General features: G+C 37.8%; 43 protein-coding genes and 2 pseudogenes (2 of these 45 only partly in view). 30 read left to right on the forward strand and 15 right to left on the reverse strand.

Features of this window, described 5'->3' with window-relative positions; genetic code table 11:
* Positions 1–938: the 3' portion of an efflux RND transporter periplasmic adaptor subunit gene (locus B1C82_RS18865; RefSeq protein WP_086449125.1), read on the forward strand. It extends 277 nt beyond the left edge of the window; only the last 938 of its 1,215 coding nucleotides appear in the window; the start codon falls outside the window, past its left edge; it ends in the stop codon at positions 936–938.
* On the forward strand, positions 935–2,551 hold the full coding sequence (locus B1C82_RS18870) for an efflux transporter outer membrane subunit (RefSeq protein ID WP_086449126.1): 1,617 nt from the start codon (positions 935–937) through the stop codon (positions 2,549–2,551). Before B1C82_RS18865 ends, B1C82_RS18870 begins: the two co-directional genes overlap by 4 nt.
* 35 nt (positions 2,552–2,586) lie before the next feature.
* Here B1C82_RS18870 and B1C82_RS18875 read toward each other — a convergent pair whose 3' ends face one another.
* Positions 2,587–4,185 carry a Na+/H+ antiporter gene (locus tag B1C82_RS18875; protein WP_086449127.1) on the reverse strand — a complete coding sequence of 533 codons (1,599 nt, stop codon included), beginning with the start codon at positions 4,183–4,185 and terminating at the stop codon, positions 2,587–2,589.
* Between the two features lie 72 nt (positions 4,186–4,257).
* On the opposite strand from B1C82_RS18875, the gene B1C82_RS18880 reads away from it, so the two are divergent.
* The 5 genes from B1C82_RS18880 to mgtA all read left to right on the forward strand — a co-directional run bounded on the left by B1C82_RS18880 (position 4,258) and on the right by mgtA (position 13,141).
* On the forward strand, positions 4,258–5,589 hold the full coding sequence (locus B1C82_RS18880; RefSeq protein WP_234008361.1) for a phospholipase C/P1 nuclease family protein: 1,332 nt from the start codon (positions 4,258–4,260) through the stop codon (positions 5,587–5,589).
* Between the two features lie 99 nt (positions 5,590–5,688).
* Positions 5,689–6,708, forward strand: a complete 1,020-nt coding sequence (locus B1C82_RS18885; RefSeq protein ID WP_086449129.1) for a VOC family protein — start codon at positions 5,689–5,691, stop codon at positions 6,706–6,708.
* Positions 6,709–6,733: 25 nt separating this feature from the next.
* Positions 6,734–7,768 carry an alcohol dehydrogenase catalytic domain-containing protein gene (locus B1C82_RS18890; RefSeq protein WP_086449130.1) on the forward strand — a complete coding sequence of 345 codons (1,035 nt, stop codon included), beginning with the start codon at positions 6,734–6,736 and terminating at the stop codon, positions 7,766–7,768.
* A 460-nt stretch (positions 7,769–8,228) separates the two neighbouring features.
* Positions 8,229–10,517: a glycoside hydrolase family 5 protein gene (locus tag B1C82_RS18895; RefSeq protein ID WP_086449131.1), complete on the forward strand. Its 2,289-nt coding sequence runs from the start codon at positions 8,229–8,231 to the stop codon at positions 10,515–10,517.
* 98 nt (positions 10,518–10,615) lie between these two features.
* Complete coding sequence (mgtA, locus tag B1C82_RS18900; protein ID WP_086449132.1) at positions 10,616–13,141, forward strand: magnesium-translocating P-type ATPase; 2,526 nt, start codon at positions 10,616–10,618, stop codon at positions 13,139–13,141.
* Between the two features lie 11 nt (positions 13,142–13,152).
* On the opposite strand, the gene B1C82_RS18905 is transcribed toward mgtA, so the two are convergent.
* Positions 13,153–13,998 carry a class I SAM-dependent methyltransferase gene (locus B1C82_RS18905; RefSeq protein ID WP_086449133.1) on the reverse strand — a complete coding sequence of 282 codons (846 nt, stop codon included), beginning with the start codon at positions 13,996–13,998 and terminating at the stop codon, positions 13,153–13,155.
* 99 nt (positions 13,999–14,097) lie between these two features.
* Here B1C82_RS18905 and B1C82_RS18910 point away from each other — a divergent pair, with 99 nt between their 5' ends.
* Complete coding sequence (locus tag B1C82_RS18910) at positions 14,098–14,949, forward strand: helix-turn-helix transcriptional regulator (RefSeq protein WP_086449134.1); 852 nt, start codon at positions 14,098–14,100, stop codon at positions 14,947–14,949.
* 27 nt (positions 14,950–14,976) lie between these two features.
* Here the strand turns inward: B1C82_RS18910 and B1C82_RS18915 are convergent, their stop codons facing one another.
* Positions 14,977–16,131 carry an adenylate/guanylate cyclase domain-containing protein gene (locus B1C82_RS18915; RefSeq protein ID WP_086449135.1) on the reverse strand — a complete coding sequence of 385 codons (1,155 nt, stop codon included), beginning with the start codon at positions 16,129–16,131 and terminating at the stop codon, positions 14,977–14,979.
* A gap of 188 nt (positions 16,132–16,319) precedes the next feature.
* On the opposite strand from B1C82_RS18915, the gene B1C82_RS18920 reads away from it, so the two are divergent.
* The 15 genes and pseudogenes from B1C82_RS18920 to B1C82_RS18990 all read left to right on the forward strand — a co-directional run bounded on the left by B1C82_RS18920 (position 16,320) and on the right by B1C82_RS18990 (position 30,045).
* A complete protein-coding gene (locus B1C82_RS18920; RefSeq protein ID WP_086449136.1) occupies positions 16,320–17,360 on the forward strand; it encodes an MBL fold metallo-hydrolase in 1,041 nt (346 codons plus the stop codon).
* Positions 17,361–17,365: 5 nt separating this feature from the next.
* A complete protein-coding gene (locus B1C82_RS18925) occupies positions 17,366–17,791 on the forward strand; it encodes a YeeE/YedE family protein (RefSeq protein ID WP_086449137.1) in 426 nt (141 codons plus the stop codon).
* Complete coding sequence (locus tag B1C82_RS18930; protein WP_086449138.1) at positions 17,788–18,225, forward strand: DUF6691 family protein; 438 nt, start codon at positions 17,788–17,790, stop codon at positions 18,223–18,225. The genes B1C82_RS18925 and B1C82_RS18930 overlap by 4 nt, the downstream gene beginning before the upstream one ends.
* Before the next feature lie 6 nt (positions 18,226–18,231).
* On the forward strand, positions 18,232–19,038 hold the full coding sequence (locus B1C82_RS18935) for a sulfite exporter TauE/SafE family protein (protein ID WP_086449139.1): 807 nt from the start codon (positions 18,232–18,234) through the stop codon (positions 19,036–19,038).
* Between the two features lie 176 nt (positions 19,039–19,214).
* Complete coding sequence (locus B1C82_RS18940; protein ID WP_086449140.1) at positions 19,215–20,000, forward strand: LamG domain-containing protein; 786 nt, start codon at positions 19,215–19,217, stop codon at positions 19,998–20,000.
* 163 nt (positions 20,001–20,163) lie between these two features.
* Positions 20,164–20,865 (forward strand): NUDIX hydrolase, encoded by a 702-nt coding sequence (locus B1C82_RS18945; RefSeq protein WP_086449141.1) that lies wholly within the window; start codon positions 20,164–20,166, stop codon positions 20,863–20,865.
* A complete protein-coding gene (gene nadE / locus B1C82_RS18950) occupies positions 20,862–21,824 on the forward strand; it encodes an NAD(+) synthase (RefSeq protein WP_086449142.1) in 963 nt (320 codons plus the stop codon). Before B1C82_RS18945 ends, nadE begins: the two co-directional genes overlap by 4 nt.
* Positions 21,821–22,597 carry a 2OG-Fe(II) oxygenase gene (locus B1C82_RS18955; RefSeq protein WP_086449143.1) on the forward strand — a complete coding sequence of 259 codons (777 nt, stop codon included), beginning with the start codon at positions 21,821–21,823 and terminating at the stop codon, positions 22,595–22,597. Before nadE ends, B1C82_RS18955 begins: the two co-directional genes overlap by 4 nt.
* The gene (locus B1C82_RS18960; protein WP_086449144.1) at positions 22,594–24,042 is read left to right on the forward strand and encodes a nucleotidyl transferase family protein; all 1,449 of its coding nucleotides are present in this window, start codon (positions 22,594–22,596) and stop codon (positions 24,040–24,042) included. The genes B1C82_RS18955 and B1C82_RS18960 overlap by 4 nt, the downstream gene beginning before the upstream one ends.
* A 146-nt stretch (positions 24,043–24,188) precedes the next feature.
* Positions 24,189–24,632: a hypothetical protein gene (locus B1C82_RS18965; protein WP_086449145.1), complete on the forward strand. Its 444-nt coding sequence runs from the start codon at positions 24,189–24,191 to the stop codon at positions 24,630–24,632.
* Between the two features lie 347 nt (positions 24,633–24,979).
* On the forward strand, positions 24,980–26,143 hold the full coding sequence (locus tag B1C82_RS18970) for an SBBP repeat-containing protein (RefSeq protein WP_234008360.1): 1,164 nt from the start codon (positions 24,980–24,982) through the stop codon (positions 26,141–26,143).
* Between the two features lie 497 nt (positions 26,144–26,640).
* Positions 26,641–27,357: pseudogene (locus B1C82_RS18975) on the forward strand (transposase); the annotation flags it as partial.
* Positions 27,281–29,107 carry a transposase gene (locus B1C82_RS20965; RefSeq protein WP_234008356.1) on the forward strand — a complete coding sequence of 609 codons (1,827 nt, stop codon included), beginning with the start codon at positions 27,281–27,283 and terminating at the stop codon, positions 29,105–29,107. The pseudogene B1C82_RS18975 and the gene B1C82_RS20965, both read left to right, overlap by 77 nt.
* Complete coding sequence (locus B1C82_RS18985) at positions 29,097–29,426, forward strand: HNH endonuclease (protein WP_008590771.1); 330 nt, start codon at positions 29,097–29,099, stop codon at positions 29,424–29,426. Before B1C82_RS20965 ends, B1C82_RS18985 begins: the two co-directional genes overlap by 11 nt.
* Positions 29,383–30,045, forward strand: a complete 663-nt coding sequence (locus tag B1C82_RS18990) for a hypothetical protein (RefSeq protein ID WP_008589538.1) — start codon at positions 29,383–29,385, stop codon at positions 30,043–30,045. Before B1C82_RS18985 ends, B1C82_RS18990 begins: the two co-directional genes overlap by 44 nt.
* 85 nt (positions 30,046–30,130) lie before the next feature.
* On the opposite strand, the gene B1C82_RS18995 is transcribed toward B1C82_RS18990, so the two are convergent.
* From B1C82_RS18995 to B1C82_RS19020, 6 genes are all read right to left on the reverse strand, one after another.
* Complete coding sequence (locus B1C82_RS18995; RefSeq protein ID WP_008596706.1) at positions 30,131–30,403, reverse strand: hypothetical protein; 273 nt, start codon at positions 30,401–30,403, stop codon at positions 30,131–30,133.
* A 271-nt stretch (positions 30,404–30,674) separates the two neighbouring features.
* Positions 30,675–31,418, reverse strand: a complete 744-nt coding sequence (locus B1C82_RS19000) for a hypothetical protein (RefSeq protein ID WP_008590524.1) — start codon at positions 31,416–31,418, stop codon at positions 30,675–30,677.
* Positions 31,419–31,496: 78 nt separating this feature from the next.
* Positions 31,497–31,949, reverse strand: coding sequence for a TIGR04452 family lipoprotein (locus B1C82_RS19005; protein WP_008596708.1), 453 nt, complete (start codon positions 31,947–31,949; stop codon positions 31,497–31,499).
* A gap of 104 nt (positions 31,950–32,053) precedes the next feature.
* Entirely contained in the window at positions 32,054–32,629 is a 576-nt protein-coding gene (locus B1C82_RS19010) for a hypothetical protein (RefSeq protein WP_232298406.1), read from the reverse strand.
* The gene (locus tag B1C82_RS19015) at positions 32,626–39,876 is read right to left on the reverse strand and encodes an RHS repeat-associated core domain-containing protein (RefSeq protein WP_086449147.1); all 7,251 of its coding nucleotides are present in this window, start codon (positions 39,874–39,876) and stop codon (positions 32,626–32,628) included. Before B1C82_RS19015 ends, B1C82_RS19010 begins: the two co-directional genes overlap by 4 nt.
* A gap of 283 nt (positions 39,877–40,159) precedes the next feature.
* On the reverse strand, positions 40,160–40,771 hold the full coding sequence (locus B1C82_RS19020; protein WP_008590240.1) for a hypothetical protein: 612 nt from the start codon (positions 40,769–40,771) through the stop codon (positions 40,160–40,162).
* Between the two features lie 168 nt (positions 40,772–40,939).
* Between B1C82_RS19020 and B1C82_RS19025 the strand changes: the two genes are divergently transcribed.
* Together B1C82_RS19025 and B1C82_RS19030 are read left to right on the forward strand one after the other, a co-directional pair.
* Positions 40,940–41,830 carry a tyrosine-type recombinase/integrase gene (locus B1C82_RS19025; protein WP_036089031.1) on the forward strand — a complete coding sequence of 297 codons (891 nt, stop codon included), beginning with the start codon at positions 40,940–40,942 and terminating at the stop codon, positions 41,828–41,830.
* Between the two features lie 149 nt (positions 41,831–41,979).
* Positions 41,980–42,846, forward strand: coding sequence for an HNH endonuclease (locus B1C82_RS19030; protein ID WP_232420955.1), 867 nt, complete (start codon positions 41,980–41,982; stop codon positions 42,844–42,846).
* 47 nt (positions 42,847–42,893) lie between these two features.
* Here B1C82_RS19030 and B1C82_RS19035 read toward each other — a convergent pair whose 3' ends face one another.
* Positions 42,894–43,895, reverse strand: a complete 1,002-nt coding sequence (locus B1C82_RS19035; RefSeq protein ID WP_008591546.1) for an NADase-type glycan-binding domain-containing protein — start codon at positions 43,893–43,895, stop codon at positions 42,894–42,896.
* 370 nt (positions 43,896–44,265) lie between these two features.
* On the opposite strand from B1C82_RS19035, the gene B1C82_RS19040 reads away from it, so the two are divergent.
* Positions 44,266–44,943, forward strand: a complete 678-nt coding sequence (locus B1C82_RS19040) for a hypothetical protein (protein WP_008589401.1) — start codon at positions 44,266–44,268, stop codon at positions 44,941–44,943.
* Positions 44,944–45,117: 174 nt separating this feature from the next.
* Here B1C82_RS19040 and B1C82_RS19045 read toward each other — a convergent pair whose 3' ends face one another.
* The 3 genes from B1C82_RS19045 to B1C82_RS19055 are packed head-to-tail and all read right to left on the reverse strand — an operon-like array spanning position 45,118 to position 51,492.
* On the reverse strand, positions 45,118–47,022 hold the full coding sequence (locus B1C82_RS19045; protein WP_008591159.1) for a heavy metal translocating P-type ATPase: 1,905 nt from the start codon (positions 47,020–47,022) through the stop codon (positions 45,118–45,120).
* 59 nt (positions 47,023–47,081) lie between these two features.
* Positions 47,082–50,186: an efflux RND transporter permease subunit gene (locus B1C82_RS19050; RefSeq protein ID WP_008591556.1), complete on the reverse strand. Its 3,105-nt coding sequence runs from the start codon at positions 50,184–50,186 to the stop codon at positions 47,082–47,084.
* Complete coding sequence (locus B1C82_RS19055; protein ID WP_010514610.1) at positions 50,152–51,492, reverse strand: TolC family protein; 1,341 nt, start codon at positions 51,490–51,492, stop codon at positions 50,152–50,154. Before B1C82_RS19055 ends, B1C82_RS19050 begins: the two co-directional genes overlap by 35 nt.
* Before the next feature lie 916 nt (positions 51,493–52,408).
* Here B1C82_RS19055 and B1C82_RS20950 point away from each other — a divergent pair.
* The 4 genes and pseudogenes from B1C82_RS20950 to B1C82_RS19075 all read left to right on the forward strand — a co-directional run bounded on the left by B1C82_RS20950 (position 52,409) and on the right by B1C82_RS19075 (position 56,527).
* Positions 52,409–52,864: an LIC_11090 family protein gene (locus tag B1C82_RS20950; RefSeq protein WP_008589852.1), complete on the forward strand. Its 456-nt coding sequence runs from the start codon at positions 52,409–52,411 to the stop codon at positions 52,862–52,864.
* A gap of 79 nt (positions 52,865–52,943) precedes the next feature.
* Positions 52,944–53,723 carry a hypothetical protein gene (locus tag B1C82_RS19065; protein WP_008590697.1) on the forward strand — a complete coding sequence of 260 codons (780 nt, stop codon included), beginning with the start codon at positions 52,944–52,946 and terminating at the stop codon, positions 53,721–53,723.
* A gap of 56 nt (positions 53,724–53,779) precedes the next feature.
* On the forward strand, positions 53,780–54,940 hold the full coding sequence (locus B1C82_RS19070) for a transporter (protein ID WP_008589764.1): 1,161 nt from the start codon (positions 53,780–53,782) through the stop codon (positions 54,938–54,940).
* Positions 54,941–55,210: 270 nt separating this feature from the next.
* Positions 55,211–56,527, forward strand: a pseudogene (locus B1C82_RS19075) (DDE-type integrase/transposase/recombinase).
* Positions 56,528–56,631: 104 nt separating this feature from the next.
* On the opposite strand, the gene B1C82_RS19080 reads toward B1C82_RS19075, so the two are convergent.
* Both B1C82_RS19080 and B1C82_RS19085 read right to left on the reverse strand, forming a co-directional pair.
* Positions 56,632–57,441 carry a hypothetical protein gene (locus tag B1C82_RS19080; protein ID WP_008591344.1) on the reverse strand — a complete coding sequence of 270 codons (810 nt, stop codon included), beginning with the start codon at positions 57,439–57,441 and terminating at the stop codon, positions 56,632–56,634.
* Between the two features lie 9 nt (positions 57,442–57,450).
* On the reverse strand, positions 57,451–57,671 hold the 3' portion of the coding sequence (locus tag B1C82_RS19085) for a hypothetical protein (RefSeq protein WP_008591236.1). The gene runs 214 nt beyond the window's last position; 221 of the gene's 435 nt are visible here — the last part of the coding sequence; the start codon falls outside the window, past its right edge — the gene reads right to left on this strand; it ends in the stop codon at positions 57,451–57,453.

A 57,671-nucleotide genomic window follows, 5' to 3' on the forward strand; every position in this document is an offset into this window, starting at 1 on the left:
GCGCAGAAGTAAACGAAGGAGACGTACTTGCCCGTATCAAGGTTCCTGCTTTGGATGCGGAATATGCCCAAGCAGAAGCAGACCTAGATTCTCAAAAAGCAAAATACAAACTGGCAGCGGTCACCGCTGACAGATATTTAGCATTAAGAAGTTCTCATGCAGTTTCGGAGCAGTCCATTTCTGTTGCAGTAGCTGATAAAAATTCAGAAGAAGCAAAATTGAAATCCGCAGAAAAGAATGTGGATAAGTATAAGGCAAGGATCAATTTCAAAACGATAGTAGCTCCCTTCAAAGGAGTGGTGATCCAAAGAAATATTAACGTAGGAGATTACGTAAACCAGGAAGGAAATGTTGATGATAGTAAAACTCCTTCTAACCTATTTACCGTAGCGGATATTCACAGAATGCGTTTATTCGTTTCTGTTCCAGGAACCTTTGCCTATTTGCTAAAATCTGGGTTAACTGCAGAGGTTACTGTACAACAATTCCCAAATCGAAAATTCGTCGCGAACTTCCTTACACTTTCTAAAGGTTTCGACCTGAACATGAGAACTGTAATTGCAGAATTCACGATCGATAATAAGGACAGATCATTATGGCCAGGTTCTTATGCACAAGTAACTCTAACTGCTCCAGTCAAAAAAGATCTTCTTACAATACCATCCAGCTCATTGGTCTTTGATGAAAATGGAACACAAGTTGCAACTGTAACCCAAGACAATAAGGTACATTTCAAACCGATTACTGTGAACAAGATCATAGATTCTATTATAGAAGTAAGAGATGGAGTTAGCACGACCGACCGAATTGTGAACAACCCTTCTGCTTCTTTATTGGAAGGCGATCAGGTGAGAGTGGTAGAACCAAGAACCGGATATTCCGATATGAACACTTCTAAAAAAGAAGGTTCAAAATTAGAACCAGTAGCATCGAAATGAACCGATCTCAAAAAATATATAAAACAAAAGAGAGAAACATCGTCTTCGGACGATGGATCTCATTTTTACCACTGGCTGTGTTATTGGTTTCTTGTTTGAACGGTCCTGCATTTGATCTTGCTCCTAAATATTTAAGCCCAGACTATGTAGTCCCGGATTCTTGGAGCGGATCAGGTCCCTTTGTAAAAGCAAATCCTTCGGAAGGAGAAGCAATCCAAGCAGATTGGTGGAAACTATTTAATGATCCTGTATTGAACAAATTAGAAGAGCAAGCAATCGCTGCGAATCCGGATTTGCAAGCAGCCGCAGAAAGATTTGTGCAAGCAAGAGATGCGATGCTTAAGGTCCGTTCTCAATTGATCCCTCATTTAGGAGTGGGTTTAAGCGGGTCCAATAATAGGCAATCGGACAATCGATTATTTCGAGGAGCGGGAGAAGCAAATCAAGAAGGAACAGCCTCTTTAGGAGGAATCGCCTCTTGGGAACCTGACTTTTGGTCTTCTATCAGAAACTCTACAAGAGCACAAATTTATAATGCACAGTCAGTCGCGGCAGACTTTGCTTTGGCTCGGTTAAGCTTACAGGCAGAACTCGCTGCTGATTATTTTACATTCAGAGGTTTGAATGCTCAGGACACAACTTACCGTCAATCTATAGAATTTTATGAGCAATCTTTAAATCTTGTAAATGAAAGATATAAAGGTGGTATCGCTCCTGAGTTGGATGTGCAAAGAGCACAGTATCTTTTATCTAGTACCCAAGCAAAACGTTTAGACATTCAATCTAAAATGAGAGTAACTGAGAATGCGATTGCGATCTTACTCAATAGAGCTCCTACAGGATTTAAAATCCCTCCTGTGGAAGAAATTCAAGTTGTTGCGTTTAAAGTACCTGCGACTCTTCCTTCTACCTTATTAGAACGTAGACCTGATATTGCATCCATGGAACGTAAAATGGCAATAGCAAATCGTAATATAGGTATAGCCCGTGCAGCGTTCTTTCCTAATGTTTCCTTTAGTGGGGGCGGAGGATTTGAAGGCGGAGTCAATTTAGTCCAACTCTCAAACAGTTTCTGGTCATATGGATCGACAGTTTCTCTCCCTATCTTTCAAGGTGGATATCGTAGAGCTCAATTGCAACAAGCATGGTCTGCCTACAGAGAAACAGAAGACAATTACCGTTCTACAGTCTTGAATGCTTTCAGAGAAGTAGAGAATGGACTGACAGAAACCACCTACATGTCGGAACAATCCCAAAGGCAGGACCAAGCAGTAGAAGCCGCATCACAAGTGCAGAATATGACAATGGCTTTATATAAAGGAGGTTTGAGCAATAGTTTGGAATTGATCTATGCGCAAGTAAATACTCTTGATGCTAGGATAGATGCTATCTTGGTTAAGACTGAATTAAACAGAGCATCCGTTCGACTGATAAGAGCATTGGGTGGTGGCTGGAAAAACAGTCAATTGCCTGGAGACGATGAGATACAACCATTCAATATATTTGATTTTTCTAACTCTAAAAAACCTGATGCAGCAGGCGGAATAGATGTAAATGCTGAGGAAGACAATTCTCAAAATAAAAATCTAACTGCGCCTATTTTAGATAGATAAACCTGAGAAGATCAAAATAAAACCAGCGAAAGAAATCAGTCACTTTCTCTGGTTTTAAATTCTTCTATATCTATAAGTGCATGGTATTTACGTATCACTTCTTCATCGAATCCTGAATCATGATTTAGATCGTTCAAAACATCTCTCTGGAATTGAAGTAGTTCCAAATATATATCTCCATACTCTCTCCTTTCTCCCCTATGAGCTCCTGTCATTCCTTTCAATTCCTCTTCGAAATATCCTAATTCAGTTTTCAAACGAGAAATTAGATTTTTGAGATGTTTATTCTTGTGGGAACCGGATCGATTCCTATCTTCTAAATAATGAAGTGACTCTGTTGCTAATTTCTTTTGGATCATTACTTCTTGTTTATGAACAGGAATAGGAGTTTGGAAATCCATTACATTCAATTTCCGAATGAGCCAAGGAAGGGTTAGTCCATTAAAAATCATAGTAGTTAAGATCACTATGAATGTTATAAATAAGATCAAGTTCCGATATGGAAATGGAGTTTCTCCAATTGTATATAATGGAATAGAAAGAGCAGCAGCTAGGGAAACAACTCCTCTGATCCCTGCCCAACCCAGTACGATCGGAATTTTCCATCCTGGATTCACTTCTGTAACTTCTATAAAATTACTCATGATTCGAGTGAAACCGGAAGTACACAATGCAATGATGATCCTAATTGCAACCAAAGCAAATGAGATCAAGAGTCCATAGACAATTGCATTTGTTAAACTTGTATCCCCTAGCTGGTTTACTATAGAAGGTAACTGCAAACCAATTAGCAAGAATACAAGTCCATTCAAAATAAATACAATACTACTCCAAACATTCTCACCTTGGATACGACTTGCATAACTCAAGAGGCCTTGGCGTTTGCTAGATAAAAGAAGTCCTCCGCATACAACAGCAAGAACTCCAGAAACATGAAAATGTTCCGCCAAATAATACATACAATACGGAGTCACAAAAGTTAAAACGATCTCTATACTTGGAGTAAGAGGAAGCCAACGATGGATCCCATAAAACATAAGACCCACTGCCAAACCAATGAATGAGCCAGCAATCACAACCCAAACGAAACTAAAAGTTGCTTCTTGGAGATTAAACTGCCCTGTAATCACTGCAGCCAAAGCGAACCTGAAAACGATCAAAGAAGAAGCATCATTCAGCAAACTTTCTCCTTCTGCGATGCTTACTACAGACTTAGGAGCTTTTGTCTGTTTCATGATAGTAACGGAAGAAATAGAATCAGGAGGAGAGATAATTCCTCCTAATAAAAATCCGATCGCTAATGTAAATCCAGGAATTAAGGAACTCGAGATCAACGCAATTACGCAAGAAGTGATGATAACAATTGGAAATGCAAAACCTGCAATGATCCTTCTCCATTTCCAAAATTCTTTCCAAGAAATCTGCCAAGCGGCCTCATACAATAAAGGAGGAAGGAATATTAGAAAAACAAGTTCTGGTGTGATTGTAATAATTCGGAAGAATGGAATTGTACTTACAACAAGCCCTCCGATCAAAAGAACAATCGGATAAGCAAGTCCAAGTCGATTTGCAATCACAACTAATCCAAGGATGATCAAAATTAAATAAACGTATTCAACTAGGATATTTTCCATCTGCCCCTGTTTGAGTAAGAGATTTAACAGATCATCACTAACCTTTTCTCCTACTCAACAACTTTACAGTTTGTGTTGACTTCTCTTGCTTATCAAAAATACTTTGGTGTGCTCAAATTCAAATATTATTCTAGTTTAATCTGTATTACCGCTCTTAGTTTCTTTGCTACACCTGCAGAAGCATGGTGGAATCACTTTCTATTCAACCGACCTGCACTCGAAGCTATGCCAGAGTTAGTATCTGCACCTAAGGTAAAAGTAGAATCGTTAGAAGACTTCTTACTTAAAGAACAAGACAAACTTATCCCCTTAATGAGTGATATGGAGAAGGAAGCAAATCTACACTACGATAAGAGTGCACCCCTTCCGGAATCACTTGTATTCAAAGGTGGAGATAGAAAAAACATCCGCAATCATTTCTTAAGAGCTCTTAGGCTGAATACCGGAACACCGTTAGGTTATTTCCTGCAAACTCTCCCAGGAAATCCTATTCCTGCAAAAAAATCGAATCCGCTGACTGTAAGCATTTATGGAGAGAGAGATCTAAAACAAGATTACGAATTTTATGATATTCGAATAGGAGAACTTGTAAGCCCCCTTGAAGTACTCGCTACAGCGAGCGATGAGCCTGATTTTGGGTTGGACTTAAATTTATTTGAAGATAATGGAGAAAGTTTTGGAAAAGAATACGGTTTTGGAATACAATCTTTTGGAGATTCCAAGATCTATTATGCAACGCAAGTTCCATTTCATATAGGCTATTATCATGAATCTCCAATTATTTTTGCAGCGGCAGGATTTTTGACCCGCACCTATCCTGAATACAGAATACATCAGTTTATGACACTCTCTCGTTATGCCTTTGAGACTGGACATACTTATTGGGGTTATCGTTTTTTAGGCTGGGGAATGCATTATGTTGTGGATTTGACCCAACCATATCACGCGAGAGTTCTTCCAAATTTTGGGACAATTAGTATGCTTTGGATCAATCTAAAGGCAATTCTTGGATTTGAAACTGCTAAAAATGAAGCGATCGACAGAATCGCAAGCAGACATACAACTATCGAAAAATATCATTTTAGTACATTAAGAAATGCTTATCGTAATAAAGATCTAACTCATCCCTTTATTGTAAGTGTAAAACAAACCGATATGGATAATAACTTCGGTAAATATGATAATTCCTATATTGTGGACGTTGTATCAAAGCAAAGTTACGATATCTCAGATCGAATTGATACTTTGATAGATGAATCAAATCTACTGAACGGCTTTTCAGAAGGTAAATTACTTCCAGAGATCAACCAACAGTCTTTAGAGGAATTAGATTCCACAATTACAGGTCATATGAAAAGTGTTGGCTCTCATATCCGTAATTACGTGAGAAGCGGTCTGAAATAAGAACTCTCATTAATTTTTTAGATTTTTAATCAATACCGGATTCATTCAAGCGCCGAAGAATGAATCCGTGTTATCCTCATCTAAAAGGAATACATTTAGATGAGAAATAAACCAAAAAAGAAAAAATCACTCTTCATACTTGGGATCTTAGTATTATTCCTTTCCATTTGGTACTCGGTTACTGCCTCTCAAAGTGAATATCATAAAACTGAAAATGTAGATTTTGTTTTTGAAACGATAATCATAAATAGCCCGGATCCTGAACGACTTTCAGACTTTTATCAAAATGTATTTCGGGCAACAAAAGTAGGATCAGATCCAAAATGGGATCTTGAAAATTCAGATCGTTCTTCTATCACTCTTAAGACACCAGATTATAAGGACCAAGGTCCCCTACTCACTATCTTTAAAGGTCAAAAAGAGAATTCTAAACTTCCTTCCGCAAATGATATAGGGTATGCACATATTTGTTTCGAGGCAGATAATATCCCAGGCCTTATAAAACAAATCGTAAAGAATGGCGGCAAAATTATCAGTAATTTTGAGGATTTAGAAAAAGTCCCTGCAATTTATGGAACAGATCCAGATGGGAATGTCTTTGAGATCCATCTCCCCTTTCCCACACCTTTTACTCCGCTTACGTTTTATCGCTCATTGAACTCTTTTTTACGTATTCGTTTCAAACTTTCTCCCCCAGAAACGGATCGGATCCGATTTCTACACGTAAATATAAATTCAAAAGACTGGAACAAAACATTAAATTTCTATAACAAAATCCTAAACTCTTCTGCAACTGGTTTTGAAAGAGATTACAAAGGAGAGTTTATAGAGAATTTAACGGGTATAAAAGGTGCAGAAGTAAAGGGACGTCATATCGCTCTTCCTGGATATAGCGCAGGAGGTCCTACCTTTGAAATTTTTACTTATAACCAATTCTCGCCGAGAGGTCCATTAAGTAAATCTGATACAGGGAAAGTCGCAACCGGTTTCCGTGTATTGAATCTAAAAGCTGCCTTAGATAAAGTAATCCAAGAAGGAGGCACTCTAATCAGTGAAAAGCAAAATGAGTCTGCGATCCTGAGAGATATCGACGGCAATTTGTTCCTATTAGCCCAATAAAAATAGAATATATAAAAAGGAATCCATGAAAAAGTACCTTCCTCAAAAAATGAAAGCTCTCAGACAGTTAGGACCTCTTCCAGAAGGGGCTCTTTCTGATCCGAATGAGATCAAAAAATATCTACAACTTTCTTTAGTAGATCTTCCGAAACCTAAACCTGGACAAGTTCTTGTAAAAGTAAATCGAGGTTCCATGAACCCGAACGATCTATATCATATCAAAGGAGTATATAGTTCCACTTTAGATTACCCTTATCCCAGAGGAGTTGGCTTCGAAGGTGCAGGTGTAGTGGTCGCAAACGGCGGAGGTATTGCCGGCTGGGCAAGAGTTGGCAAAAGAGTCGCCTTTTACAGTAAATTCGGAATGTTTGCTGAATACGTTTTGGCAGACGCACTAAAATTAATCGTACTACCTAAGGATGTAGAATTCCAAGAAGCAGCTTCCTCAGTTGCAAATCCGATCACTGGAGTTGGAATGGCAAGATGGGCCAAAGCCTCAGGTTCAAAATACTTTTTTATTACCGCTGCTGCGGGTGCTGTTGCCAGAATGACAATGAGAGTAGCTCATACTTATGGCTTAAAGAGTATCGCAATTGTTCGTAGAGAAGAGCAGATCGCAATATGCAAGGAAGAAGGAGCTTCTTACGTATTGAACCAATCAGATCCTGATTTTGAAAAGAATCTTACGAATCTATGCAAAGAAGTCAATTGTACTTACGGATTCGATTGTATAGGCGGGGATATGCCTCTCACTCTCATCCGTTCCATGCCACAAGGATCTACACTATGTATGTACGGTTATTTTAATACAGGTCCCGTACAATTCCAACCTCAGAAATTATTCAATGGATGGAAGATCCAATTTTTCGAAACTGAATACTATATAAATTCGCTCTCACTTCTTTCCAGATTTAGATTATCTAGAGAGGTAATCAATAATGTGAACGGACTTTTTAGACCAAAGATCCAAAAACAATTCAGTTTAGAGGAAGCAGCGGAGGCATATACATATTATAGCAAGAACATGACGGATGGGAAGATCCAGATCTTAAGTGAATGAAAAAGAGTCCTCTTCCTAAGAGGATTTCGCGCCAGGGATAGTAGCGTCATCCTGCGCCGCAACACGAGTGGTGAGGCGCAGATGGAAGCGGATAGCCCGGTCCGAGCGAAAGCTAATTAGCCATTATGCCATCTATAAATGCCTCCAGTCTTTTCGCGAGGAGGCGCCCTTAATTTCCTAAAAGCCACTTGAACCAGTTCTAATTAAACCACTAAAGATATAGCTCTAAATACATTAAGTATTTATAATATAAAAAGAAATATGTAATAAATGGATTTTAAATATATGGACTGTTCGTTCAATGTTTTTATCATAACGAACGCTTTAAAAAGAAAAAACATCAGATATAAAATAGAATCATGGAGAAAAATAAACGGTATATAAGTATGTCCTGTTTAATATCCCCACATATAAAAATAAATCCGTGATTGAATTGGGAATTCAATGGAGAGAATTTAAAATGTTTAACAGAAGGAAAATGAAAATTTTTTGTTCTGTCTCGGTGGTCTTTGCTATATTAGCAAGTTGTTCCCCCGATTCGGACCAAGCGTATTTACCTTTCTCACTTCCAAAATCGGCTAAGTCCGCATACCGCTCCGTAATGTCTTTGGCAGTAACGACCACTCCTCCGGTCGTTCCTCTTAGCACAAACGGTAGATATATCGTGGATGCGAATAATAACCGTTTCAAACTGAAAGCAGTGAACTGGTATGGAGCGAGTGATACTCGTCAGGTAGTGGGAGGCTTGGACAAACAACCTATCTCTCATATTATTTCTTTGATCCAGGAATGGGGCTTCAATTCGGTTCGTTTGCCTTTTTCCAATCTAATGCTTCATGATACGAATATCGTTCCGGATGCTTATGTGGCGGCTAACCCACAATTCTTCGGCAAAACAGCATTACAGATCTATGATGAAACAGTCGCCGCTTTGACTGCTGCAGGTATAGTAGTGGTCTTAAATAACCATACTACTTTTTCAGAATGGTGCTGCGGATTCGATTATAACGGCCAATGGTATCATACAGGATCTTCCTTCGCGTATAACCAAACTCCTGAAATGTGGAAAGCGGATTGGGTTTTCTTAGTAAATCGTTATAAGGACAACAAGTTAGTTGCTGCTGCGGACCTTAGGAACGAAGTGCGCACACAACGTTTTAACGATACTCATCTTCCTAATAGTCCTAACTGGGGTTGGAATAATAATGACGACTGGCGTAAGGCTGCTGGAGAAGCTGGAAATGATATCTTACGTGCGAACCCAGATATGGTTATCGTTGTAGAAGGTATTAACTGGTGGGGCGCAATCCCAATCTTAGGTTCTGGAGAACGCCCGCACCTAAAGCCTGTTAGAGATCTTCAAGTTCATATTCGTAATGTAAACAAATTGGTTTATGCCGCTCATAACTACGGATTTATCGGACCTAAACATAATGGTGACGACGCAACTTCCGGCGGAAATATCAAATACAAGGATATGGATTTAAATACTTTCAGAAATACTATCACCGACGAATGGGGATATGTTACTGATCCAGATGCAGTTACTACTGCTCCTGTTTGGGTAAGTGAATTCGGAGCTTCTCCGGGAGAAACAAATCCTGCAGATAGAGAATGGCTCAAAAGACTTGTGGATTATTTAATTGAGAAGGATCTTGATTTTGCATTCTGGCCTCTGAACGGAGAAGACGAATGGGGACTTGTAACTTCTGATTGGTCTCAAACCAAAAGAGGAAACTGGCGTGATGAACATATGGATCGCCTTCTTGCATTCAATGGTAAGACCGGATCTGTTGCATATGTAGATCATTTAACCAAAATCGGATTTAACGGTGTAGATGATAACGTTAGCACAATCGATAACGATTGGTTATCGGGTGCAAACAAAGGAACCTGTCCTGATGGAGAACGTTTATTAGGTTTAAGCCGTGACCAAAGAGCACTTTGTAGTGATACAAAATACGGAAAACTTTGGCATGCTGACCGCGCAATTAATGTGCAAGCAGTGTATGAGACAACAACTCGTTACCATGGCACAGGAGATTGGGCAGGTGGATTTACAAAATACGAATGCCCAAATGATTACTATGTTGCAGGAGCGACTAAACACTCTTGGGGAACAAGTGGTATCCTTTGCGCTCACAGTAAGGTTCCTCTTGCTAACTCTTGCCGCACTATCTGGTTCGACCGAGGAGACAGTCGTTCTTCTCAGAGAGGTGGCGACTGGGCTCCAGGTTCTTACAAAGGCCAATGTGCTGACACAGAATACGTAGCAGGAGTCGCTCAAAGAGACGGGGGCGGAGCTGCACTACTTTGTTGCGCTTCTCCATTGAGTGGAGAATTACCTTTAGTATATAAGGCAAAAAATCTTTCTCACCGTATCGGTTTTGCAGAAGGAGATGCTTGGGTCGTAACCACAGCTGATCATTGGGCAGATCATATGATCTACGGCCCTTATGATAGAGGTCGCTGGGGAACAGGAAACAAACGAGCTGTATTCCGCATGTTAGTAGATGTTACTAACGCAAATAATGATAAGGTTGTGACCATAGATGTTTACGATGGCCAAGATGTATTGGCAAGAAGAGATGTCTATAGACATGAGTTTGTAGGTCCAGGCCAATACACTAACTTCTCATTAGATTTTAACATAGCACCTGACAAAGCAGATCGTCCTATGGAAGTTCGCGCATGGTGGTTTGATAATTCTTATGTGAAGACTGAGAATGTTACCATTCAAAATAGGTAATTAAGTATCAACTCTCCTCCGCTGCAATCCGTGGCGGAGGAAGTTTTTACAAATGAATTAGTACTTTTCTAAGAATCCGGGGATCTCAACCTAAGAGAATGCAATCCCGGAAAATGTCTCCCAATTACTGGACTTATACTTCAGAGAGAATGTTCTCTGAAATCGGCTCCGGACCTAGTGGGCTCGAAAAATCTGAAGCCCGAAAACGATTGGGAATCTATGGGAAAAATAATTTCGGTTCAGGCCAAAAGGTCGGCGGAATTGTATTATTCCTAAGACAATTTGCAAGCCCAATCACTATTATCCTAATTTTTGCCTCCGCCTTATCCTGGTTCCTTCGCGACCCTACCGATGGAATCATTATCCAGTGTATAGTTCTATTAAGTAGCATCCTGGGTTATTGGCAGGAAAAAAGTGCAAATGATTCATTACATTCCCTATTGTCCATGGTAAGATTAAACGCATCTACAATTCGGAATAACGTAGAAGAAGAACTGGATTCCCAATTGTTGGTTCCAGGGGACATGGTCCGATTGAGAGTCGGAGACATCATACCTGCGGACGCTTATCTTATTGATTCGGACCGTTTGTTTTTAGATGAAGCCGCTTTCACGGGAGAAACTTTTCCAGTAGAAAAAACCACTGGGCCATTACCCGAAGAGACTGCGCTATCCAAACGATCAAACTTATTGTATATGGGATCGCATGTAGTCAGTGGTTCCGGTTTAGCTCTCATATACGCTACTGGAAAAAATACACAATTCGGAGAGATTTATAAACGATTAAATGAAAGAAAGCCGGAGACGGATTTCGAAAAAGGCATCCGTAAATTCGGCAATCTTCTATTGGAAATCACTTTAGGCTTAGTATTGGTTATCCTAGGAATCAATATATTGCTGGAAAAACCAATCTTAGATTCCTTTTTATTTGCATTGGCGATCGCCGTTGGACTCACGCCTCAACTATTACCTGCAATCATCAATATAAATTTGGCCAAGGGCGCCAAACAAATGAGCCAAAAAAAAGTGATCGTAAAACGTCTCAACTCTATCGAAAACTTCGGTAGTATGGACGTATTATGTTCTGACAAAACAGGAACATTAACGGAAGGAGTTATTCAAGTACATACAAGCGTCGATCCAAACGGAAATCAAAACCAAGACGTATTAAAATTTGCATCGATCAACTCTAACTTGCAAAGCGGTTTTCAGAACCCAATGGATCTAGCGATTAGCAAAGCATGGCCAGTCTCACCCGATACAATTTCCAAATCCGGGGAACTATCTTATGATTTTCATAGAAAAAGGATCACAGTAATCGCCGAGATAAAAGGAAAACGTACTGCAATCTGCAAGGGAGCATGTAGTCCTCTTTTAGAAATTTGCGATCGATACATGGATCCACAAGGACAGATCCTGCCCATATCGAATGAATTAGGATCCATTCAAAAAATATACGAAACGTTTAGTCGGGACGGATATCGTATGATCGGGATCTCAATTAAAGAGATTGGTGAGAACGATCCAATCGACTATAAGATCGAATCTTCAATGGTATTTCTCGGATTCGTTGCTTTTTCCGATTCAACAAAAGCAGGTATCCAAGATACAGTGCGTAACTTAGTAGATTTGGGCATTCGTCTGAAAATGATTACAGGCGATAATAGATGGATTGCCGGGCAGGTTGCCAAGTCCGTCGGAATTTCCAATACAACCATACTTACCGGGGAAGAATTGCAAAGTATCGGAGAAGAAGCCTTGAGGATAAAGGCAGAAGAAACGGATGTATTTGCTGAAATCGAACCAAATCAAAAACAAAGGATCATACTAGCTCTAAAAAAGGCAGGCCATGTCGTAGGCTATATAGGAGATGGGATCAATGACGCTTCCGCACTCCACTCTGCCGATGTGGGCATTTCGGTAGATTCAGCGGTAGATGTCGCCAAAGAAGCAGCAGATATCGTTTTATTGGAAAAAAATTTGGCGGTTTTATTAGACGGGGTGAAAGAAGGACGCATAACGTTTGCGAATACTTTAAAATATGTTTTTATGGCAACCAGCGCGAATTTCGGAAACATGTTCAGCGTGGCTGGAGCATCCGCTTTCTTAAGCTATCTTCCACTTCTACCAAAACAGATCTTATTGACAAATCTTTTGACCGATCTACCGGAAATGACAATTGCATCGGACGAGGTAGATAAAGATTGGATCGTCCGTCCTCGCAAATGGGATATTAAATTTATCGGAAGATTCATGCTGATATTCGGTTTCCTAAGTTCTCTTTTCGATTACGCTACATTCGGCTTATTACTGTTCGGATTGCACGCTAACGAAACCCAATTCCAAACAGGATGGTTTATTGAATCTGTTGTTTCAGCAAGTCTGATCGTATTAGTGATCCGCACTAAAAATGTATTTTACCGAAGCAAACCTGGAAAATTGCTTTTACGAGCCACCTTGCTCTGTATCTTCTTCGTATTTGCAATCCCCTATCTTCCATTGGCGAAAACATTCGGCTTCGGGCATTTGCCATTATTATTCTACGGCTACTTACTCGGAATAATAGTATTGTATGTAAGTTCCGCCGAATTTGCAAAATACTTCTTTTATAAAAAAGAAAGATAAAAGTCTTCTCATTATAAATCAACAGTGACTCGCAAAAAAGTAGCCGGTATTGAAATCCCAGTGTTACTATTTTGGTTTTGCTCTTTTGCAAGCTCTATGAGTTGTTTGCGTAGCTCTTCTTTTTTACCACGCTTTTCCGCAGCTTCAAAAGCGTTCATTGTAGGACCATAAAATTTCCCAAGTAGCTCTATCAAATCTCCAGGAGTATTATTTGGAGAAATAAAATTGTATGTGTCTTTAAATAGAGAAATTTTATCCGCTTTCGCTCCGGCCTTAACGAAATAATCCATCACGTAAGATTTCATTCCCCAAGTCATTGGACTTACGAAACCTTCAGGAGGAGGAGGCGAAAAGGAAGCACTTATCTTCAATAACTGAGAAACAAACGAAGTGGGATCATTTGGGATCCAATTTCCCATCACAATTCGACCACCTGGTCTTGTGACCCTAACCATTTCGCTTGCAACATCAAATGGTTTAGGAGCAAACATTGCACCAAATACAGAAAGAGTTAAATCAAAAGAATGGTCCGGGATGTCTTTTAGATCGCACGCATCTCCTTCTTGGAATTTTAAATTAAAGAGGCCTTCCGCTGCTGCTCTTTTATTCCCTGCCTCAACTAAATTTCTGGCAATATCGATTCCGATTACTTCTGATCCAGTTCTTGCAAGAGGAATCGCTGTAGTGCCATCTCCAGATCCTAAATCCAAAATTCTCAACGGCGATGTTATTCCAAGGTGAGTTACGAGCTCTTCTCCCGATTTTCTCATTAAGGACGCGATCTCAGTAAAATCACCTTTCTCCCATAACTTTTTGTTTTGATTTTCCGATCCGGACTCCAATGCCTGCTTTAACATATAAGTGTAAATCCTATTATAGAGTAGTATGTTCTTTCCAACCTTCTACCCAAGCCAGGGTAGAATAAATTCTCAGTGACAGGATGATTATATTTGCAGATGATGAAAGCTCCTTGTATAATTCTGCAACTTATGGAAATTAATTCTCGCCCACTCGATCGACAAGAAAGGATTTGTATCTGGGGAAGTCGTTGCTTGTTTGCCGGCTATCTTCCTGATCTAACATTACGTCGAAGAGCTGCTGCAACAGTTTGTATCAGCTTAGATGGAGAATTCCAAATTTCCTTAAATGATTCTGATTGGATCAGTTTTCGTTCTGCGCTTATCCCCCCAATGATAGATCATTCTATCCGATTTTCAGGAAAGTTCTGCATACTGCTCTTTATGGATTTAAGTAGTCCTAATTATGAATCTTTAAGAGCATCCAATCTTGAAAGTCAGACGGATGGTATTTTTATTTCATTAAGGGAAGAAGAGCAATTATTCGCTAAGATCAACCAAATTCTCTCAGATGATTCTGGCTCGGAAGAAATACTTTTAGAATTACTGAATCAAATACCTCCGATTGTAGAGAACGATTCTAGATTAATAGATCCCCGTATCCAAAAGATAGTAGAATTGATTACTACATTGCCACATGAAGATCATTCTGCAAAGGATCTTGCAGAATTTGCAGGTATGTCGGTTTCCAATTTGGAACACCAATTTAAAAAGGAGATTGGTATTCCATTTCATTCTTTTCGCACTTGGTTCAGACTCAAATTAACAGTCTATTCACTCTTGCATGGAATGAGCCATACTGATTCTGCACATCGTGCGGGTTTTTTCGATTCTGCTCATTTTACTAGAACCTTTCGTGCAACATTCGGATTACCTCCTTCAGAAATATTCAGAAGCACAAGACATCTGAAATCATTTATAGAAGTACCAGCAAGTTACGCGGAAGCTTAACTGAATCCGCGCATGCCATAATCCCATTTATTCATAGCTAAGATAAGTTCTCATTTCCCCCTTACCTTTCACATCTATCAATCTACGAATTTCTATTTGAGATGTATCTTCTAATAGTTCATATGTAGTTTCAGAGATTTGTATTCTGCCAGGTACGCCATGAGATTCTAAACGACTTGCAGTATTCACTGCATCGCCCCACAGATCGTATGCAAATTTTTTCTTACCGATCACACCTGCGACAACAGGTCCCGAATGAATACCTATCCTCATTCTTAACGGCCTTCCAGAAGGATCGTGTAAAGTTTTTACAAATTTCTGCATTTCTATTGCCATCTCCATTGCTCTTCTCGCATGATCCTCATTCCAAATCGGTATTCCAGAAACTGCCATATAAGCATCTCCGATCGTTTTTATTTTTTCCATACCGTATTTTTCTGCGAGAATATCAAAATGGGAAAACACATCATTTAGAAAATGTACCAAAGTTTCTGGAGACACCTTCTGAGAAATCACGGTGAAGTTCTCAATATCCGCAAATAAGATAGAAACCATTTTGTATCCATCAGCAATTGTAGATGGATTTCTTTTTAGTCTTTCCGCAATAGGTTCCGGAAGAATATTCAAAAGAAGATTTTCGGCCCTATCATGTTCTTGTTTATTTTTAGAAATAAAATAGAATAAACTAAAGAAAGTCAGAGTTCCTGCACCTACGATATTGATCACAAAAAATAAAATCTGCATATTCCTTTCAACTTTTGGCACAGGAAGATGTAGGTAAAATTCCGCAAACCCAGTTAAAACCAAAACAATCAGAAATAATCCAAACCAGACCAATCCTTGGCGAATAGGAGCAAAAGAAAGCGCTCCAAGCGGACAAAGTATTGCCCAAATGATAACTGCACCAGAATTTTCAAAACCACCTAAGCTTAATTGCAAAAGAACGGGAAGTATTAAGATAAAAAGAAATTGAAGAAATCTAAAAGCTAAATACTTACCAGTAACAAAAACGAAAAATAAGCTTAATAGGCTTAAAACCGCATAACCTCCTGGAATCATCGCTGATTGAGGAAAACCTAATATAAAATATAAGAAGCTCCATAAAAAACCCGCTGCCGTAAACGCCATCGAAAAATTTATGAGCCCATCTTTGTGAAGTTTATCTCTTTCTTTTGTTCTCATGATATCTAACTCTCATTTTCTCAATAGACTAAGAAGCAAAGATCCAATGTTTGTATAATTCTGCAAAACCTCGAAAAAATCCAACTACCTCATTATTTTTTTCCAACTATTGCAGGATTATACAAGATATCGATACCGAAGAATCGTATATTGATGTATATGCACGTTATGAAAGGTAAATCCCAGCAATGAAAGATATTCTTTTTTACCAACTATACGAATCACAATCTTCTACCTATACTTACTTGATAGCAGATCTGGAAACTAAAGAGGCAGTGATCATAGATCCAGTTTGGGAAACTGTAGACAGAGATCTAAAACTGATCAGAGAGCTGGGCCTTTATTTAATGTATATTATAGAAACTCATATACATGCGGATCATATCACTGGAGCTTCGGAAATCCGTAAAAACACTATGGCCCAAACGGCTGTAAGTGCATTAGCAGAAATCGATTGTGTAGACATTTTATTAGAAGATGGGCGAATTCTTCCTCTCGGAAACAAAAACATAAAAGCGATCTCAACTCCCGGCCATACAAACGCATGTATGAGTTTCCTATTCGAAGGAATGGTATTTACGGGAGATTCTCTTATGATTCGAGGCACAGGAAGAACAGACTTCCAAGAAGGATCTTCTGCAAAACTTTATGAAAGTATCACGCAAAAATTATTTTCACTTCCGGATGAAACTAAAGTTTATCCGGCGCATGATTACAAAGGTTTAAGCAGCACAACAATCGCGTTGGAAAAGAAATTCAATCCTAGGATCGGAGGAAATCGTTCTAAAGAAGAATTCCAAAAGATCATGGAAGAATTACAGCTTAAAACTCCCAAAAAGATGCATCTAGCACTACCCGCAAACGCAGGCTGTGGTAGTTTAGAAATCGTAAGAACAATGAATCCTATAAGTATATCAGGAATTCCTACTGTTCTGAATGAGGACGTGCTTAAGAAAATTGGAAACGTTAAAATCGTAGATGTACGTTCTCCGGAAGAATTTCACGGGGAGTTAGGCCATATTCAGACCTCCCAACTTGTAACATTAGGGCCTGATTTAACTAAATATTTAGAAACAGGTGATCGCTTTGAAGAGATCATCTTTGTGTGTCGAAGTGGAAAACGTTCCCAACAAGCAACGGAAGAGAGCATTCGTTTAGGTTATAAATTCACATCCAATATGGCAGGAGGGATGGTGAATTGGAATGAGAAATACCTGCCCAAGGAGTAAGAAGAATGGAAACAGAATGGGTAATGGGTCTTGTTGGAGGAATAGTGATTGGTATTGCTGTTTCTTTAATGCTTTTATGGAACGGAAGAGTAACCGGAGTAAGTAGCATTGTATATGGCGTGTTAATCCCTACCAAAGGTGATCTAGCTTGGAGATGGTATTTTATAGTTGGATTACTATTAGGTGGTCTTTCTTTAAAATTTACGGCGCCAGAACTTTTAGCAGCCGAACTACAGACAAAAACATGGATCGGTGCGCTTGCAGGGGTTCTCGTAGGATTCGGCGCAATGTTGGGAGGAGGTTGTACAAGTGGACATGGAGTTTGCGGAGTAAGCAGGGTTTCCCCAAGATCCATAGTAGCAACAATCGTATTCATGGCAGCTGGAATGGCAGCGGTAGTATTACTTAGAAAAACGGGGCTATATATATGAAATATAATATTGGAGCACTGATCGTAGGTTTATTATTCGCAATCGGCTTAGGAACGTCCGGAATTTTACAGCCTGCAAACATCTTAGGATTTTTAGATATATTCGGAAAATGGAACCCCACCCTTCTTTTTACAATGGCCGGAGCAGTCGGAGTTCATTTTATCACCTACAAACTAATTCGAAAGAGAAAAACGCCAATGTTCTCAAAGGATTGGTTTATCCCTACTCGTCAAGAGATCACTCCTGCCTTGGTCATCGGAAGTTTAATTTTTGGGATTGGCTGGGGACTAGGCGGTTATTGCCCCACAGTTTCGGTCACTACACTTGCAAGCTTTGAAACAAGGCCTTTAATCGTTTTTGTCAGCATTATTTTCGGAATGTTACTATTCTGGATTCTAGATAAGAAAACGAATTTGAAAAATAGATTAGAATAAATTAATATGCTGATCTTAGGATACATCTCCTCGTTTATCATGGGAATACTACTCGGAATGATCGGCGCAGGAGGTTCTATCCTAACAGTTCCAATTTTATTCTATTTTTTCGAACAAGACGTAAATTTCGCCACAACAAACTCACTCTTTGTAGTTGGAACAGCAGCTTTAGTCGGATCAATAATCCAAAGCAAAAAAGGAAATATAAATATAAAAGTCGGTGTATATTTCGCTGTACCGAGCTTTTTCGGAATTTATATTTCGAGATATTTACTTCTTCCATCTATTCCTAAAATCATAGTTTCTATTTTCGGTCTTACGCTAACAAAACCTTTACTTGTTATGATCATCTTCTCAATCATCATGGTTTTTAGTTCATGGGCTATGATTCGAACCAATAATTTTTTTATCACAAAGACAACGGAACCAAATACAATTCCATCTAACTTTTTACCAATCGGATTCAAAGGATTTATAGTAGGAATGATCACAGGATTTGTAGGTGCAGGCGGAGGATTTCTAATCATTCCTGCGCTTGTAATTCTACTCAGAATTCCTATTAAGCAGGCAGTTGGAACATCACTTGCTATAATTGCCGCAAATTCACTTTTCGGATTTGTAATTAGTTCAAGATCAGTGCAAACTGAAAATTGCCCATTACTTCTGATAATTTCTAGTTTAGGAATTGCTGGAATGTTTTTAGGACAGAATCTTTCATCCAGAATGAATGAAAGAAATCTTAAAATTGGTTTTGGTTATTTTGTGTTGGTTATTGCTGCCTTAATCTTGTGGGATCAAGGGTTGAGGCTGTAGGATGTAAGATTAACTTTCAAGGTATTATATAAAGTTATCGTCCGAATGATGATAATATATTCTTAACTATTAAATATTGGTAATCTACAAATTGTATCTAAATCAATTTCAGACCTAATATTAATTGCGCTTCATCTTTATTTTCTTCACCATTGGTCAAACTAAAGAATGCGACTATGTCTAACATCCGTTATACTCTTATCCTTCTTCTTTTTGTAATTTTCAGTTTTCAAAATTGCGGAACTGTTCTACTACTGAATGCACTTTGGCCTTCAAGTGGAGATGATCTGTTTGAGGACATTGGAAAGCTCTACCTTGGGACCATAAACGTTGGCTTGATCCATTATTGGCCCTTGGATGGGGACGCAAATGATAAAGTCGGATCTATTCACTTAACTGCATTTGGGACCGTGGGACCTATACTGACTTCCGATCATAATAACTTGCCCAATGGAGCCTTCCGTTACGATGGTATAGACTCATGGCATAGCTCGGATTCAATTGCTGGAGAACCGATACTAACTGGAATTGCCTCCTTTACTCTTAGCGCTTGGGTAAAAGGAAAATTTAAACCCTCAGGAGGGGGTACAATTATGGGGCAAGGGGACGGATTAGGATTTCAGTTTTTAGACGACTCCACCACTTGTTTACATGGACTCCGAATTTACACAGTAAGCGGAGGATCGGGTGCCGTGAGCAATGTCAGCCCTTGCGGAATTTACCAAGACAATGTTTGGTATCATATGACTTTTACTTGGGATCTACCTAATAATACTGCCAACTTATATGTTGGCAATGATCTAGTAAAATCGACAGTATATAATCCAAATGGAACCCCTTGGAACTCTGGTGCGCCCTTTACCTTAGGATACGGCACACTTGGCGGAGGTGCCCAGCCAATCAACATCGACGAAGTTCGGATTTATAATAGAGTTGTTCCTCCGATATTTTTCAGTTTTTGAGGATCGGCCGTATTCGGAGGCATCACCCATAAACTGCCAATAATGAGAGATTTTCATTGCCTTGGCTTCTCTATATGCAAAAGGAAAATATAATTGACTAAGTTAGTGTATTTTTTACACTTTAAGATAATTTTCTAAGACACTATCGCCCTAACTAAATCCAATGAAAAAGAAAGAGATCTACTCCTATAAATTTGCGAGACCGAGCTTAACGGTCGATTGTGTAGTTTTTGGAATCGATAATGGCGATCTTAAGATCCTTATCATACAAAGGGGGCTAAATCCGTTTCGAGGTCATTGGGCATTGCCCGGTGGATTTGTTCGGATCGATGAAACGATTGACGAGGCGGCAACGCGTGAACTCCAAGAAGAAACCGGCTTAAAGAATATCTTCTTAGAGCAATTATACACATTCGGGCAAATAGATCGCGACCCTCGCGAAAGAGTCGTTTCTGTAGCATATTATGCTCTTGTAAACTTACAAAGTTATCCACTACGAGCCTCTTCCGATGCGGAAAAGGCCATCTGGCGTAACGTTAAAGATCTTCCTAAATTAGCTTTCGATCACGATAAAATTGTGGCCGTAGCTCTTAATCGATTACAAGGAAAGGTTCGCTATCAACCAATCGGCTTTGAATTGCTTCCTCGTAAATTTACTCTCACCCAATTGCAGAGATTATACGAAATCATTTTGGAGAAAGATCTCGATAAACGGAATTTCCGCAAAAAAATATTACAATTCGATATACTCGAATCCACCGATGAATTTGAGAAAAATGTATCTCATAGAGCTGCCCTGCTCTATCAATTCAACAAATCGAAATACGAGAGAATGGTGAAACGGGGATTCAATTTCGATTTATGAAAAGTTACGATAATAGTCCCACTTCTATCACGTCTAGCTTAGTTCAAAACTTAAAAACAGAATCTGAACTGAGGAATCTTTTAGATAGATATCGAGGCTTCGATCTTAAATTACATCTAAAAAGAAAAGTCCAACTTATAAATGAATTTTTCAAAATAGAAAATCTGGATAGTTGCGTAATCGGGTTATCCGGAGGAATTGATTCATCCGTTGTATTGGGATTATTAAACCTTGCTTCGCTGGAACTGAATTCTCCCATAAAAAGAATTATCGGAATTGCTCTTCCTATCTTCAGTATAGGTGCTACGGGACAAAAGGATACTTTAATAAAATTTAAACTTCTAAAATCGAATTTCAGTATTCAAAACAAAAAGATCGAATTTCTGGAAAAAGATCTAACTCAAGTCCAAGAACAATATCTTAAGTTAGAAGAAGGGAATTATAACCCATTCGCTGCAGGACAACTGCTTTCCATCGTTCGAGTTCCCTTCCTCTATTTTCAAGCGGCACTTTTACAGGAACAAAATTATCGATCCATCGTAGTTGGAACGACTAATAGAGATGAAGGCGCATATTTAGGATTCTATGGAAAAGCCTCGGATGGAATGGTCGATTTACAACCCATTGCAGACTTGCACAAAAATGAGATTTATTCAATTGCTCATAGTTTAAAAATCCCGGAAGAAATCATTCAGGCGGAACCGAGGGGAGACGTTTTTGACGGAAGAACCGACCAAGAAATGATAGGCGCAAATTATGAAGATGTTCGCTTCTTCATTCTACTCAAAGATTTCGATCTCGATTACAGAAAAATAAATTATCTACTTTCTATCGAAACGATGAAAAGTTTCGAAAACATAGAAACATTACACAAGAAAAATCTTCATAAATACAGAGTTGGACTTCCTAGTAGGTTTGTAGACGTTTTAAAAAGGCAAGTTGAAGGAGGTTGGTCATGATACATCACAAAAAACCAGAATTTACAAAAGTTCCTGGCTTCTGGGAAATGCCATCGATAACTTTTCCAATACAAGCAGACTCAGATTTTTCGATGCAAGAAACCTCATTGCCTGAAGTCAACTATTGGAGTCATTTTCTAAATTCCGAAACTTGTAATTCTCTAAAGAACTTATTTTTGGAATCGAAGATTCTATCACCGGTATCCATCAACGGCATAATGTATCAAAATTACGGGATCGGAAGCCAAAGAGCCACCGGATGGTCCATTCAACTGGCAGACTTACTTTCTGAACTGATTATTCCTCATCTAAAAGAAAAATTTTGCTCGGAAAAAACTTCCACAGATTGGTGGCAAGAAAACCCTAAAAAAAATCCGTTATGGTTTCCCGTTCAAGTTAGCCCTCTTTTTCGTTTCATGAAATACGACTCGGGCGGAGAACACTACGCTCATTATGATGCAGCATTCATCTATAAAGATAGTATCTACAGGACTTTGAAATCGTTTGTTATCTATTTAACTACTAATCAATCGGGTGCTACTCGGTTCATCCAAGATAATTTAGAAAATATTGATGTTTGGAAAAGAAATCATTCGGATTGGGACAGAAGAGCTCTCAAAGAAGAAGTATTATCCGCTTTTTTACCTAAGGAGGGCTCCATACTGATCTTTGATCATAGGATCTGTCATGATGTGGATGTTTATTTGGGAGAGAACGATCTTCCTCGGATCATTATTCGGGGGGATATTATCTACAAGGCGCAATCTATATGAAAAAAATTCAAAGTTGGAAAATAGAGAGGGACCAATATTATAGTAAATTATTCCGAGAAGAGGGATTGGAAGCAACTCTAAAAGCGGGTTTTTTCGAAGATCTAAACCACAACGACATAAACATTGAAGATACTACTTCTATACTTTGTACCCCTTACTCCTTCTTAGAAAATCCGAAAACGAATAATCACTGCGTCTTACTACTCACAGGCGCTTTATGCCCTATTCATGATGGTCACCTTGACATGATGATCATTGCCAAAGAATCTTTAGAAAAAGAAGGTTACGAAGTTTTAGGCGGGTATATCTCCCCAGATCATGATGCTTACGTAGGACCAAAAACAAATTCATTCTTGGATATTTATGAAAGAAATCGATTAGTAACCGAAAAAATCGAAGATTTTCTGTGGATCGGTTTGGACCCATGGAACGGCGTATTCAATAAAACCAGTATTAATTTTACCGACGTCGTTTTCCGTCTCAAAAAGTATCTAGAACGTAATGCAAAACTTAAAACCAAAATTTTCTTTCTATGCGGCGGAGATAATTTCAATTTTGCGGAAGCATTTAAATACAGTGACGATGGTTGTGTGGTCGTTACTCGCAACGGATACGAAATCAATGTAAAAAATCAAGAATCCGTTTATCTAGCGCAGGGAAATAGTAACAGTTCTTCTACAGAAATTCGGAAAACGTACCAGAAGAAGGATTTTTACGATAAGAACCTTAAAGTTCGAGAAGATGGACATCCAATTCCAGAGTTTCTTGAAGGGTTCTTTAATGTGGTAGAGATTATATCCCTTGAAAAACAAAAGCAGAAAATTAAATCGATGTCGACAGACAATATGATCAGTTTAGATCCGATGATCCGTTTAGAATATAACCTATCGATCTCCAGAATATTCGACGTTCATGGTCATAGAAAATTAGGCTATAAAATGGAAACGCTTACTACTGCTTCTAATTTGAAAGAGTTATCCGGTCGCAGCGACATCCTTTTATATGATGATGATATTTATACAGGAAAGACAATGAGCGAGGCAAAAACTTATCTAAAATCCCAATTGGATATTTCGATAGGTGGATTTTTTTCCTTAAATATCAGCCCTATCAATTACGATCTATTGGATCCGAGAGATCTTTATGCATTTAGTAAAGAGAACAATTGCGGATTATTAGTAGATTTTAAAGATTTTCAACAAAGAGTCCCTTATGCTTTTCCTTACGTGGACCCATCCATTCGGAGCTCAGTCAAAGATCCATTTAAGTTCTCAATTGCAGTCTGGAAAGAAAATCAAAAGTTTTTTGCGAAAAACAAAAACCTACTCTTAAGTGATTTTCCTCTATATCAAAAATTATATCTAAAAATAGGATTTAGCTTAGAAACTCCCATTCAAGAAATCATTAAATGGCATATTAATTTTTTAGAAAACATTCAAAATTAAACTAATGAAGACCAAAAAAACATTTGGATTGAAGGGAAAGGATTTAGCCCTAAAATCTATAACAAAAGAACTGAAAATTGGCTTCAACTTTCATCACAGGAAATCCTTTTCAAAGCAAGGGAAATTGAAGAGATTCCAAAAATACAATGTCATTCTGGTTACGGATTATTAAATACCCCCCAAGTATATTTTCTAAAGCCAAGAAGTTTGAAAGATCTGAACTAGAAAAGTATAATGCATTTTGGTCCGACGTATATACTAAGAAATTTCAAAGAAACCGAGAACTTGAATATCAAAAGAATGCAAATAAGATCTGGAATTGGATCCAATCAGGAAAGAAGACAAACAGACAATATACAGTTATAGAAGTCTGTGACGAATTAGAAATTCACAAGATTACTGCAATGACCATTCTCCTAAAATGGATCAAGCTCAGACTTATCGCAAGGAGACGTATTGGATTCGCTCGATATGATAGAAGAAATAATTTCTATATAAAGCCATTAAAACAACAACTACCTTTCGTTCTATACAGTAAATTCAAGACAACGATTGCTGTACCAGTAAAATATGTTTTGGGATTTTTATAGGAGAAGGTAGAAATGAAAATTATTTTATCGGCAGACGATGGATCCAAATATCACAATATTAAAAATAGCATCAGAACAAAATGACGCACTACGTAGAACTACTTACTCGAAAAAGAATCGTACGTAGTTCTACGTAAAATTTGCGGATCAAAATGACTTTGGAATAAAAAATTTACAACCCAATAATTCAAAAACTCGACTATTTTCATTCGGAAATATTTTTCTCTTTACTCTGAAAAAAAACAAAGAACATCTTCAACTTAACCCTCCATAAAAACCAAGGGATAAATTTAAATCCATATCGTATTAATAAATAATAATATTAAAAGGTATATCAAGTGAATGCTATGAAACAAAAAATTACAATTTCATTATGGCTGATCTCATCCCTCGCTTCGATAAGATGTGATTCTGGTTCCAATTCTAACCCTTTTCTTTTCCTCGCTACACTAAACAATGGAAATAGCAGTTCGGAATGGACCAAGCTAATGGGTGTGAGCGCATTAAGCACGAATGCTTACGGGATTACATACGATTCCTCTGGAAATGTGTATACAACAGGTGAAACCGGAGGGGGCTTAGACAGCCAAACTCTCAACGGCCTTTCCGATCTATTTGTCGTTAAAACCAATCGGTCTGGAACAAAGTTATGGACCAGACTTTCTGGCGTGGCTTCGACATACACTGGGGCAAGTGGAATTTCTGCCGATTCTTCCGGAAATGTGTATGTAACCGGAGTGACGGAAGGAAATTTAGATGGTCAAACTCTCACCGGCAATTCTGATCTGTTAGTCATAAAATACAATGGTAACGGAGCGAAACAATGGACAAGACTATTAGGTGTCGCTGGCAAGTATACAAGAGGAGTCGGAATCGCTTCTGATCCTTCCGGCAATGTATACGTAACTGGGCAGGCGGAAGGAAACCTAGACGGTCAAACTCTTACCGGTATTATTGATCTGTTCGTTGTAAAATACAATAGCAACGGGGTAAAGCAATGGACAAGACTATTAGGTGTTTCCGGGGTCGAAACGTACGGACGAGCAATCTCCACGGATTCTTCCGGGAACGTCTACGCAACAGGCGATACGGACGGAAATCTTGATGGCCAAACCGCTGTCGGTCTTTCTAGCCTCTTGGTAGTAAAATACGATAGTAGCGGGACAAGACAATGGACCAGGCTCTTAGGTCTTTCCGGAGTCTACACAATTGGAACTTCCATTGCTTCCGATTCTTCTGGAAATGTGTATGCAACCGGTGAAACCGGAGGGGCTTTAGACGGGCAAACATACCAAGGAGGGAGCAGAGATATTTTCGTTGTGAAATATGACGACAGCGGTGCGAAACAATGGGCCAAACTTTTGGGGAGTAGCGATTTTGAAACTGGAAATGGAATTACCACGGATTCTTTTCAGAATATCTATATAGCTGGTAGCACGAGCGGGAATTTGGGCGGAAAAACTCTTACTGGTTCTTCCGATATGTTTATCGCAAGATTGAATCGCCAGTAGGCAGCCTTCTGAACGGAAATCAGGCTTCCGATATTCCTTGGGCCTGATTTCCACCAGCAATGGAGTTTATCTTCCTTCCGAAAGCGCGAAATAGAAGCGCAGTGGTGATTGAAAAGAAAGAATAGTTATCGATTTAATCTCGTCATACGAACTCCGGATCTCCGTTAGTCTCATGAAAAGCCATATATTCAGGGAAGATCAAAAATTAGAAATACTGCAATTAATTTCACTTTTGCGTTATCCTGGAGAAAACATAATAATCCGGTGCTTAACACGTTATACTCATTTGATTTAAGTCCACCTTGTTTTTACTTGCAAATGAGGATCTCCACTGACACCTTTGTCAACTATGTTGCGAAAATTCCTGCCCTTATTTCATATTCCATTTTTGCTCTTACATTGTGCTACATTCGTTTTTTATTCCGAAAATTTTGAAAAGATTCCAGAGAAAACCGCAACCAATTTCTCCCCAAAAAACGATAGGGGTGAACGTTATATGCAAATATTTCGATGATGATATTGAAGAAACTCCCCTGCATCACTTTAAACTACCAATATGGATGTTCGGATTCGTCCTTTATGAATCTATAATCCAATACCCAAAGGTAGTAACAGCAACAGAACTAAGTAAGAAACTAAAAATAGGATATAAAGCAGTAAGCTTACTCAAGAGAAGGTTTCAACTATTCGCCTCTGATCAATTACCAAAGTATAAGCAACTCACATTCAAAGCCTTAGAAGATAAGTTCAAGGACTTCCTAGTACCTCCGAATGAGAATAAAGACATCACCTCTAAGATGAGAAACAAGCCTTACGTATGCGTAGACACTGCCGTATTGTATTCTGCAGGTGAGAGAGCAAACCACGGCAGAAAACGATACAGACATAGTGGTGCTACATCTTCTATATACCTTTCAGAAAAATTAGGAGGAAGACAAGTTGGAACATTAGTCCAGACTATAGCAATAAAACAAGGACCACTTACCTACTTGCACTCCACTTTTCACAGATCAGTGAATCACTCTGCTCGTTCAAAAGACAATAAATATAAATTTGCTCGGAATCGTTGGAGTAAGAATGCGAATGTATTTGGATTGGATGTGCTGGTTGAAGCTGAGTCGATGTGTGGAGATAGGGATGCTTTTCGTGTCAATCCGAGAGCGCGGAAGAAGGGAGCGGTTCGGATTGAAAGGAAGGGATGTTTATCTATTTAATACACGTAATCCGAACCGAGGACCACCTTTCCTCCAATCCAGAACCGCCCCTTCCATTAGAAATACCGAAAATATAAACCTCTTCCCAACACCCCTACCTAAACACTACAACCCAGCACTAAACACTGATTACTTCACGGAAATAACCAAGAAGATACTTAATGACTTCTACCCAAAACACTGTCCTACTCCTGAATGTAACAATAGAATCTTAGATAAGGAAATCTCAACAAGACCAGATCTAATTAGATGTCCTCAATGTAGATATCTAACATCAAGACTAAGTTACACTCCCCTTCATCATTTCAAACTTCCAATATGGATGTTCGGATATATCCTTTATGAATCACTAATACAATACCCAAAGGTAGTAACAGCAACAGAACTAAGTAAGAGGCTAAGAATAGGATATAATGCAGCCAGCTTACTAAAGAGAAGATTCCAACTCTTTGCATCAAACCAATTACCAAAGTATAAGAAGCTAACCTACGAGGCTCTAAATGATCAGTTCAAGGACTTCCTACTCCCTCCAAATGAGAATAGAGACATTACTAAGATCATGGCAAAGAAGCCTTATACTTGCGTAGACACTGTTGTATTATATTCAGCAGGTGAAAGAGCGAGCCAAGGTAGGAAACGTTACAGACATAGTGGACAAACCGCTTCTATATACCTTTCAGAGAAATTAGGAGGGAGACAAGTCGGAACTCTCGTCCAAACTATAGCAATAAAACAAGGACCAGTATTCTTCTCATCAGTATCTAATCAGAAAGCGGATACGCTTGGACCTCTAATCAAAGAACATCTCCCTACTTGCACTCCCCTTTTTACAGACCAAGGATACCCATGGCTTTGGGGAATATACAAGAACCACAGATCAGTAAATCACTCTGCAAGATCAAAGGACAATAGATTCAGATTCGCTCGAAATCGTTGGTCGAAGAATGGAGTCCACAATCAAGTAGCAGAAGGAAACCATAGAGTTTTAAAAACTGCTTTTGCTGCTTACGGATATATCAAGCCTAAATATTCCCAAATGTATCTGAATGAGTTTAGCTTCATTAAGAATGCTAACGTATTCGGACTGGATGTGCTGGTTGAATGTGATGGTGATGATGCCAACGAAGGAATGAGGTGTAGAGATAGGGATGCTTTTGCTGTCAATCCGAGAGCCGGGATGAAGGAGGCGGTTCGGATTGAGAGGAAAGGATTTGTCCGGAAAATCCAAAAGAAAAGAACTGAAAATTGGCTTCAAGATTCTTTACAAAAAATCCAATTTGAATCCAAGACTTTTGAAGAAATTCCGAAAATTCAGAATCATAACGGTTTCGGAATACTAAACTCCTCTTCTACAATTTCAAAAGCCAGAAAGTATGAACGACCCGAACTTGAAAAATACAATTCATTCTGGTTCAATTCGAATACAAAGAAGTTTCAAAGAAACCGAGAACTCGAATATCAAAAGATAGCAAGTAAGATTTGGAACTGGATCCAAGCGGGCAGAAAGAAAGGTAAACAATACTCAGTTATTGAAGTTTGTGACGAGTTAGAAATTCATAAAATAACTGCTATGACCATTCTTAGGAAATGGATAAAGCTCAGACTAATTACAAGGAGGCGGATCGGATTTGCTCGGTATGATAGAAGAATAAATTTCTACATAAAACCGCTAAAACAAGAACTACCTTTAATTCTATACAGTAAGCTCAGGACAAAGGCTTCCAAACGGGTTACAAGAAATGAAAAGTAACCCGAGGAAGAAAAGAAAGAAAATCTATAAGTTCAAAGCTGAGGATTTCTATAAGATCTTAGATCACCAAGATTACAGATGTCTCCTAACAGGAAGAGAACTTCTTCCTGAAAATACAAACTCTGAGCATATAGTCCCTCTTCGTAAAGGCGGCAATCATGAATTCAATAATATCTGCCATGTAGTAGCTCCCCTTTCTAAACTAAAGAGATATTATACTGAAGAAGAAATCGTTCATTTAGCTGCGGACATTATTAAATGGAAAGGAGAAGATTATGGCTATAAAGAAATCCAAATCAATTTCAAAAAGAAGAAATGAAAAATTCCCAGGATGGTTAGCACAGAGTATTTCTGATAATCTAAACAAGAAACATTCATTCTTTTTAAGAGAAAAATCAAATGAGACTAAGTGGGTTACCTGGGGTCAGTGTATTCTAAATGCTCAAAAGAATTTCATTGTATATCTAAAAAGAAAGCCTCCTGAAAACATTCATAAAAATCCCAATTGGAAGTATAAAGCAATTCAAGCAATCTTTTTGATTGAAAAGGTAGTAGTAAATAATCAAAGCGAAAGGCGATTATCACATGTCATAAAGAATCTAAATGATTTTGCCTCTAACCCTCCAAAATTCGATTCATCTGATAAGCTATTTCTTCGCACCTCTCACTTAGAAACAAATAAGCTCAACGGCTTCGTGTCTGGCTTTCGAAATGCAGATCGAGACATCAAGGCAAAAAGATGGCCAATTTCAGCACATAGAAATGGCTTGCGAATGATGCGGACTGAATTTCCGGATTTAACAAGGAGTAAGTCGGATTGGGATATTTGTTTTAAACAAGCCAAAGCAAACCTAAGTCATTTCCAAGAAAGTGAATGGATTAAAGCTTTTGAAAAGAATCAAAATAAGTTTAATAGGATATTGTTAGATACGCTTTAAGGTGGAGTAGACAAATGTAAAGAGTTATAATAATATAAGGGTTATCTACTCCATCTGGCTAATTAAAGGAGAATTTCAACAGAATTCAATTAAACCAGAATCGATGAATTTCTTCTATAAAATATTCATCAGTTATTGGATATCCTGATTTAGAGCCAATTACTGAATCGATCCCACAATTTGGACAAAGAGCCGTTTTACCCCTTGGATCTTCTTCGTCGCACCATTCCAATATCTTTTCTGGATCAAAATTCGATCGGCAATAGAAACAACAACACAGGTCACTTTCCATAATTTCAGAATGATGAAATATAGAATGCTTATGAGCTTTTCTTAAAAATTCTTCGGTAAATTTCATCGGCCTATTTTCTCTTGGATCGACTTTTCTAAAACCTTCATTTACTAAGTCCCCAATGCCTATCGGGTCTAGATGATATTGTCTCCCTCATTTGAAGTTGTATTAAACAATGAGCACAAGAAGGAAATCTCGGAAAAACAAAGACATTTGTTATCCCTGTTCCAGCACAATCTTATAAGTAAATTTCTGCAAGGCAAGTTTTAAGGGACCTGATTCTAAGTAAGCGTATCGATTTCTACAGCTTCCATGCTCTCTCAATTCATCGTAGCTGCTACCGAATTGTGCAATTCCCTTTAGTTATATAATCTTTGATATTTTCCAATGGGAACGGATTACTATACAGAATAACTCCTTTCGAAACGGCCCGTGGAGGTATTAAAATACTTCCCGAATCGATCTTATTGTTGAAATCAAGCGTCGTAACAAAATTCAGATCTGAAAAATAACTTCCTCCAACTTTTGATGGATGGTTTTTATCTATCTCTTGCTTTAAATAATCCATTTCTTCGCATTTACCTTCAAGACATGCGAACATGGCATTTATTGTGTAGATCGTTATGGCCGATATTGCTATGAAATTATAGAAATTTTTGACGGTTCCCTTCCAATTGAAGCAACTAACTTGTTTTGGGTATTCCGTTGATTTTAACGGAATTAAGCTATTATCATCCAACTGAAGATTTAAGTTCCTGAGAGAGAATGATTCAGTCTCGTCCGAGTCGTTTTGAATTAAAATTAGCCCTACTAGATAATCCTGGGAAAGGTGAATTAATGCTGAATCAGTATTATCTACAACAAAATTAGAAAGCAGATGATCAACGAAAGGAGAATCTGACTTTAGTAAGATTATTCTCCCTTTGATATCATGATCCGATATCCTAAAGACTTTTATAACGTTTAGTTCTTCATCCCTAATTGTATCTGGATGAAAATCAATGGATTGCTTATCTCGATCGGGAAGTAAGCATTGGCATAGGAATAACGATATTAGGAAAAATAGATGATTTATTTTCATTCTTAGGTATTAAAGAATTTCCCAATAAACTCCAGGAAACTTTAAAATGCAATTAATTGCACTTAAGGTCCAATGCATTCACTTATTCTTCGAAGGGGTATTAGAACTTTTACCCATGTTTTTATCGATATACAAATCGTTAGGGCTTATATTACAATAATCACTGCTCAAATAAGTTGTAAATGAGTCAAAGTCAGTAAGGACTCCGAAAGACCGAATTACTGTTGCACAATCTTCTACATCTCTCTTTTTATAATATTTAGATTCATCAACTTTGAAAACTAATTCATCTATAAATGATGCATATAGTACATCTGCGATTACATAGGATTCCAATTCAGATCCAGTTTTGCCCTGCGCTGTAAAAGCTGCATTTGCAGTTAGGTAATCCCCTACCATTGCAGCATTTATGAGCCTTTTTTTAGCCTCATCTCCCTTATAGGTATCAGTAAGACCTAAAGTGTCGACGACCAGGCAATTTACTAAAAAACTGTATAATAGCGTAATTATAAATATGTTAATCTTTTTCATTTGTCCGTCCTGGGGATTTTATAAAGAATATACAGAAACAATTTTCTACTAAGTTACATCAGTAACGAAAGATTACCATTAAATTAATCAACTCTATTCACTAATTAAAATTTACATTTTTCATAGTTACTTTCTAAAAAGCTACTTTCTATACTAGCTGTTAAAGTAACCAAGGTATGTCCTGCATTGGCCTGTCGCTCATCCGAATTTTTTGGTTCAGGATATGGAAATCCTTTATAATGAAGAGTAATTCTAAGAGATTTGTTTTCCGAAAGGTTGACATCTTCAAATATTTTGGTGGTATACCCATACAAATATTTCCCGAGACGAACCTCGTATTTATTTTCCCCGCCATATATAGGAAAAACCAATTCACATCCCGCAGGGAATCTGAATTGTTCGTAATTGTTCCAAAGCTTGAAAAAATTCAGTCCTCTATCTGGATTTATTAAAACGCTTCTCTCAAAGACGGTCCCCTTTTCTTCTCTCAATACAGCTATCATATATTCCTTATAGGAAAGCCTTTGAGTTCCATCAGAAAATTCGTTTGGCAAATAGATTTTAATAAAGTTATTTTTCGAATCGAAAACTGGATTTGGCATATGTTGCCAATACAAAATATTACCTCTACAGTTCATAATAAACGAAATAGAAAAAATAAATATCAACAACCGATTCACAGACTCCCTCCGCATGTATTTCCAGTTGCTTCTGCACCTTTTACAATCAATCCAACAGGAATTGGACTAAAAATATCAATTGTATTTATAAATGATTCTAAATAATTACCTTGCGATAAATTATAACCTGCGGAACCTCCAGAGTAGATTTGTAGTATTTTACTTAATGTAATACTCGTTTCAAACAATGGGACACCACTTATATAGTTAAAACTACCAAATACAGGAACGTTTCCGGGCATCACACCCAATCCCGGCATCCCAAAAAAGGCAATCGATCCGGCAGTGACGGCGAATGAGACTGCAGCTGCGTAACAACCGGCAATTCTCGCATTCTTCTCATTCCAGCGTAAATGATTCAAACTAGATTTAGAATAACCTCCCACAATATAAGCTTGAAAAGTAAATGGAGACAATACAGATCCTGCTGCAAGGATTCCAACTCCTAATCCAGTATAGAGAAGTATTGGAACTGCTGCTGAAGCAAGTAATGCTACACCTACTGCCATTGCTAGTGCAGAGAAAACCAACATCGATGCAACACCTAAAGCAAAAAGTCCCGCGATGATTGCCGCGCCTGCAACGGTCATAGCCAATGCAGCTGCCATAAGTACTGCACTGACTCCTATAACGGCAGCCGCTGCTGCAAGAACAGTGGCTTGAATCAAAGCAACCCCACCTATAACTAATCCAGCAGCTCCGACAATGGCCGCTGCTGAACTCGCAAGAAGAGCTGTTGAACCGACTATCGCTGCGGCGCCCACACCTGCTACTACAAGTGCGGAAGATCCGAACAGAGCCGCTGATCCGCCAATTATTCCAGAGGCTAGACCTAATCCAAGAGCTGTGCTTCCTCCAACTACAGAACCAATTGCTGCGCCTCCAGCTCCTATTGCTCCTGCACCCAAGAGCGTAGCACCAGCTATCATAGCAGCAGCCGATCCTGCAGCGCCTCCAGCTATTACTCCGCCAAGAGCAGTACCTATGGCTCCTACGGGGTTCAATATCAACATTGCACTGCTAAGTGTTAAACTAAAATTTAAGAAACCTAGGCCGTTACTACTCAACCAAGAACTGAGAATACTATGGCCGCTTGGATCTGTGTAACTTATCGGATTACCTTCAGCATACGCGTAAAGATCCATTCCCGTTGGACGACTCCCATCAATTACAGAGTCTGCTTGTAGAAATCTACCAAGAATTGGATCGTAATATCTTGCTTTATAATAATATAATCCGGTTTCTCTGTCTTCCTCTTGTGATGTATATTTATATCTAAATACATCTGGACCAAAAGAATCTTCCCTTTGAATTTCTCCATAAGGTTTATATGATACATGAGAGGCTCCAGACTGCGCTCCTCCTGTGACTCGATTTCCTGACCCATCAGTTGCCATAACAATAGATCCCAAATGATCCGGATGAAGAAATAGAAATCCAGTTATTGGCATTCCTGCCCCTGAGCCAGGTTCGTAAGGACTACCGATTCCGGTTGCCCCCGAATCAATGTAAGGTACCATTGTCCAAGGGGCATTACCGTTACTTCCTGGTAAAGCGATGGAACAATTTGAAAAGGAAATTATCAAAATAGGTGTAATAAACTTGATCGTTAATTTCCAAAGTCCGTCCCCAAACGAAAGTAACGCGAACGCGACACCTAAAAATACTGTAACATATAAAAATGCGATATTCGTTCCAGGAACAAAAAGCAGATATTTAATTCCTCTAATAGCAATATCCTTAGATTGCCAGAGATAAGTATTCCAAGTAGATCCGAGTCCCGAAGAAGCTACGAGCTCTTGATTTACGTAAGAAATTAGATCTGGGTTCTGTCTTGACCACTGACCGACTAAATCTCCAGAATTTCCTTTGAAATATAGCGTATGCTGCGGAGACTTTCCAGGAGTTAAAACAACTTCATAAATTCCACCCAATGTAATCGTCTTAGTTCCATCACTACTTCTTGTTTTTCGAATACGAGTTCCAGAAAAATCGTAATCAAATTTGATCGTCTCCCCGCTTGCAGTATCAACTTGTTTCAATTTTTGAAACGGATTGTAAGAAAACGATTCGTCATTTTTGTTAATTACGTTTCCTGCATTATCGTAAACGTAATGATAAGAAAGGTTATCTCCTGAAACATCGGTAGCTGCATTTTTATGTAAACTATTTGAATAGGAATAAGTCAAATTCCCTTTTTTAAGAAGTCTACCTGAATCCGAATATTGGTATTCTTCTGCTCCATAAACTCCTGTAGCAGAAATAAGACGACCAATGGAATCATAAGAAAAACTTTGAGAACGAACTGGATTTTTATTATCTGTTATCGAAGAATAATTTCCATAATCGTTATAACTGTAATTCAAATCTTGGTAAGAATCTGAGTCTTTACTTGTTTGGATACGAACCAGATTTTTCTTCACAGGATTATAATAAATATTTGTATTAACTCCATTTCCCAAAATCCTCTGAATCTTCAAAAGCCCATCCTCTATCTTAGGTCCGGCGTATTGAACTACTGGAAAATCAGAACCACTACCATCTCCCGGAGTCAAAGTTACAGCAGAAAGGTAACCGGCTTCAGAATAGAGATTTTTAACAATACTTCCTTCCGGATAAGTAAATTCTTCGACTTGCCCTTGAAGATTATATTTCTTTTGAATGATAAAGGTTAACTCTTCTTCCGAAAGATGTTTCTTAAGAAGTGTTTGGTTACCTCTGGCATCATATTCAAAATCAGTGATTCCTAAAGAATCAGTTACTTTGGTTAAGCGGCCTATTCCATTTGCTACGGATTGGTTATCGTATTCGTAAACTTGATATACTGTTTCTCCCTGGGAGCCTATTCCCGCAATCTGTGTAACTCTACCCAATACATCATAGGAGTATTCGATTTTAGAACCACTCGCCAACCGTTGTTCCTGAAGATTTCCTGAATTGGAATCGTATATGTATTGAGTTGTCCCCGAATCCGGGCTTATGACTTTTGTTTTTCTCCCAGAAAAATCACTCTGGATGTAAGTAATCCCATTTTCAGGATCTATGATCTGAGAAATTTGACCATTCGATGCGTACTTATATTGAGTGGTCTTTCCTTGTAGTGTAGAAGACACAGTTTGCCCTAAAGAATTTTTTACTTCAATTTTTTCTTGTATAACATTACCGTTATTCGACTCTTTTACTGTGGTAATCAACCCTGATACCGAAACTGAAGTAGAAGATCCGTCATTCCGTTCAGAAAGGACCATGTTTCCTTCGGCATCGTAAGTAAAACTCGTCCAAGAAAATGGGTTAGACCCTTCTAAATAAGAATCTATTTTCTTTACAGTTTGCCCTTGAGGATTACCGTATGTTTCTTCTACAAGTACATAGCCATTCACTAAACTGCTTCGTTTTTTAGTGATTCCTGTAATTATATTGTTAGATTCTTCCTGCCAACTTTGGCCGTTACTTCTGCGGAAAGTTTTTCGTACTAACTTATTCTCTAAGTCTCCTGTATTTTCATATTCTATCTTCTCGGACCATTCCGACTCCCCAGGAAGATAGCTTAAAACTGCTCTTCCAAAAGTATCATATTCGGTTTTAGATACAACACCATTAGAATTTGTGTTAGAAACTTCCAATCCATTGGTTAAATTATATTCTTTTAAAGTAATATGGCCGAGGGAATTGGAAATCTTGATTGGATACTTATGTACTATGGAATCATATTCTATTGAATTTGTATTTCCGTTAGAATCAAGAGTCGACGTTGGATTTCCATATTCATCGTAAGCCTGGATATATTGATTTTTCCAAACTCCATCGGAAACCAATTCTCGAACTGCAGATACTAATCGACCGGAATAATTAAACTTCTTATCAGACAGTAATTCTCCATCCTTAAAAAGCTGAATTTCAGTCGGCTTTCCTAAAATACTTTGGCTCCAGTCATTTAGATATGTTGTCTTTTCTGACAATATAGTTCCATTTATGGATGTTACTTTGTTTAAAATATTTCCGTAAGAATCATAGGTTTTCGAAATTAATGAAGAAGAAAAAACGTTCCCTGCTTGGTATTTTATCTCAGAGGTATCTCCAGGTAATACCAAGGTCCCGCCAAAAACAGAAGTCGATTTATTATAACTCCAGGTCGATTCAGAAAGTAAAATACCATTCTTTTTAATCTTTTGATATGTAGGTCTCCCGGACATCTCGATAAAACTTGGATCGTATTCTATCTCTATCGTTTGATTCAGAATCGAATCGGTCTGAGTCATTTTCTGAAAACCGATATAAGTAGAATTTCGAAAACCTCCTAGATAAAATCTGGCAAACGAATATGAATAACTTCCCGAACTTAAAATAGTATCCCCGGTTTTTTGAGTTAACCTGGTGATTAGATAATCAGCTCCCCCAAATGGAACAAATTGGGGAGAAGAAGAATTATACAAGCTCGGTTGAATTGCTCCCGGATGATTTTTCGAAAGTTGATATTCTAAATTTAATTCTACATTACCCTGGGAGGAATAAGATCCATTTTCAACCTTCGAAAGAAGTCCACTCGGAAGCGCTTGATTGAATCGAATATAATGCAATTCTAAACTGGATTCATAAGGAAAACTTCTGTAAGCGATGCTCGATATTCCAGGAGCGCTACTCGCAACAGAAGTTTGAAGATTTACTTTATTACCCTTTAATCCTAAAATCTCCGGCTTACCATCAGAGTTTGTATCGATCGAAAGGAAGTATCCGCCCGTAGTCCAGCTATCGTCTCCATTTTCAGAGTAAGTAACATACCCATTCGAATCCGATTTCGCATATGAAACCGCCAAAACACCGTTCGCAGCATCATATCTTAAGAAATCAGCTTTGTTATCTCCGTTTAGATCTATGAAATCTTTTCGATTCCTCCAATTAAAATAAGAAATAGAACTCGAATCCCCACTACTGGAAGTGGAAGGTATATAGGAATCTAAATCAATAGCTACTTCATAAGAACTTGCGTTACCAATCGTAACTATAAACTTATAGGTAGTAACAGTTGTTACTACGCCATTCGAATCAGTCTGATCTATGCTCGTTACATCAGCTCTAAGAGTATCTAAAGCACCATCTCCATTCAAATCTTTAGAAACATCTTGGTTCCAATTTACCTTGAAAGGAGTTAGGTATTTGGAATTCATCGAGTCATAAATTTCTACATTAAAAAATGAGTTGGAAAGGTCGGTATTATCATAAGATATTCTGTCTTTCACTCCATCTCCAGAAAGATCAGCCTCTACATAAACCGTATTGGAACTTGAACCAGACTCTTTATTGGCAAACGCTCCATTAACGTTGATAGTTTGAAGAGGACTCGCTCCATTTGTTAAAAAAGTTCTCCCCGTAAATGGATAATAAGAGATACTTCCTTGGTTACCTGGCATAGAGAAAAATGCAAAGTCCAAATATCCGTCTCCGTTTAGGTCTGAAAAGAACTGGTCACCCTTGTTACCGAAATCGGTTCTTGAAATTTTATTTGTTTCTATTATTTTAAGTAACCCATTCTGCAAATCTAAAAATGTTACAATAAGCTCTTGAGAAGTGGAATCATTGATCCTTACAAAATCCGGAACTCCGTTTCGGTCCAAATCTACAAATTGTTGGAATGACGTTCCGTAAGGAGTAATAGTTAATGTTTGGATTTTTTGAAACCCAGAACCAGTAGAAGTATATACAAGTAAATTATTATTACTGTCAGCCTGGATGAAATCGGTCTTACCATCCCCATTTACATCAAGGACAAAATGTTTCGCAGAAGAAGCTCCCAGACTTTGTGCAGTGACATTTGAATAGGATTCTGAACTGAAATCAGGCCCATAGTAAACTTTCAGGGCTTCGCCGTTATTCTTTAAAATGAGAAAATCACTCTTTCCATCCCCATTAAAATCACCTGGGAGTATTTTTCCGATACTTGTAATTCCAATATGTTCCCCAACAGTGGCATTGCTTGTAGAAATTGGATTACTAGTAGAAGCGTTCCAGTCAGATAACTTGGAAACCGAGAACTTTTGATTCGTCATGTTTCCTGTAATTTTTACCAATTCCGGAGAACCGTCCCCATCCGTATCTGCCGGAGTAACGAATGTAGAAGTTACCCCGTAAGTGCAAACATTTTGATAGGAAGCAATTCCTTGTGCACATAAAATCCTAGCATATCCCAAAGTCGCCGCCATACAGGCTGCGCTAGCCGTACATAAACAAGCTGTCTGCGTAGCTGCACAGCTGGATTGAACATTTGGATTCATAGCTTGGAAGGAAACATCATAATTCTTTCCGTTCGAATTAAATAGATTAGCCTGAGTCGTTCTTTCTGTATAAGAGAAATTGATTGGTTTATAATTTTCCCTTTCGAAGGAAGATAAGATAGGCCCTCGATCGGTAGTGTCATAGCTAAAATCGTAAGTTTCAATTAGCTGTTCTGAACCGCTCGAATCTTTAGCATACACTTCTATTTTGTCTAGAAGCTTCTTTCTAAAGGCAGCTTTCGTAAGATAGAAGATCTGTTCACGAAAACCACTAGAGCGGTCTTTATATGAAAAAACTATTCTCCCATTCCCTCTAGCATATTTGATTTCTTGAGGAAGAGGTTCATCAGAAATAGTAGTGTCCGAACTGTAAATGATATCATAGCCATTTCCAAAAGAATCTCTAACCTTATCTAAATAGGAAGTAATAGCAGCCCCATTAATTAAGATGATTGATCCGGAACCGTTAGTATCATTTCTCCCATATTCGTAAGTAATTCCGGATTTATCTTGGAAAACCCAAACGTTTCCATCTAATTTAATCTTATAGAAAGATTCCATCTTGGATCGGTACACACCGCTCGTGCTTGTCTCGATCAATTCTCCTAAAAGACTGGAGCTATAACCATCGGTTGCTCCAAAGTGGACCCCTAAATTAGGATTTTTTAAAATTCTCGGAAATCCTCCTAAATTCCAGCCGCTTCCCAAGATAGACTGAGTTCCACTTGCCGTATAATCGATCGTAATCGAAGGAACTAAATCTCCCGCTCCTGGAGGAACTTGGATATTCAGAGAAAAACTGGGTTTTCCTGTTATCCCAATTTGGATATTCGGGAGAGGAAGCGGAATGCTAGTTTCTCCACCGGAAAACACAGACGCGAAATAGTTCAGAATGGGGCGTAACGGATTCCAGGCAATAAAGAAGAAAGAGGCTATTAGAACGAATAAGGTAACTGAATTTTTTTTATTTAGTCGCATATCCAAAACATCCCCACAGGGACATGAACCAAAATTAAGTAGCGTTTAATAAAAGCACGTTACCTGATTCATCAATGTATCTAATGCGAATTCATAAGGCAAATATGTCAAAAGGAATTGAAGAATTAACAAATATTTTCCAATTGAAACGATTGCTACAAGTTTGAAAACGAAATTAAAAATTTATTACTCAGGGAACTTTTCCGGAAGACTGTGGTCCCCACCTTCTGAGGGTAAAAATGATCTTAAACTAATTTTATCCAACCTGGACTAATATAAAGAGTTATAAACCTTCCTTCGCAATATTGTCTAAATACTTTGCCTCGAATTTATATCTAAGATCATCGCGCCAAGTTCGGCTTATTCCCAAATACTTATTCAGTAATCCTGCATTTTTATAATTACCGTAAATAATGTCTTTAATTTCCGCCTTACGCTTTTCAAGCTTCGGACTAATGGAACGCGAATGAGTTACAAAAAGCTTAAATATCCCTTTGACAAGAAGATCCTGCTTATTGAATATATGCACTTTGTTATTATATTTGTCCTTCGCTTTAATAAACCAACGTGAAGCCATCGGATATTTGTCCAAAAGTTTAATATAGTCTTTATTCGAAATCATGATCTTTGGAGGATTAAGCTCTCGCGCCTTTTTGATTGATTTAGTTCGAGTAAATTCGCCATGTTTTTCTAAAATATACTCATATACTTCGGAATATCTTTTAAGTCTCAAGTCTCTTATAGTCCATTTAATAGCGTAAGAATAAAAAATGGGTTTAGGGTATGGCACAAGAGGCAATGATCGAATTTCTTGTTGTATCGACCTCAATTCTTTTTGGAGAGAAAGTAAATACTTTTGCTTCTTCGTTATTTCCGCGCTTTTACTATTTTTCATTTCGAAGAGTTAACCAAATCAATTCCGTACTTAGATCTTAGAACAATTATTTATTAAAATTCCTTAATTATCTAAAGAAAAATAAAAACTGCGAGTATTTGATATATATCAACCCAATCCATACAACAAATAAATGTTTGGTGACCGCATGTGACACCCAATGTCAAAATGGGAATATTAAAAGATAAAATGATCTCGGATATGATCCTTCACGGCTATTCAGATAAATCCATAAAAACCTACACAGATTGCATGACAATTTTCACTCAGCATTTCAAGATCTCTCCCCTTGATATGAATCCGACACACGTATATAATTTCTTCCTTCACTTAAGGAAAACAAAGTTAGCCGAATCATCTATAGTCGTGTACTATAGCGCAATTTTGCTATTTTATACTTTTGCCAATAGAAAATATATGATGAACCTAATTCCGATACCGACGAAAGGAAGAAAAATTGCAACTGTGTTAAACAGAACTGAGATCGCCAGTTTTTTGGAACATTGCATTACACTTAGAGAAAAAGCAATCTATACATTAATATATTCTTCTGGAATCAGATCAGGAGAGTTAGAGAAGCTTAAAGTCAACTGTATAGACTTTGAAAGAAAATCAATCTTTATACAAGCAGGAAAGAACAATTGCGAACGCTATGCGATTCTTTCTGACCAGGCCGCATTCTTACTCCAACAATATATCGTAAGTTATCGTCCGATTTCCCATCTCTTCTATTCGTCAAAAGGCAAGAACTTTTCTATGAGTTTAAGAAGGATTCAGGCTAGATTTAAAATAATAGCAAGCGAAGCAGGTATCACCAAAAACGCAACCGTGCATACGTTAAGACATTCATTCGCAACGCATCTTTTAGAAGATGGCTATAGCATCTTCTATATTCAAAAGTTACTCGGCCATCTTTCAATACACAGCACCTTGATTTATCTACATGTAAGTCCGCATCATTTAGCAGAAATACCAAGTCCAATCGAAAAAGTACCGATTGCAAAAATGGGAATATTCGAAACAGATTCGCAATATGACTTAGGAATTTCGATGCTTTAAAAAAGGAATGCTCATAGATTCTCTCGACTGGCGTAAAGTAACATTATTACTATAATGAATTTACATTTCTTCCTTTATCAATTATAAAATCAGGACTAAGTTTTCCCCTGGAGGATCTACCAATGGGGCTTCCCAGATATTTACAAAACATGAAACGAGAAATCTTAAATGAGATTAATGCCGACTCTCTAAGCAGAAATACACTTATGAAATTCATAAATTTCAATCTAAATAGTACAATTATATATAATCCTCATCCTCGCATGCATTGGCCAATATATGTAAAGCACAAGCCAATCTATCATGAGTTTGAAACTGAAGGGAGAAAAGTAGATCCAGAGAAATACTACTTGAGCCTACGCGACCCAAGCTATTGCATTAATCAAGTATTGAAAGATCATTACGGATTCTTTAGACTCAAATATCGCGAGAGGCTAGATTTCGAAGAAACTACATCTTATTTCTTTATTAAATTCCAAAGACGTAAATCAAACGGAACTTGGACACGAATAGAAGAGAACCGAAGAGTAAAAATCAAATTTAGGCAGACCAAATGGTTAGAAAAGGTTAACACGAACAAACAAAACGCACATATCGCCGAATGGAACTCAAATCAACTTCTGTATGATGTAAAATATAATAGAAAATACAATACCCGCGGCTTTCCACCCACGCTAAGTCGCCTTATTTTCGAAAGAGACCTCTACACTTGTCAAATTTGTGGGATAACAAAAGAAGAAGCAATGAAGAAAGGTCTCCATATGGAGGCGGATCATATAGTCGAGTGGGAAGATGGAGGTGAAACCTCTTACAAAAACGGCCAAACACTCTGCTCGCAATGCAATAAAGCGAAGTATCATTTTAAGAGATTAATGTCAGGATACGGGAAGAAAACCAGTAATAATATGCATAGGAAAATCAATAACGATCAAAGAATTAAGATAACACGCCTAACAATAAAGGAAGGACGTCGACTTTCAATAGAAAATTGGTTCAAAATCAACCAAGACACTTGAGAACTCTTTGTCTAAAAACTAATTACGTCCGGTGATACTTTGAGATTTTAATTATTGAATTCGAAGATATTTGTACTTATAATTTTTAGATCTTGTCCCAATTTTTCAACCTGTCCATTTTCCCTTTCAAACACCCATGTCTTACTCGCCATATCAATATTTATAAATCTGTAGCCAATTTTTTTATCTCTATATATTCCATCCTTCTTTCCTGGCTCAACATAGCCGGGATCTAAATCTTCCCGGACTGAGCATCTTACTTTTATCGTTTTATCCGATCGAGTCCAGCTATCACAGGATAAATGCCAAGTATGTGCATACTCTACAAATATTTTGTCTTCCACTAAGCTAATCGAGGCATTTCCAGACACTTTGCTTGCATCCGATATCCCTTCTAAAGTTAAACTAAAATCAGTTTTCGTCTGACTATCCGCATTCGTATAAGTAAGCTCAATATCATTACCAGCGGTTTCTTTTTTATATTCTAACTCCTCTTTTGCTTTCCTAAGGTCAGCCTCTTTCTTCGTGATTGCGTTTTCATCGAAAGAATCCGATAGTATTTCATTGCTATTTATGCTAATCTCGCTAATGCAAGTATCATTGGCTTTCCCTTTATATACAGAAAGAATAATGAATTTCAATCTATCTGTTTCAAGCTTTTCCGGAAACCGAATCACAGAACTTTCCGGTTGATCAATGATGGTAAAATTATACTTTTTCCCATTAGCTTCTTCAACTTCGATATCCTTTACTCTATTGTTATTAGAAAAAAGTTTTCCGTAGGCATATCCATTCTTAATTAGGAAGCTATCGATCACTTTTTTATCAGGAAAATTTAGCGTAATAGTTTCGCCAATTCCTTCGGTATTAGTTCCTTCACACCAAGGGTCCAAAAAATCATCAAAAAGCTTGTTACCAGAATAGGTTGTTTCACCTTCACTCAGAAAGCTGCTTACTACAACCTCAGATGGCTCAACTCCCAAATGTACTTCTTTGTTTTTACATGCTGTGATGGTTAGTAAAAGTAGAACGAAGCAAATACGATTCATCGAAAAAATCTCTTAAAGAATTTAATAACGACCACTTAGTAACCTTAATGATTTAATATCAATTCTTTTTGCCCAAAAGGGGGTTTGCAATATTCATTGGGCGAACTTATTTCCAGATGAAACTTCAATTGAGGATAAAAGAAAAAAGAAAACGCTTGTCAAGAAAGTCCTCGAAAATAAAAGTAAAGTCGAAAAATAAATAATGTATTTCTAATATTAATTATATAATATCCAAGTTCCGATAATCGCTATTTATTCTCTTTCGAACACTGGCCGATTAAGTGAAAATTAAATGTAGCTCATTTGGAAGTCAGCCCGGAACAAAGTTGTATATAGAAACCTATATAAATGCTAAACAAGGATTTTGTAAATGGGTAAATTTAAAAAAAGTGTCATCTTAAGTATATTTATATTATTTAATATTGGTATTTATCCCGAGGAACACTACAATTTACCTCCCTTAATCTTAGAAAAAGTTCAGCCGGCAATGGTCGAAGGTATGGAAGTTAACTCGGATCAATGCTATTCATTTTGGGATAAAAATTTAGAGAAAAGGAATCAAGGGATAGATTTCTCAGTAGATGAGGCTATTAAAAATGGAAGGGAGTGGGTAGCAAATCAATACCCTGATAATAATTTTGATATCAAATTAACTAGTATAGGTCTTTATAATAAAGGAATCGGACTTAAATACAGTCAATATTTACGCGGGGTTAAAAGTTTAACATTAGCTGTTCATTTAATTATTGGGAAATACGGCGTTTCAAGTGCATATTTATGCTATCGGAAAATTAGAGAACTTGAGATTCCGAAAAAAACATTCTGCACTGAAGAACAAGCTCTAACGCTCTGGGAGAACCATGCTAAACAAAAGTATAAAGATTACAGCCTAATGGCGACATTTTTGTATTTAGAATATTATAGGATTGAGAATTCAGATTCTTGGAGAATGGAGCCATTTTACAATATAAGAGCTCACGATATTAAAACTGAATTTAGAGTAAATTTATACTCATGTGAAGTTGTTACCTTCGATAGAAAAATTTGAGTGCAACATTTTAGCTTAAAGCGAGATAGTTTACTTATAATCTTTCTTACTAAAAGTGTAACCCATGTGACTGGTTTAAGGTGTTACCTATGTGGTTGATCGTTCAAATATAACAAGAACGCAAAGCGACAGATTGTCCATTATGGGAAGTAAGCTCTATTATATATCCGGCCATCATTCTAAATTAATAAATTTCATCCTCTGGATTCGCATAGCATTCAAAATTGCTAAGAAAGACACCCCCACATCTGCAAAAACTGCCTCCCACATTGTTGCAAGTCCCCCTGCCCCTAAAACTAAGACTATAACTTTGATAGCAAATGTAAGAATTATGTTTTGCCAAACCACTTTCTGCGTTTCTTTCCCAATTCTTACTACAGTTGGTATTTTTGTAGGCTTATCATCCTGAATTACTATATTCGAAATTTCAATTGTTGCATCGCTTCCGATGCCACCCATAGCAATTCCCACATCACTCACTGCAGCTACCGGAGCATCGTTAACTCCATCTCCCACAAATGCGACAGATTCAAATTTAGATTTTAATTCTTTTACCTTTTCTACTTTATTTTCCGGTAAAAGATCACCAAAATAATCCCTCACCCCAATGTTCTCTGCGACAAAGCGAACTACTGAAGACTTGTCTCCACTCAGTATCATTGTTCGTATATTCAAACGATGTAATTCTTCTATAGTTATTCGAGCATCTTCTTTAATTTTATCAGCTATAATAAGATAACCTGCAAATTTATTATCAATAGAAAAAGCAATAGTCGTGTTGATGAAGCTAGCAGGATCTACATTATAACTTATTTGGAACTTATCCAACAGCTTAAAGTTGCCAACTAAAATCTCCCTTCCATTAATTAGCGCTTTCATCCCTAAACCCGGCACTTCTTCTATATTCCCAACGCTCAGATCTCTATTGATTTCACCCACATAATTGTGAACTGCAGTTGCGACCGGGTGAGTAGACTTACTCTCAATTAAATTTATATAATCTAAAACCTTCTTTTTGTCAAAACCAGGACGTATACTGACTTCCTGAATTTCAAATATACCTTCCGTTAAGGTCCCAGTCTTATCCATTACTACATTTCGAATTGAAGCCATCGCATCTAAGTAATTGGATCCTTTAACAAGAATACCACTCTTAGATGCGGCTCCGATCCCGCCAAAATAACCCAACGGAATCGAAATAACCAAAGCACAAGGGCAAGAGATTACCAAAAAGATTAGAGCTCGATAGAACCAATCGTTGAATACATAAGTGTCTAAATAAAAATATGGGATAAAACAAATTCCTACCGCGAGGAGAACGACGATAGGAGTATAGATCTTAGCAAATTTTCGGATAAACTTCTCAGTCGGAGCTTTCTGGGTAGCAGCCGCTTCCATAAGGGTTAAAATTTTTGATAGTTTACTATCCTGATAGGCTGTTGTTATTTTAATTTCAATTACGGAATTTAAATTTATCATACCAGCAAGAACTGTATCACCTTGTCGCTTTGTATCCGGTTTACTTTCTCCGGTTAATGCAGCCGTATTAAAACTCGCTGATTCTGATAAAAGTTCTCCATCTAAAGCCAGTTTTTCACCTGGCTTCAGTTGAATTATCTCTCCAATCAATACCTCAAAGGCCTTCTTTTCAAAATACTCATTTCCGTTCATGATAAGCACTGTATCCGGTCTTTGATCTAGTAAGTTTTTTATATTTAGTTTCGCTCTCTCTACAGATAGGTTTTGAAAAACCTCACCGATAGAGTAAAACAACATCACGGCGACTCCTTCTGGATATTCCTCCAAATAGAATGCCCCCATTGTAGCAATACTCATCAGTAAGAACTCGGTAAATATCTCTCCATCTTTCAAACTTTCCAGGGCCTCTTTGATTACAGGAAACCCAACAGGTATATACGCCAAAAAGTAAAAACTAAACCGAACCCAACCATGAAAGAAGGTATTGGAAAAATAGTTTTCCAGTATAATTCCCAAGATCAAAAGAAGAAATGAAAGTGTTACCGGAAGGAAAACCTTAAGGTTTTTCAGCTTTTCTTCATTCTCTATTTCTTTATTCATATTATAATTCCTTAATAATTATTCTTACATCATTAACAAAGTAGTTAAGGAATTATAATTTATTCTTTCTCTAACCAGTAATAGAAGACTGGTAAGATAATTAGAGTCAAAATCGTTGATGAAACAATTCCTCCAATCACAACTGTCGCTAAAGGTTTTTGAACTTCTGAACCGAGTCCTGATCCGAACGCCATCGGCAAAAATCCGAAAGAGGCTACTAGAGCGGTCATGATAACCGGCCGAATCCGACTAGTTGCTCCTTCAGTTACAGCCTGTTCAACTGTCACTTTAGGATTGTCTCTTAACCGATGAATCGTATCTAATTTTACCAATCCATTCAATACTGCAATTCCGGATAATGCGATAAAGCCTACATATGCAGATACGCTTAAAACCATTCCTCTAAAGAATAGAAACCATATCCCTCCTGTTAAAGCAAATGGAACACAGAAGAATACAAGTATTGCTTGGCGGAATGATCCAAGACCCATGTATAGAACTACGAATATCATAAAGAGTGTTGAAGGAATGATCACCAATAGCTTGGTTTTTGCACTTTCAAGATTCTTTATTTGCCCTCCCCAAAATACAGAGTATCCAGGAGGTATTTGCAGAGAATTTACCTTGTCCTTAGCTTCTTGATAGAAGCTCTCCAAATCTCTTCCTCTTAAATTTACAGACACCGCAACGAAACGCCTTGCTTGATTTCGAGAAATTGTCATCACCTTTTCGGTCTTTTCTATCGAAGACATTAAACGGATTGGAAGCATCCCACCATCTTGTGTACCAATGTTTATATTGGCAATTTCCGCCTCACGATTTCTAAAATCTTCAGATAACCACATTTTGATTGGGAATCGCAGCTCTTCTTCGTAGTAACCTCCTACCTCGAAACCGCTCATCGTTGCCTCAACAGAAGCGTTCAAGGCAGGCAAATCAACATCATAATAATTTAATTTAACTAAATCCGGAACAATATCAATTACCTTGGCCTTTCTCAAAGCCATAATCGGATCTAATTCTACCTCTTCAGCTCCCCTTATACTTTCCAATGTATTCTTCAAAGTCTCTTGCAATTCAAATAATACATTCAGGTCCTTTCCTAAAATCCTAACGCTGATATCTGCCCGACTCCCCTCCATTAATTCGTTAAATCGCGCCTCTAATGGTTGGCTCAATGTTAACTCCGACTCTGGAAATTTTTCAGATACAGTTGTGTGTATTTTATCTAAAAAGGCTTCCCATTTCTCAGTCACCAAGAGATCGGACAGTGATTCTTTTTTCAGAATGATAAAGGTATCTGCGTTAAACGGCCCCATTGGGTCGTTAGCTACAGAACTCGTTCCTACCCTTGAAAAAACACCTTGAACTTCGGGAAGAGTTAAGAGCAGTTTCTCAACCTCTTTTTGTTCCCTAATACTTTCCTCGATGCTCACATTGCCTTCTCGAACAATAACAAGCATCAAGTCCCCTTCAGTAAGTTTTGGCAAAAATACAGTCCCTAAACGAGTGTATAAAAATCCTGAAAGAAGAAAGAAAAACAGTGATGAGAGAGCAATCATCTTAGGTCTTTCGAGCATCTTTGGTAAAAAATTTCTATACCACGTCACGAACTTACTTTCTTTCTCTGCATGAACATTCTTACTGTTTGGCGTCATAAAGAAATACAGCAACGGAGGAAGAAAGAATATAGCAAGAATCAAGCTAAACCCTAAAGCTAACAGGACTGTCTCTGCCATTGGTCGAAACATCTTGCCTGGAATACCGTCCAAACTCAAAATAGGAAGATACACCAACATAATAACAATAATCCCAAAAGTCACAGGTTTCAAAACCTCAATCGAGGATTGAAAAATTATCTGCCTCTTCTCTGCGTTATTAGAATAGGATTGCTTTTCGAATCTAGACAATACGCTTTCTGCAATTACAATTGAGGCATCTACTAAAAGACCGAAATCAATTGCCCCGAGACTCATTAGGTTTGCAGAAATCCCAAAGTATTTCATACCGAGAGATGCGAGTAGCATAGAACCGGGAATTATAGAAGCGACGATTACTGCTGCTCTCCAATTTCTAAGAATGAAGAACAACGTAATGATTACAAGAATTGCACCTTCTCCTAGATTTCTTAATACAGTATTAATTGTTGCATTTATTAGAAAAGATCTCTCCAAAAGAACACTAACTTCTACATCCTGAGGAAGAGTCAGCTTTTGGACAGCTTGATTAAGTTCATCATTCACTCTTTCACTATTCTCGCCTCTTAGCATTAAGGCAGTTCCGAGAATTATTTCTTTTCCTCCGGCAGTTGCTCCTCCGAGTCTGAATTTTCCATGTTCTTTTACTTCTGCAATGTCCGATACACGTATAGCACCACCGCTTGCCATTCTTTGTACAGGAATCTTTTCAATTTCTTGCAAATGGTTTTTTATTCCATTAATCCTAACGATCGCAATCTCCTTACCTCTCGAAATGATCCCACCACTAAAATTCTCTCCTAATGTAGAGAGAGTCTCGATCAGCTTGTCAATAGTAAGACCCCATCTTGCCATCTTGGAAGGAACTAAATCGATATGTATTTCCTTTTCATATCCGCCGTTCGAATCCACTTCCACAATACCAGGAACCATGGATTTTAATTGGGGACGGACTACATAATCTTGAATAGTTCTCAGATATAATAGCCTCTTCTCATCTGTCATCTTTTCCAATTCTGAACCGGGTTTAGCTTGAACTGAATAGAAAAATATTTCACCTAAACCAGTAGAGTTAGGTGCAACTTCCGGTGAAACATCATCCGGGAGTTTATTTTTGGCACTCGATAACCTCTCTAATACAAGAGACCTTGCCAAATATATATCCGTACCTTCTTTAAAGATTAAAGTTAAATTAGAAAGTCCGAATTTAGAAACAGAACGAATATCAATTAAATTAGGCAACCCCATCAATTCCGTCTCTAGAGGAAAGGTAACAAGCTTCTCTACTCTCTCCGGGTCTAACGGCCCGGTATTTGTAGTTACAATAACCTGTACATTTGTAATATCCGGCACAGCGTCTATTGGCACCTGCTTAAGATTAAAGAAAGAATAAATAAAAAGAAATAATACGATCCCTATAGATAGAATCGAATTATTTAGAACCGTATTTAAAAGTTTGCTCAGCATTTTTCAATACTCCTATAATGTCTTTTTCATTGGTGATATATAGAAGATTGAGAAATGCTTCTATATGCGTTTGTTGCGCATCCAATATGGCATGGTATGTTTCGTGAAGTTGATTCTCCAACTCCAGATAACTTAAAATTTGAATCCGAGATCTGGAAAATTCAGTATCCGCGAAGGTAAGGTCATTCTCAATTTCTTCCAGCTTAGACAAATCGAATAATTTAATATTAACTTTCGATTTCTCATATTCCAAAATTGTTTGCCGAAGATTCATTCTAATTAGATTCTCTTGCTGCAGTACGTTATTCGATTTTGCGTCCAAATTTTTTGCAGCGGAGGCAACTTTATTTTGATATTGATCCCATACTGGAACCCTGAACTTTAAACCCACATCGAAATATCTGTTTGCAACCCCAGATTTATCTTCTCCAACCTGGCCAATCACTGCATAGTCGGGATATTTTTCCAAACTAGCTAAGCGATATTCAGTTCTTGCTTTCTCTACTTCTCCTCTTGCAGTCAATAGCATCGGGTTGTTATCAATGGCTTTTTTTTCCAAATCGCTTTGATCAAAACGAATCCCGTCTTTAAAAAAGGGCAAAGACAACAAAGGAACCGAATCAAATCTAAGATACAAATTCATTGATTCGTAATTCTTTGAGGAGAGTAACTCTAAATCATTAAAATGTTTCTTTAAAGTCAGTATCCTTCTTTCCAAAATGAATAAATCAGTTTTGGCTTGAGGAGTTATAAAAGGTCTTGATCTGATATAATTTTCGATTATAGCAAGTCTACGTAGCCTCTCTTTCACATGGCCTCTATTTATATCAGCCATAAGATATCGATAAGCAAATTTTACTGCATTCAGTCGCACTGAGTTTGTAGCTTCAATAACTTGTATTTCTTTAATCTTGGAATCATTATCCACTAAGAGTTGTTTTAACTCTTTTCTTCCGGGGAAATAAATAGGCTGCTCTACTTGAAAAGAATATTCAAAGCCGGACTCATTTGCAGCCTTTCTCTGACCATAATCCATGGATAGAATGGGGTTCTGAGTCATCCCCTCTTGCCTCTTTCTAAAATAAAGGCTTTCTAAGTCTGAGCTTAAAGAGAGAAGTAATGGTGAATTGCGTTCTGCAATTTCGACAACATTCTCCATTGTAATCTTTGCCGATTTTTTCTCTGCAGGTTCAGCTCCAAAATTAGGAACAACACTTAAAGAGAAAAATATGATCGATAAAACGAATTTGTTTAAATTAATAATTCTATAGAGGTAAATATTCCTCTTAAATAAATAGCAGTACACAGCTAACCTCCACGTTTTAAACTTAACTGTCTAAAAACGTGGATATTTAAATTAGAATTCGGATGGTATTAAGGCTAAAGATCGGATCAGAATGGACATCAATTGGAAAGATCGAATCTCGCAACTCTGAAATAGCAATTTCGATATTTAACAACGAATCTACAAAAAATATATAACTGCTTAGAAATGAAAGATGAGCAAAAGAGCTAAAAAACTTCTCTTTGTACGATATGTTTATACTACCAGTATCCCATTCGCAATCAGACTCCTCTTGCGGCGCTGAAGGCTCATGAGACAAATCCGAACCATGCATTTCACTTAATTCAATAGGACTCACCGAATCAAATCTGCATAACCTATTACAATTAATAGATAAAATACATGCAGAAAGGAACGATAAGCTTAACAGAATTTTATGCAAGCTCGGAATCATAATCAAAACTTTAGACGGACTAAAAGTTTGTAAATAACAAATTATTTAAAACTAATTAGCCCCAAAGGCGATAATGATAATTCAGAATCAAATTTGTATGAGTTATAATATATATAGCGAAAATCAATAAAAACGGCCCGAATCCTGAATTCCAGCGTATCTGAAACAATTATATGAATAGAAATGAAAGGATTATCTATTTCTAATTTATTCAAATTCGGATAGAAGGTTAACCTAAATCAATAAAATTCGATTCTTCTCTTTGAAATAATAACTAACAATGCGTTCTAAATAGATCTGTATCGATTTATCTACAAGTTTGCTAAAAACGATTTCATTATACGATTATAGCCGTATTAATAATTCCTACTCTATCAAAACTATAAATTACTCTTAAACTCATTCAAAGCTCGTTTGTATTTTTTGTTTGACGAATTAAACTCGGCCAAGGATTTCTTCAATCATTCGGAATTGCATTTAAATTTGTTTCTACTCAATTTAATAAAATCAATTCTATTCCTTGCATTGACTCCCGGACTACTTGTGCCTAACGAAGGATTTATCTGGGAAAAATTGTTTTCGAAAAGCCGAATCTGCAACTGTAATCATAATTCAAAACGAGATATCCATGCAAGCGCAGAAGACGATTTCTTTCGTAACATTCGTCTGGTGAATACAAGTTTCACCGAAAAAACGAACCGACCCAATTGCCATTCACATCCGGAAAGCCCTGTTCACGAATGCGCTTGTAAAAAGGAAAAATCAGATCCTTTCTTCTCACAAATACGTCTTATCTCTCATTATGTTATCGCTTCCAAAATTTCCCTGAGTCCTGTCATAGAATATTCCTTTCCGATGAAAGGCATAGACTTTGCAAAACTAACTTTAGCTCACGGAAAAAGACTCAAACGACCACCTAAATCAATTTACATATCTTAATTCCAATTTCGCTTTCGGAAGTTCGCAAGTAACGTCCGGAGTAATTTTTAAACAACTTATAATATTCAGGAATATAAATATGTTATTTCGTTATATACAGATGACTGCGGTCACTCTATCTCTATTCATCTTTAATTGTTCTCAACTTGGATTCGTTCCTAAAGAAGAATCTTCAAATCAAATACTAATGCAAACTCTCTTTGGAATCTCCACCGAAGAAGGATGTTCGATCAAAAATCTTTCGCCCATTTCGAATACCCTCTCCTATTTAATCCCGCAAAGAATTGGCTATGATTTGTATAATTGTTCGCCTGCCGATCTGAAAAGTTTGGGATTGATTGGGAATCTATCCGAATTGGCGGAAGGCATTAGCGGAAATTCTTCGAACGCGAACTTTTATAGCTCGGGTAATATCGCTTTACCAAGCTCTAACGGCGGAACAAATCTTGAGGTTTCCTTCTCTCTAAAATCCGGAGGCAGTCTTACTACCTATGTTTATGGATCTGGAAATCCAATCTCCGGACCAGCAATTCGTTTAAGTGATTCGAGTCGGGAACAATTCTATTCAAGTATGACCAACGATTTCGAAACGATTAGCCAAAGCACATCCGCCTTAACTTCGAATACGAATCATATATACTGTATAGACTTCCAATATGCCAACTCCGAACAGTGGATCAATGCTTGGCCAAAGAAATGTTCTCAGATTTCGCAATCCGAACGTAACTCGATGATGATGTTCCCGGTAATGCAAATGATGGATGTCCCATCCTATTCGGGAAGTCGCATCGGTTTCGTACTCAACGGAGCCAAACTTACCTCTTTTGCGATCGGATCGATTATATCACAAGTCGATTGATCATCCTAAATGAGGGTCGCTTCATAGCGGCCCTCATTCTTGATTCGGAGTTAAAAATGAAACATTATATTATTCTTTTCCTTCTTCTTCTGCATATTTCTTTCCAAAGCCTCTTACCTGTAGAACCGGAAAATTCCAAAACGGTCATCGAAGAAGATCCTCATGCGCAACATCGTAAGGCAACCTCACAAGAACAGTCCCACAGCCACGGAACCAGAGCGGACGAAATCGCACCTGCAGGATTAATGTTTCCGCATGTTCACAAGAAAGATTCCTGGTTATTAGATTTCCGTTATATGGGAATGAACATGTCAGGTTTATTGAATGGAAGTAAATCGATGGGAACTTATGAGGCTCTTTGGTTTCCACAATTCGACCCTAGCGTATCCATGCCAACGGGAAGTTTGTTAACCGGAGGACCGAGCATTCCCCAAACCTCCGTCAACGGTTATCGATATATGTCCGTTCCCAAGACTATGCTCATGGAAAGTTACATGACAAGTGCAATGTACGGGCTGTCAGATGATACGATGGTAATGTTTATGGTGCCGGTCTTACGAAACCAAATGATGATGGAGACAAGTAATTTTGACTCCTCCCAAATGAAATCGGCAGGTGTCGGAGATATTTCCTTTTCAGCAGCACATCGTGTTTTCCAACGAAACAACAATGAGTTTTTCTTAAACTTTGGAATCTCCCTACCTACAGGATCAATCGATCAAAGAGATTGGATGCCGATGATGGGAGATCAAAAAGTTCCCTACAATATGCAGCTTGGGACAGGAACAATCAATTACTTACCCGGAATCGCGTATTCAGGGAAGTCTGATCGATTTTCCTGGGGTCTTGGAGCTAATGCAAATCTACGCAGTTCAAAAAACGAGAACCAATATCGTTTTGGAAATATCTATGATATTAATTCTTGGATCGCCTACTCTATCTTTTCTTGGACGAGTATTTCAATTCGAGTTCAAGCTAGCTATTGGGAGAATATAAAAGGAAGAGACGGCTCCCTGGATCCGAAAATGGATCCACAGAATGATCCGAATCGGCAGGGAGGAAACAGAACGGACTTACTTCTCGGTATGAATTTTCTTGTAGTCGAACGGATTCGATTCGGATTCGAAACTGGAAAACCTTTCCATCAGCATTTGAATGGGCCTCAATTGGCCATGCAAACTCTTTTCAATACCTTCCTTCGGTTTGATCTGAATTGATATATAGTAAATAAAAATTTTATTTCTTGCAATGTAATGTGGCCGGGTCTAAAACATCCGGCTTTTTGAAAACGTGTAGTATATTATAATATTTAATCTTTCTAAATTAGCACAATTTCCGATGAGACAGATTCCCCATTATGGGAAGTTACCTATTGCATCACGTAATAATCTACTCCAAATGAATCTGGAAAATCAGATAAAAATCTACTCCAAATCTTAAGAATCAAACGTATTACAATCTCCTCTTTCTATGGTTGAGGTTGCAATATGAGACTGAATCTACAGGAGAAACGAATGGTTTCCAAGATCTTCAAGGAGAGATACCGTTGGGCTTTCAAGAAAGAAAAAAGTCTGATCCTAGATGAGTTCATAAAAGTCACAGGTTACAATCGATCGTACGCGAGAACCGTTCTCCGAATTACCAAATCAAAGAACTCCAAGCACCCTCGAAAAAAGAATCCTATCTATGATGATGAAGTTAAAAAAGCAATTGAATTCCTTTGGGAAGTTCTAGATCGGATTTGTTCCAAAAGATTAAAAGCGGCCATTCCCGAAATTTTAAAACAAATCGAAGAATTTCAAAGCTATCCTTTAGAAAAGCATGTGAAAGCAAAATTACTAACAATTAGCTCCGCGACCATCGATCGGCTACTTAAACCGATCCGGTTTAAATTCAGAGGTCGAGGCACTTCTGTCACGAGACAACCTCGTTTTCTAATAGATAAAATACCGATTAAAACCTTTGGAGAATGGAAAGATACTCCTCCCGGCTTTACTCAAGTCGATCTGATCGCTCATAATGGAGGAAATGTTTACGGTGGTTTCTTCTCGACTCTTTTTGCGACAGATGTTTGCACCGGATGGACAATTTGTATCCTAGTAAAGAATAAGACCGAATTTCAAATGCTAAAGGCATTTTCCAGGCTCCGGAAGGCTTTCCCTTTCCCATTACGAGGAATTCACTCTGACAACGGTTCTGAATTCATAAACGATACAATCTTAAGGTTCTCTGAAAAATACAAACTCACTTTCACCCGAAGTCGGCCTTACAAGAAAAATGATAACCCCCATATTGAACAGAAAAACTATTCAGTCGTTCGGAGAAACACCGGCTACTTAAGGCTTGATCAGCCCGAACACGCTGAGTGTCTGAAAACAATGTATTCTTATCTCAATCTGTATAATAACTTCTTCCTACCAATTATGGTCCTAACAGAAAAACACCGCATAGGATCTAAAGGAATTCGAAAATATGACGAACCCAAATCCCCATACGCCCGAGTATTGAATCGTAAAGAAATACCTAAAATCTCTAAGAAAGAATTGATCTCTTTCTACCAGACTTTAAACATCTTCAAACTCAAAGAATAAATTAACCTTCTCCAGGCCCAAATCGTTCGATCTGCTGCCCCTATTAGAAATCCGGTAGAAAAGGTCAAAATACGTCGAAAAAAAGGAATTACTCACACGACTCCGGTTTGGAGAAGAGAAATGAATTCCGAAACAAAAAATCCCTTTATCGAAAGGCAACGAATCGAAGAACTTAGGCGAGCCACCCAAAAAGTCTGGAATAACAGAAAATAGTTTACTCTCTTATCTTTCGCCATGATATTTGGAGTAGATTTTTAATTGATTCTCCACTGCCATTTTGAGCAGGTTTTTACTGAAGCAAGTCGAGTTAAGTATTTTTATAATAAGCGGTTCACTATGGGCAAATTTACAATATTATCTGAAATAGCAAATTTTAACTCCAATATTATACGAGATTTCTCCATCTTTGTTTCTAAATCATAGCGACCACTATCAACTTTACTCAAAACACCTTCGCTATTCGCTCTAAAAAACCCTGGGTCAGTCCCGAAAAGCTTCTGTATATGTTCTGAATCTTTTAATTTCCCTGAAATTAGAACGAGCGCGAACGTACTATCAATAACTTGTAAAATGTATCCAGCATTCCAGCCTACTGGGCTTGACTGAGAGACTAATTTCCTCGAGTATTGATTGTATTTACATAGCTGCCCAATATTTAATTTTCCTTCCATTCGAAAAAGTCGAACTCGCCCCTCTACATAATCTAAAATTGATTGTGAGTCGTTTTCGTATGCATGATTTAAAGCAATCAATGCGCTTTCACTATTCTTAACTTTTTCCGAATCTGCTTTTTTCTCCTCGACCAAAACTAAATTCGATTTTATCCGCTGAAAAATCGCAGATACTTTCCCCAAAAGCATATCAGTTGTGGGCAGAATTAAAAACGAAAAGGTTAATCCGGATAGAAATGGCAATCCGACTCTGAAACATTTTTCGACTTTCAGAATATTCAAGAACTCAGTCCAGCCGTTCACTGGATTATACTTATCAGGCCAAAACAGGCCGATGAGAATCTGAAACAACTTATCAGAGTTAATTAAGAAAAATGAAAATGCTATTGAACCAAATATTGGATGGCTAAAGCGGTCCGTAAAAGGCTTAGAAATTGTCTTCAAAAGTTCGCTCATAATTTCTTTCTATTTAAACTTCCCACTATTAATAATACATTCTGGTATTTTACCTTTGTGTAATAACAATATTGGCTGTAAATTTTGGTCTTCTTTACGATTCATTTCAGAAGGAAATTCTTCCATTAAAGTCTGTTCAACTCTTTCAATGGCTCCTTCAACAACCTTTCCAAGCTTTCCTAAATATAATTTCGCCCCATGCCGCAAACAACCTTCTATCCAATGCCTAT

Source organism: Leptospira venezuelensis (assembly GCF_002150035.1).
GTDB classification, from domain to species: domain Bacteria; phylum Spirochaetota; class Leptospiria; order Leptospirales; family Leptospiraceae; genus Leptospira_B; species Leptospira_B venezuelensis.

Coding starts and splice junctions, on each gene's coding strand:
- B1C82_RS18870 (WP_086449126.1), top strand. CDS start 935: ATGAACCGATCTCAAAAAATATATAAAACAAAAGAGAGAAACATCGTC.
- B1C82_RS18875 (WP_086449127.1), bottom strand. CDS start 4,185: ATGGAAAATATCCTAGTTGAATACGTTTATTTAATTTTGATCATCCTT.
- B1C82_RS18885 (WP_086449129.1), top strand. CDS start 5,689: ATGAGAAATAAACCAAAAAAGAAAAAATCACTCTTCATACTTGGGATC.
- B1C82_RS18890 (WP_086449130.1), top strand. CDS start 6,734: ATGAAAAAGTACCTTCCTCAAAAAATGAAAGCTCTCAGACAGTTAGGA.
- B1C82_RS18895 (WP_086449131.1), top strand. CDS start 8,229: ATGTTTAACAGAAGGAAAATGAAAATTTTTTGTTCTGTCTCGGTGGTC.
- mgtA (WP_086449132.1), top strand. CDS start 10,616: ATGCAATCCCGGAAAATGTCTCCCAATTACTGGACTTATACTTCAGAG.
- B1C82_RS18905 (WP_086449133.1), bottom strand. CDS start 13,998: ATGTTAAAGCAGGCATTGGAGTCCGGATCGGAAAATCAAAACAAAAAG.
- B1C82_RS18910 (WP_086449134.1), top strand. CDS start 14,098: ATGATGAAAGCTCCTTGTATAATTCTGCAACTTATGGAAATTAATTCT.
- B1C82_RS18915 (WP_086449135.1), bottom strand. CDS start 16,131: ATGAGAACAAAAGAAAGAGATAAACTTCACAAAGATGGGCTCATAAAT.
- B1C82_RS18920 (WP_086449136.1), top strand. CDS start 16,320: ATGAAAGATATTCTTTTTTACCAACTATACGAATCACAATCTTCTACC.
- B1C82_RS18925 (WP_086449137.1), top strand. CDS start 17,366: ATGGAAACAGAATGGGTAATGGGTCTTGTTGGAGGAATAGTGATTGGT.
- B1C82_RS18930 (WP_086449138.1), top strand. CDS start 17,788: ATGAAATATAATATTGGAGCACTGATCGTAGGTTTATTATTCGCAATC.
- B1C82_RS18935 (WP_086449139.1), top strand. CDS start 18,232: ATGCTGATCTTAGGATACATCTCCTCGTTTATCATGGGAATACTACTC.
- B1C82_RS18940 (WP_086449140.1), top strand. CDS start 19,215: ATGTCTAACATCCGTTATACTCTTATCCTTCTTCTTTTTGTAATTTTC.
- B1C82_RS18945 (WP_086449141.1), top strand. CDS start 20,164: ATGAAAAAGAAAGAGATCTACTCCTATAAATTTGCGAGACCGAGCTTA.
- nadE (WP_086449142.1), top strand. CDS start 20,862: ATGAAAAGTTACGATAATAGTCCCACTTCTATCACGTCTAGCTTAGTT.
- B1C82_RS18955 (WP_086449143.1), top strand. CDS start 21,821: ATGATACATCACAAAAAACCAGAATTTACAAAAGTTCCTGGCTTCTGG.
- B1C82_RS18960 (WP_086449144.1), top strand. CDS start 22,594: ATGAAAAAAATTCAAAGTTGGAAAATAGAGAGGGACCAATATTATAGT.
- B1C82_RS18965 (WP_086449145.1), top strand. CDS start 24,189: ATGTCATTCTGGTTACGGATTATTAAATACCCCCCAAGTATATTTTCT.
- B1C82_RS18970 (WP_234008360.1), top strand. CDS start 24,980: ATGAAACAAAAAATTACAATTTCATTATGGCTGATCTCATCCCTCGCT.
- B1C82_RS20965 (WP_234008356.1), top strand. CDS start 27,281: ATGCTTTTCGTGTCAATCCGAGAGCGCGGAAGAAGGGAGCGGTTCGGA.
- B1C82_RS18985 (WP_008590771.1), top strand. CDS start 29,097: ATGAAAAGTAACCCGAGGAAGAAAAGAAAGAAAATCTATAAGTTCAAA.
- B1C82_RS18990 (WP_008589538.1), top strand. CDS start 29,383: ATGGCTATAAAGAAATCCAAATCAATTTCAAAAAGAAGAAATGAAAAA.
- B1C82_RS18995 (WP_008596706.1), bottom strand. CDS start 30,403: ATGAAATTTACCGAAGAATTTTTAAGAAAAGCTCATAAGCATTCTATA.
- B1C82_RS19000 (WP_008590524.1), bottom strand. CDS start 31,418: ATGAAAATAAATCATCTATTTTTCCTAATATCGTTATTCCTATGCCAA.
- B1C82_RS19005 (WP_008596708.1), bottom strand. CDS start 31,949: ATGAAAAAGATTAACATATTTATAATTACGCTATTATACAGTTTTTTA.
- B1C82_RS19015 (WP_086449147.1), bottom strand. CDS start 39,876: ATGCGACTAAATAAAAAAAATTCAGTTACCTTATTCGTTCTAATAGCC.
- B1C82_RS19020 (WP_008590240.1), bottom strand. CDS start 40,771: ATGAAAAATAGTAAAAGCGCGGAAATAACGAAGAAGCAAAAGTATTTA.
- B1C82_RS19025 (WP_036089031.1), top strand. CDS start 40,940: ATGGGAATATTAAAAGATAAAATGATCTCGGATATGATCCTTCACGGC.
- B1C82_RS19030 (WP_232420955.1), top strand. CDS start 41,980: ATGAAACGAGAAATCTTAAATGAGATTAATGCCGACTCTCTAAGCAGA.
- B1C82_RS19035 (WP_008591546.1), bottom strand. CDS start 43,895: ATGAATCGTATTTGCTTCGTTCTACTTTTACTAACCATCACAGCATGT.
- B1C82_RS19040 (WP_008589401.1), top strand. CDS start 44,266: ATGGGTAAATTTAAAAAAAGTGTCATCTTAAGTATATTTATATTATTT.
- B1C82_RS19045 (WP_008591159.1), bottom strand. CDS start 47,022: ATGAATAAAGAAATAGAGAATGAAGAAAAGCTGAAAAACCTTAAGGTT.
- B1C82_RS19050 (WP_008591556.1), bottom strand. CDS start 50,186: ATGCTGAGCAAACTTTTAAATACGGTTCTAAATAATTCGATTCTATCT.
- B1C82_RS19065 (WP_008590697.1), top strand. CDS start 52,944: ATGTTATTTCGTTATATACAGATGACTGCGGTCACTCTATCTCTATTC.
- B1C82_RS19070 (WP_008589764.1), top strand. CDS start 53,780: ATGAAACATTATATTATTCTTTTCCTTCTTCTTCTGCATATTTCTTTC.
- B1C82_RS19080 (WP_008591344.1), bottom strand. CDS start 57,441: ATGAGCGAACTTTTGAAGACAATTTCTAAGCCTTTTACGGACCGCTTT.